The sequence below is a fragment of the Patescibacteria group bacterium genome, assembly GCA_004297215.1.
Taxonomy (GTDB): Bacteria; Patescibacteriota; Patescibacteriia; order UBA9934; family GWF2-40-263; genus 2-01-FULL-63-20.
In genome coordinates, this window is the sequence record SCUM01000002.1 from 1 (window position 1) to 57,544 (window position 57,544).

The 57,544-nt window shown below is 65.1% G+C and carries 48 protein-coding genes, 5 tRNA genes, 1 other RNA gene and 2 pseudogenes (1 of these 56 cut by a window edge); 16 read left to right on the forward strand and 40 right to left on the reverse strand.

Translation table 11 applies throughout. The features are described from left to right. Together EPO34_04155 and EPO34_04160 are read right to left on the reverse strand one after the other, a co-directional pair. Positions 1-770: hypothetical protein (locus EPO34_04155; GenBank protein ID TAK03235.1), on the reverse strand; the 770-nt coding region annotated here is incomplete at its 3' end. Positions 771-981: 211 nt separating this feature from the next. Beyond that, on the reverse strand, positions 982-1,248 hold the full coding sequence (locus tag EPO34_04160) for a hypothetical protein (GenBank protein ID TAK03236.1): 267 nt from the start codon (positions 1,246-1,248) through the stop codon (positions 982-984). A 112-nt stretch (positions 1,249-1,360) separates the two neighbouring features. On the opposite strand from EPO34_04160, the pseudogene EPO34_04165 reads away from it, so the two are divergent. Next, a pseudogene (locus tag EPO34_04165) lies at positions 1,361-1,456 on the forward strand (base plate wedge protein). A 576-nt stretch (positions 1,457-2,032) separates the two neighbouring features. Here EPO34_04165 and EPO34_04170 read toward each other — a convergent pair. The 8 genes from EPO34_04170 to smpB all read right to left on the reverse strand — a co-directional run bounded on the left by EPO34_04170 (position 2,033) and on the right by smpB (position 8,782). Next, a complete protein-coding gene (locus EPO34_04170) occupies positions 2,033-3,739 on the reverse strand; it encodes a hypothetical protein (GenBank protein TAK03237.1) in 1,707 nt (568 codons plus the stop codon). Between the two features lie 429 nt (positions 3,740-4,168). Continuing rightward, positions 4,169-4,810: a hypothetical protein gene (locus EPO34_04175; protein ID TAK03238.1), complete on the reverse strand. Its 642-nt coding sequence runs from the start codon at positions 4,808-4,810 to the stop codon at positions 4,169-4,171. Positions 4,811-4,826: 16 nt separating this feature from the next. Next, positions 4,827-5,591: a hypothetical protein gene (locus EPO34_04180; protein ID TAK03239.1), complete on the reverse strand. Its 765-nt coding sequence runs from the start codon at positions 5,589-5,591 to the stop codon at positions 4,827-4,829. After that, the gene (locus EPO34_04185) at positions 5,588-6,340 is read right to left on the reverse strand and encodes a hypothetical protein (protein TAK03240.1); all 753 of its coding nucleotides are present in this window, start codon (positions 6,338-6,340) and stop codon (positions 5,588-5,590) included. Before EPO34_04185 ends, EPO34_04180 begins: the two co-directional genes overlap by 4 nt. A 3-nt stretch (positions 6,341-6,343) precedes the next feature. Further along, complete coding sequence (locus EPO34_04190; protein TAK03241.1) at positions 6,344-6,745, reverse strand: hypothetical protein; 402 nt, start codon at positions 6,743-6,745, stop codon at positions 6,344-6,346. Positions 6,746-6,751: 6 nt separating this feature from the next. Continuing rightward, the gene (locus EPO34_04195) at positions 6,752-7,789 is read right to left on the reverse strand and encodes an AI-2E family transporter (GenBank protein ID TAK03242.1); all 1,038 of its coding nucleotides are present in this window, start codon (positions 7,787-7,789) and stop codon (positions 6,752-6,754) included. Positions 7,790-7,937: 148 nt separating this feature from the next. Next, positions 7,938-8,338, reverse strand: a transfer-messenger RNA (tmRNA) gene (gene ssrA, locus EPO34_04200). Further along, positions 8,339-8,782, reverse strand: a complete 444-nt coding sequence (smpB, locus tag EPO34_04205) for an SsrA-binding protein SmpB (protein ID TAK03243.1) — start codon at positions 8,780-8,782, stop codon at positions 8,339-8,341. It abuts the tmRNA gene before it with no gap. 64 nt (positions 8,783-8,846) lie between these two features. Between smpB and EPO34_04210 the strand changes: the two genes are divergently transcribed. From EPO34_04210 to EPO34_04235, 6 genes and pseudogenes are all read left to right on the forward strand, one after another. Continuing rightward, positions 8,847-9,398 (forward strand): translation initiation factor IF-3, encoded by a 552-nt coding sequence (locus EPO34_04210; protein TAK03244.1) that lies wholly within the window; start codon positions 8,847-8,849, stop codon positions 9,396-9,398. 81 nt (positions 9,399-9,479) lie between these two features. Further along, positions 9,480-9,677 (forward strand): 50S ribosomal protein L35, encoded by a 198-nt coding sequence (locus tag EPO34_04215; protein ID TAK03245.1) that lies wholly within the window; start codon positions 9,480-9,482, stop codon positions 9,675-9,677. Between the two features lie 3 nt (positions 9,678-9,680). Beyond that, positions 9,681-10,028, forward strand: coding sequence for a 50S ribosomal protein L20 (locus tag EPO34_04220; protein ID TAK03246.1), 348 nt, complete (start codon positions 9,681-9,683; stop codon positions 10,026-10,028). A gap of 2,286 nt (positions 10,029-12,314) precedes the next feature. After that, a pseudogene (locus tag EPO34_04225) lies at positions 12,315-12,404 on the forward strand (2-oxoglutarate dehydrogenase E2). Positions 12,405-12,917: 513 nt separating this feature from the next. Continuing rightward, on the forward strand, positions 12,918-13,649 hold the full coding sequence (locus tag EPO34_04230) for a hypothetical protein (GenBank protein ID TAK03247.1): 732 nt from the start codon (positions 12,918-12,920) through the stop codon (positions 13,647-13,649). Positions 13,650-13,774: 125 nt separating this feature from the next. After that, a tRNA-Asp gene (locus EPO34_04235) sits at positions 13,775-13,852 on the forward strand. 37 nt (positions 13,853-13,889) lie between these two features. On the opposite strand, the gene pyk is transcribed toward EPO34_04235, so the two are convergent. The 16 genes from pyk to lepB form a co-directional block, all read right to left on the reverse strand. Beyond that, positions 13,890-15,293, reverse strand: a complete 1,404-nt coding sequence (gene pyk / locus EPO34_04240) for a pyruvate kinase (GenBank protein ID TAK03248.1) — start codon at positions 15,291-15,293, stop codon at positions 13,890-13,892. Positions 15,294-15,453: 160 nt separating this feature from the next. Then, the gene (ftsZ, locus tag EPO34_04245) at positions 15,454-16,716 is read right to left on the reverse strand and encodes a cell division protein FtsZ (GenBank protein TAK03249.1); all 1,263 of its coding nucleotides are present in this window, start codon (positions 16,714-16,716) and stop codon (positions 15,454-15,456) included. 149 nt (positions 16,717-16,865) lie between these two features. After that, positions 16,866-18,128 (reverse strand): cell division protein FtsA, encoded by a 1,263-nt coding sequence (gene ftsA / locus EPO34_04250; protein TAK03250.1) that lies wholly within the window; start codon positions 18,126-18,128, stop codon positions 16,866-16,868. 32 nt (positions 18,129-18,160) lie between these two features. Next, on the reverse strand, positions 18,161-18,526 hold the full coding sequence (locus EPO34_04255; GenBank protein TAK03251.1) for a diacylglycerol kinase family protein: 366 nt from the start codon (positions 18,524-18,526) through the stop codon (positions 18,161-18,163). A gap of 47 nt (positions 18,527-18,573) precedes the next feature. Further along, the gene (gene ybeY / locus EPO34_04260; protein ID TAK03252.1) at positions 18,574-19,107 is read right to left on the reverse strand and encodes an rRNA maturation RNase YbeY; all 534 of its coding nucleotides are present in this window, start codon (positions 19,105-19,107) and stop codon (positions 18,574-18,576) included. A 16-nt stretch (positions 19,108-19,123) separates the two neighbouring features. Then, a complete protein-coding gene (locus tag EPO34_04265) occupies positions 19,124-20,065 on the reverse strand; it encodes a hypothetical protein (protein TAK03253.1) in 942 nt (313 codons plus the stop codon). Between the two features lie 12 nt (positions 20,066-20,077). Beyond that, entirely contained in the window at positions 20,078-20,680 is a 603-nt protein-coding gene (locus EPO34_04270; GenBank protein TAK03254.1) for a hypothetical protein, read from the reverse strand. An 89-nt stretch (positions 20,681-20,769) separates the two neighbouring features. Then, positions 20,770-21,606, reverse strand: coding sequence for a hypothetical protein (locus EPO34_04275; GenBank protein ID TAK03255.1), 837 nt, complete (start codon positions 21,604-21,606; stop codon positions 20,770-20,772). Between the two features lie 3 nt (positions 21,607-21,609). Next, a complete protein-coding gene (locus tag EPO34_04280; protein TAK03256.1) occupies positions 21,610-26,571 on the reverse strand; it encodes a VWA domain-containing protein in 4,962 nt (1,653 codons plus the stop codon). A 1-nt stretch (position 26,572) separates the two neighbouring features. Further along, positions 26,573-33,850: a DUF4215 domain-containing protein gene (locus EPO34_04285; GenBank protein ID TAK03257.1), complete on the reverse strand. Its 7,278-nt coding sequence runs from the start codon at positions 33,848-33,850 to the stop codon at positions 26,573-26,575. A gap of 1 nt (position 33,851) precedes the next feature. Then, on the reverse strand, positions 33,852-35,672 hold the full coding sequence (locus tag EPO34_04290; protein TAK03258.1) for a hypothetical protein: 1,821 nt from the start codon (positions 35,670-35,672) through the stop codon (positions 33,852-33,854). A 66-nt stretch (positions 35,673-35,738) separates the two neighbouring features. Continuing rightward, on the reverse strand, positions 35,739-35,966 hold the full coding sequence (locus EPO34_04295; protein ID TAK03259.1) for a hypothetical protein: 228 nt from the start codon (positions 35,964-35,966) through the stop codon (positions 35,739-35,741). Then, positions 35,963-36,406 carry a GatB/YqeY domain-containing protein gene (locus EPO34_04300; protein TAK03260.1) on the reverse strand — a complete coding sequence of 148 codons (444 nt, stop codon included), beginning with the start codon at positions 36,404-36,406 and terminating at the stop codon, positions 35,963-35,965. Before EPO34_04300 ends, EPO34_04295 begins: the two co-directional genes overlap by 4 nt. A gap of 27 nt (positions 36,407-36,433) precedes the next feature. Further along, complete coding sequence (locus tag EPO34_04305; GenBank protein ID TAK03261.1) at positions 36,434-36,679, reverse strand: 30S ribosomal protein S21; 246 nt, start codon at positions 36,677-36,679, stop codon at positions 36,434-36,436. Between the two features lie 18 nt (positions 36,680-36,697). Then, entirely contained in the window at positions 36,698-38,116 is a 1,419-nt protein-coding gene (locus EPO34_04310; protein TAK03262.1) for a histidine--tRNA ligase, read from the reverse strand. Positions 38,117-38,123: 7 nt separating this feature from the next. After that, the gene (gene lepB, locus EPO34_04315; GenBank protein ID TAK03263.1) at positions 38,124-38,738 is read right to left on the reverse strand and encodes a signal peptidase I; all 615 of its coding nucleotides are present in this window, start codon (positions 38,736-38,738) and stop codon (positions 38,124-38,126) included. A gap of 104 nt (positions 38,739-38,842) precedes the next feature. Between lepB and EPO34_04320 the strand changes: the two genes are divergently transcribed. From EPO34_04320 to dprA, 5 genes are all read left to right on the forward strand, one after another. After that, positions 38,843-38,919, forward strand: a tRNA-Val gene (locus EPO34_04320). An 86-nt stretch (positions 38,920-39,005) separates the two neighbouring features. Beyond that, positions 39,006-40,574 carry a LytR family transcriptional regulator gene (locus EPO34_04325; protein TAK03264.1) on the forward strand — a complete coding sequence of 523 codons (1,569 nt, stop codon included), beginning with the start codon at positions 39,006-39,008 and terminating at the stop codon, positions 40,572-40,574. A 69-nt stretch (positions 40,575-40,643) separates the two neighbouring features. After that, on the forward strand, positions 40,644-42,020 hold the full coding sequence (gene der / locus EPO34_04330; GenBank protein ID TAK03265.1) for a ribosome biogenesis GTPase Der: 1,377 nt from the start codon (positions 40,644-40,646) through the stop codon (positions 42,018-42,020). An 81-nt stretch (positions 42,021-42,101) separates the two neighbouring features. Continuing rightward, positions 42,102-42,629: an aminoacyl-tRNA hydrolase gene (locus EPO34_04335; protein TAK03266.1), complete on the forward strand. Its 528-nt coding sequence runs from the start codon at positions 42,102-42,104 to the stop codon at positions 42,627-42,629. Beyond that, complete coding sequence (dprA, locus tag EPO34_04340) at positions 42,508-43,494, forward strand: DNA-protecting protein DprA (protein TAK03267.1); 987 nt, start codon at positions 42,508-42,510, stop codon at positions 43,492-43,494. Before EPO34_04335 ends, dprA begins: the two co-directional genes overlap by 122 nt. 100 nt (positions 43,495-43,594) lie before the next feature. Here the strand turns inward: dprA and EPO34_04345 are convergent, their stop codons facing one another. Beyond that, positions 43,595-44,191, reverse strand: a complete 597-nt coding sequence (locus EPO34_04345; protein TAK03268.1) for a hypothetical protein — start codon at positions 44,189-44,191, stop codon at positions 43,595-43,597. A gap of 188 nt (positions 44,192-44,379) precedes the next feature. Further along, positions 44,380-44,886 (reverse strand): ORF6N domain-containing protein, encoded by a 507-nt coding sequence (locus tag EPO34_04350; protein ID TAK03269.1) that lies wholly within the window; start codon positions 44,884-44,886, stop codon positions 44,380-44,382. A gap of 137 nt (positions 44,887-45,023) precedes the next feature. Between EPO34_04350 and topA the strand changes: the two genes are divergently transcribed. Next, on the forward strand, positions 45,024-47,312 hold the full coding sequence (gene topA, locus EPO34_04355) for a type I DNA topoisomerase (GenBank protein TAK03270.1): 2,289 nt from the start codon (positions 45,024-45,026) through the stop codon (positions 47,310-47,312). Positions 47,313-47,435: 123 nt separating this feature from the next. Here the strand turns inward: topA and EPO34_04360 are convergent, their stop codons facing one another. After that, entirely contained in the window at positions 47,436-47,915 is a 480-nt protein-coding gene (locus EPO34_04360; protein ID TAK03271.1) for a hypothetical protein, read from the reverse strand. 89 nt (positions 47,916-48,004) lie between these two features. Here EPO34_04360 and EPO34_04365 point away from each other — a divergent pair, with 89 nt between their 5' ends. Beyond that, positions 48,005-49,510, forward strand: coding sequence for a bifunctional (p)ppGpp synthetase/guanosine-3',5'-bis(diphosphate) 3'-pyrophosphohydrolase (locus EPO34_04365; GenBank protein TAK03272.1), 1,506 nt, complete (start codon positions 48,005-48,007; stop codon positions 49,508-49,510). A gap of 27 nt (positions 49,511-49,537) precedes the next feature. On the opposite strand, the gene EPO34_04370 is transcribed toward EPO34_04365, so the two are convergent. Both EPO34_04370 and EPO34_04375 read right to left on the reverse strand, forming a co-directional pair. After that, positions 49,538-50,386 (reverse strand): ParB/RepB/Spo0J family partition protein, encoded by an 849-nt coding sequence (locus EPO34_04370; GenBank protein TAK03273.1) that lies wholly within the window; start codon positions 50,384-50,386, stop codon positions 49,538-49,540. A gap of 10 nt (positions 50,387-50,396) precedes the next feature. After that, positions 50,397-51,170, reverse strand: coding sequence for a ParA family protein (locus EPO34_04375; protein ID TAK03274.1), 774 nt, complete (start codon positions 51,168-51,170; stop codon positions 50,397-50,399). 275 nt (positions 51,171-51,445) lie between these two features. On the opposite strand from EPO34_04375, the gene EPO34_04380 reads away from it, so the two are divergent. Next, complete coding sequence (locus EPO34_04380) at positions 51,446-51,856, forward strand: hypothetical protein (GenBank protein TAK03275.1); 411 nt, start codon at positions 51,446-51,448, stop codon at positions 51,854-51,856. 106 nt (positions 51,857-51,962) lie between these two features. Here the strand turns inward: EPO34_04380 and EPO34_04385 are convergent. From EPO34_04385 to EPO34_04395, 3 genes are all read right to left on the reverse strand, one after another. Continuing rightward, positions 51,963-52,039, reverse strand: a tRNA-Met gene (locus EPO34_04385). Between the two features lie 21 nt (positions 52,040-52,060). Beyond that, a tRNA-Met gene (locus EPO34_04390) sits at positions 52,061-52,137 on the reverse strand. A 179-nt stretch (positions 52,138-52,316) separates the two neighbouring features. Next, a tRNA-Leu gene (locus EPO34_04395) sits at positions 52,317-52,402 on the reverse strand. Between the two features lie 85 nt (positions 52,403-52,487). Between EPO34_04395 and EPO34_04400 the strand changes: the two genes are divergently transcribed. Beyond that, the gene (locus tag EPO34_04400; GenBank protein TAK03276.1) at positions 52,488-52,952 is read left to right on the forward strand and encodes a hypothetical protein; all 465 of its coding nucleotides are present in this window, start codon (positions 52,488-52,490) and stop codon (positions 52,950-52,952) included. Positions 52,953-53,048: 96 nt separating this feature from the next. On the opposite strand, the gene EPO34_04405 is transcribed toward EPO34_04400, so the two are convergent. The 6 genes from EPO34_04405 to EPO34_04430 all read right to left on the reverse strand — a co-directional run. Then, positions 53,049-54,209 (reverse strand): glycosyltransferase family 1 protein, encoded by a 1,161-nt coding sequence (locus tag EPO34_04405; GenBank protein ID TAK03277.1) that lies wholly within the window; start codon positions 54,207-54,209, stop codon positions 53,049-53,051. Beyond that, positions 54,209-54,670, reverse strand: coding sequence for a ligand-binding protein SH3 (locus EPO34_04410; GenBank protein ID TAK03278.1), 462 nt, complete (start codon positions 54,668-54,670; stop codon positions 54,209-54,211). Before EPO34_04410 ends, EPO34_04405 begins: the two co-directional genes overlap by 1 nt. A 10-nt stretch (positions 54,671-54,680) precedes the next feature. Next, the gene (locus tag EPO34_04415; GenBank protein TAK03279.1) at positions 54,681-55,838 is read right to left on the reverse strand and encodes a D-alanyl-D-alanine carboxypeptidase; all 1,158 of its coding nucleotides are present in this window, start codon (positions 55,836-55,838) and stop codon (positions 54,681-54,683) included. Beyond that, positions 55,678-56,229, reverse strand: coding sequence for an SMC-Scp complex subunit ScpB (gene scpB, locus EPO34_04420; protein ID TAK03280.1), 552 nt, complete (start codon positions 56,227-56,229; stop codon positions 55,678-55,680). The genes EPO34_04415 and scpB overlap by 161 nt, the downstream gene beginning before the upstream one ends. A 75-nt stretch (positions 56,230-56,304) precedes the next feature. Then, positions 56,305-57,003: a hypothetical protein gene (locus EPO34_04425; protein TAK03281.1), complete on the reverse strand. Its 699-nt coding sequence runs from the start codon at positions 57,001-57,003 to the stop codon at positions 56,305-56,307. 68 nt (positions 57,004-57,071) lie between these two features. Beyond that, positions 57,072-57,544, reverse strand: partial view of an aspartate--tRNA ligase gene (locus EPO34_04430; protein TAK03282.1) — the final stretch only. 949 nt of this gene lie beyond the right edge of the window; 473 of the gene's 1,422 nt are visible here — the last part of the coding sequence; its start codon lies beyond the right edge, outside the window — the gene reads right to left on this strand; the stop codon is at positions 57,072-57,074.

The window sequence follows — 57,544 nt, forward strand, 5'->3', positions numbered from 1 at the left end:
GTCCCGTTCGCCGTGGAGTACCCGTCGTTGTCGGCATCGGCCGCTCCGCCCGATGGCGGATTGTTGGGAGCGCACGCGGCATCGCTGCCGCTGCAGTCCTGGTCGATGCCGTCGCCGCAGACCTCGATGCCGGCCTGGATGGCGCCGGCACCTGGATGAACGGTGGCATCCTCGTCATCGCAGTCGACGAGGTCGCTGAATCCGTCGTTGTCGTTATCGTGATGCACGACCGGCGGCTCGCCCTCGCCTTCCCCTTCGTCGCCGCCCGTTGCCGGATCGGCGACGCAGACGGCGTTGGTGACGTCGCAGGACGGCTTGGACGCGTCCGTGCAGTCGCGGTCGTCCAGGCACCTATCCGGCAACGGCTTGCAAAGGCGCTCGCCCGTGGCTTCCTGGTGGCAGAAGAGGAGGTCGTTGCCGCAGCTCACGCCCGGCCCGCACTCGTCCTCGCCTTCGCCCTCGCCCTCGGCAGGGACTTCGCCGGCGATGCACGCGCCGGTCGTCACATCGCACAGCGGCGCGACGTCGGTGGCGCAATCGTCGTCGGAGGCGCAAGGCGTAGGCACTTCGCCTTCGCCCTCACCCTCGCCTTCGGCGGGGATGTCGGTCTCGGCCACGGCGGCCGAGGGGGTGGTGGTGAGAGAGCAGGACGCGGCCATGGCCGCGACGAACAGGAACGAAACGGTTCGAAGCAACATGACAGACCTCGCCTCCCCGGGATAAATCGTGTTTGGCTTTTTTAAGGAGCCTTGCACGGGTCGGGGTCGCATCGCCGATGACTCGGTGATATGACCCTGATCCGTGCGGAATCCAGCACAGGCCGGACCGCTGAATATACACGAAAAATGGCATTCTGTCAATGGGAGGTAAGGCCCTCCTTCGCTAAAGCTTCGGTGGGCATTTCGCCGTCGGCGAAATGAAAAATGTCTCCATTCCTTCGCTATTGCTAGCAAAGAAATGGAGACACAGAAGCCGTCGGTCCTAGTCGGACCCTCCGGAACAGCCTGCTCCCGGGAAGTTGACCAGCCTGGTCTCACGCACCTCCCCGTCCACGACCAGTTCCGAGAATCCGATCTCGTTCATGGCCTGTGAGCTGGTGTTTCCGCCCTCGCAGTACCACGAGGACGTACCGTCCCCTTCGACCCCGTTGCTGTTTGGATCATAGGTGGCGTTGAACCTCGTCGCCGCGCCGCGCGGCATGAGAAAGTGCAACACGACCTCGTTTGTGTTGGTGGCCGTGACGTTCACGTCCCACCCGTCGTGGCTGCACGTCTCGGGAGTGCCCGTGCAGATATTGGCGTGACCGAAGATGGTCGCGACGTTCTGCGGAGCGACGATTGTGAGCGTGGCCGAGACGATGTCGTCCGGATCGCCCTCGCCTTCACCTTCACCTTCACCCTCGCCTTCGCCCTCACCCTCGCCTTCGCCCTCACCTTCGCCTTCGCCCTCACCTTCGGCGCCGATGCAGGTCAGGGTGGTGAGGTCGCAGGGACCGTCGGCGCCGCAATCGGCGTCGTCGTCGCAGCGGCCGGGGTCGAGCTCACACGTGTTGCCGGACCCGTGGTTGCGGCAGGTGTAGGCTTCGGGGCACGGGTCGTTGAACCCGCACTCCTCTCCCTCTCCCTCCCCTTCGCCCTCGCCTTCGCCTTCTCCCTCCCCTTCGGCACCGCAGACGCCGGTGGTCACGTTGCAGATGGGCGTGGGATCAGCGCAGTCGGCATCGGAGGCGCAGGGGCTCTCGCCTTCCCCTTCACCCTCGCCCTCGGCCGCGTTGGTCGGGGGCGCTTCGGTGTTGCAGCCGCCGGTGAGGACGGCCGCCGTGATCGCGATTGAGATGTACAGAACGTACGTGCAGCGCATGTCTCTCTCCTTGGTGCGCTTGTCCCTGTCTGTGGCTGCGATTGCAGCCACTCCGAGCAGGGGTCGCATGGCGACGATCGGTTCGTCGGCAGGCGACTCATGCCTGGAAAAGATGACGTCGAGGGCCAGCCAGGAAGATTCCTGACTGCCCTCGACTCGTATCACCCGTCAATCACTGCGGCGGCGGATGCACCACCTCCGGCACTGCCTTGGCCGCGCTTGACCCGGTCGGATGCACGACCTTGGGCCCGGCATTGCCCCACTCGATGCCCGCGGTGAGCATGAGCTGCGGTACCACGTACCCGCCGATGCCCCAGTAGTGGTAGACCTCTGCCTGCGTCTCCCACATGTACGGCACCTCGACGCCAGCCATCGCAGACCACACGAAGTTGATCTGTCCGATGTCGGTGCTGTCGCCGATCCTGTGCGTGCCGCTCATCCCGACCAGGCCTCCCGGACTCACGACCCACGACGTGATCGGATCCGCGAACGCGTCGAAGTGGGTGGCGTGGTACGTGGCCTGCAGCGTCGGGCCGATGGCGTTCCCGTCATCGATCCTCCACTGCCAGGTGAGGCCCGACCGTGCCATCAGGCTCAACGCGGGGTACGGATCGCCCGCATCGTCGTCGACCACGTCGAGCACGAGGTACGGAAACGCCACGGACGCCGTCCAGTCAAGGGACCACTCTTCGCCGACGTAGCCGAGCTTCAAGGTCGGCAGGTCGAGCGCCAGGTTCCCCCACTGCCTCACGACCCGCTGGTGCGGATCGCCCTCCGGACCGAAGTCGAGTATCGAGAGGGTGGTCTTGGCCATCCCCGCGAAGCCGATCGCCCGATGGAAGTTGTTCCCGGTGAAGGGCCACTTCCACGGCTCGCCCGGCGTCACCACCGGCGGCGCTTCCGCCACCTTGGGCTTCTCGTCGTCGCCCAGGGTGAAGGTCGTGGCCGGGATCCCCGCGTCGTAGCCGTCATTCGGCTCGATCGTGATGATGATCGTCTTGTCGCCTTCCAACTCGTTGTCGTCGTTGGGGACGATGTCGACGGTCACCTCCGTCTTGCCTGCGGGAATGGTGTACGACGGGAGCAGCCCCCGATAGTCGTCACCGCCCTTCGCGGACCCGTGGGTCGCGATCGGTACGGTCAACGGCGTGTCCACCGGCTTGTCCGCGCTGATCACCAGCTTCCCCTTGGTGCTCGGCTCGGCCGGTTCACCGCGGTTCAGCACGCTCACGCGGGGCTTCTCCGGCTTCGTCTTGTCGATGATCGTCGTCACCCCAGGGACGCCAGCGGGTCCGATCGGACCAACCCCTGGCGCATCAGGACAGCACTCGGACGGCGTGTCCTTGTACAATCCAGTGTCGCAAAGGACCTTCTTCTGTCCCGCCTTCGGATGCCGGAGTGTGCGGTAGTGCAGCGGCTCCTTCGAGTCGCCGTACGTGCACACGCCGTCGTGGTCGTCATACTCCGGCTCGGGAGGCGGAGGCGGGGGTCGGTCGGTGATGTCGTCCGTCGGCTCGGGCGGGCAACGCTGGTTTTTCCAGTACGTCTTTCCGTCCCAGCAGACCTTCTTGTTCTCTTTCGAGCACTCCTTCCACGCATCCGTGGTGTAAGTGCCGATGCCGCCGGGACACTTCTTCTCCTTGACGGCGACGGACGTCGTCGCCGTCGGTGCCGGAGCCTTGTCGCAGTCGATGCACTTCTCGGGCGTGACCAGCTTCTTGAGGGCGGCCGCGTCGAGGAGGACGCCGCTATTGGAGGTCGGACTGGCAGCAGGGACGGCGGGCGGGGTGGTGGCCCCGGCGTCGGCCTGCGCTTGCGCCGGCAGGGCCAGCGAGAACATCACGAAGCACGAAACGAGAGCGATGATGAGGTTCTTCACGTGACTCTTTCTCCCGGACGCATCCGGATTTGTGGTGATTGACGGATTGTAAAGGACTACAGCCCGTCGAGAGGCCCGCCCCTTCCGAACGCGCGTTCAGGAGGCGAGGGCCTCTCGCGGACTCGGGTGGTCCGACGACGCCCATCATGAGGAGGAGGCATGATGGACGTGCGCCGAACCGCCTGAATCCGTTGATTTCCAGGCGTTTTCGTTGGCATTTGTTCCTCCGAGGAACGGTGCAACGTATCACAAAGTGGCCAAAGTGTCAAGCCATTTGACAGCGTCTTCTCCCCTGCTAGGATGCGCCCATTCCACCCCTGCGGCCGGTTTGGCGCAGCGGCCACGATGACTCCTCCTTGTCGCGGTTTGCCAGGCCAAGCCGGCCAGAGCGGCGGAATAGAAAACAGGCCCGATCGGGCCTGTTTTTGGCTAAAATTCCTCGTGGACCAGCTGGTGGCGGCGCCGGATGCGGTCGGCCTGGGCAAGGGCGTATCCCACCCCGATGAGCCCGCCGAGCACGAGGCCCGAAATGCCGTTCGCGACAAGGTTGGGCTTGACCGGCCACTTGGAATTGAGCGGCGCGTCGATGATCTTTACCTCGATCTTTCCCCCGCTCGCGTATTCCCCGGCTTGCTCCGTGAGGACGAATGCCACGGCCCGGGCGATCTGCTCGGCCTGGTGCGGATCGGGGTGGTAGGCCGCCACGGTGAGCAGGCCGGACCCGCGCGCCACGGACGCCGACACGGTGCGCCCCCACTCCCGGCGCTTCTTCACGTCTGCCGTGGGGAAATATCCTTGGTTGATGGAGAACCCGGCCCCCATCACCTGCTCGAAAAAGGTGGTGGTGTACAAGACGTCGGTGAGGTTGTCGGCGATGCGCTCCTCGCTGCGGCTTGCCGTATACGCGTCGACCGCCGCGCCGGCGTCCTGGCGCACGAGCAGGCGCACCGTGGAGGAGTACTTGAGCGGCTGCACGAACGACGCGAGCAACGACACCACGAGCCCGAGCAGCGAGAACAGCGCGAGCGTGAACCACGCGCGGCGCAGGACGGTGGAGGAATTCGGGCGCATAACGATCTTCAGTATATCATGTCCACCTGGCCGTCCCCATGAGCAGCAGGAACAACCCGCTCCCCACCGCCGAGTACCGGCCGACCACCGTCTTGGTCATCTTATCGAGGAATCGGGCCCGCGTGAGGCCCAGGAACACGTAGAGGAACACGGAGATGAGCGCGGCATCGACGTAATACCCGGTGGGCAGGTACGAGATGACGGCGAACAGCTCGGTGGCGAGCGCCGTGCCGGCGAGCGCATAGGCGAGCGCGGGACGCACCGCCACCTTGCTCACCCACAGCGTGCCGAACATGATGAACGCCACGGACGAGGCGAAGGCCGCTGATGAAAGCCACAGCGGGAGTTGCAGGAGCATCCCCGTGCCGAACGCGAAGGAGGAGAGGAAGAAGGTGGTAAGCACGTTGAGGCCGAGAGAGAGATGCTCGATGGAATACGCCCGATACGTGGCGGGGACGTGGACGTAGGCGAACACCAGCTCCGCGAACAGGAACAGCAGCAGCGACGTGGCGGCCGCGAGCGCCCATCGCTCCAGAGGACGCTCGAGCAGCAGGAGGAACCCGAAACTCGATAAGAGGAAGGTGACCGGGGTGCCGGTGAGGTACCAGAACTGGAACGATCGGGGCGAAAGCCGGCACAGCCGCGCGAACAGGAATGCCACCATCGCCACGGTGAGGGCGAGCCCCGGCAAGACGGGAAGGGCCGAAACGACCACCGCCGCGAACCCGGAGGCGGCGGAGCACAGGATGAAAAACGGCGTGAAGCGGTGGATGAGGATCATTTGACGTCGATGATGGAAACGGACAGCTCGCCCGTGAAGCGGATCGCGCCGGCCTCGGAAGAAACCCCGGTGAGCGTGGCGTAACGGCCGAACGCCTCGGTGAACGGAAGCAGGCTCTGGCGCACGGCCGGGGCGAACGCCGCCTCCGTGACCGGGCCAGGCACCGCGAGCGAACCGACGCGTACCTCCCTCACGGCGGCGTCGAGCGACCCGTTCGCGGCCGAAAGGCGCAGCGTGAGGACGAGCGCGCTCCCCTGCCGATTGTCCTTGAGCGGCAGGAACAGTTCAAGCCCGTCCGGCGTGACGGCCGCCTGCGAGCGTCCGGCGTCCACGAGGTTCTGGTCCGTGCGGCCCAGGGCGTCCCGCAAGGAAGCAGTGAACGTCCCTTCCGGGATGACCAACGAGAAACGCCGGTCGGAAAGCGTCCCGTTCCCCTGCCGGAGCCGCGTCCCGAGCAGGTCGCTGAGCGCGCGGGAAACGTACGTCTCGATCGGTTCGGTCTCGATCACCGCATGCGCGGGCTGCGGGACGCGGTACGCGGCCCCGGTGAGCAGCGGAACCTGCGCGAGCCCGGTGGCCGCCACGACCCATCCGGCGGCGATGAGGGCGAGCAGGAGCGCGGCGAGCCCCGCGACCGCGCAGCCGATCGCCCGTCCGCGACCGCTGCGCCGCCGCACGGTCTGCATGATTTCCCCATGCATCTGCGACAGCTGCTCCTGCACGTCGCCGCCCTTCTCGATACGGGCCATATCCTATCGCAGCCAAGGAGCGCCCGCGCGCGCGGCCTCAAGCGCCTTCGTCCCGCGTTCGAGCGCGCCGGGGGCGCCGCGCAGCCCCTGTGCCATTTGGTTCAACGCCGTGGCGACGGCGAGATGGAGGCCGCGCTCCTCGCCCGGCACCGTGAGCGCGAGCAGCGAAGCAAGCGCCTGCTCCACGGCCGCGAGCTTGGCGAGATCGGAAGAGGAGGTCGCATACGCGCCGTCAAACCCGTCCAGGACGCCCTTCACGGAAGCGCGATAGGATTCGGACGAAACCGCGGCGGGAGCGGGGCTCGGAGGGGTCGGCCGCGGATACAACGAAAAGGAGACGGTCAATCCCAAGGCAAGGGTCAGGATGGCCACCACGGCGGGAAACCAGCTCCGATGGTGAAACATACTCGATCAGGCGCGTTGCGCGAACAGGTCCTCGAGCACCACGCTCGCCATGGTGGCCACGGGAATGGACAGGAGCGCGCCCACGAACCCGCCGAGCTTCATGCCGATGAGCAGCGCGACGATGCTGAACACCGGATTGAGCCCGGTAGCCTTCTGCATCACCTTGGGCACCAGGATGTTGTTTTCCACCTGCTGGACGACGAGGTAGAGCGCCACCACCATGAGGCCCTGCACGGGGTCATGCGCGAACCCGACGAGCGCCGCCGGCGCGAGCGAGAGTACGGGCCCCACATACGGCACCATCTCGAACAGGGCGGCGATCAGGCCGAGCAGGAGCGCGTTTTCCACGCCGATCACGGACAGGCCGATGAAGATGGCCGTCCCGACGATGAGGCCGAGCAGGAGCTGTCCGCGCAGCCATGAGCCGATGCGGTGCTGCATCTTGGTGAACAGCGCCGTAAGGTAGGGCTGGTATTCCACCGGGGCCAGGTCCTTGAAGTAGCGCTTGGCCACGTCCTCCTCGATGACCATGTAGGACGCGAGGACGAGCACGAGGAACAGCGCCGCGACCCCGCCGATCACCCCGCGCAAGGTGGAGAAGATCCCCGCCACGCTCCCGGCCACCGCCTGCTGCACCGATTCCAGGCCGGAGCGGAGGTTGTCGGTGAGACCGTAGTGGGTGGAAAGCGCCTTCAGCTCGGCAAACGAGGAGGTGAGGCCGGAAGAGGCCTCGGTGAGGTTGTTGATGAGGGTCGTCGACTGGGCGATGACCACGGGGATGAGCAGCACCGCGGCCATGGAAAGCACCCCGCCGAACACGAGGTAGATGGCGATCACGCCAAGGCCGCGCGGGACGTGATGCCTGGAGCACCAGTCCGCGAACGGCTCGATGAGGGCCGCGAGCAGGACGGCCACGCACAGGATCGCCAGCACGTCGCGGATGAACCAGATGAATCCGAGCGCGAGCACCACGAGCACGGCCTTGACGAACGTGGAGGTTGAAACGGTGATCTGGTGCGGAGCATCGCTCATGCGTGGAGGCATAGTGAAGGCAGTATATCAAAATTTCCCAGCCTATGCAGCTGAGGATCATTGGCACAGCCATGAGCGGTTGTCTATCACCTGACTCATGGCCCTTCAACAAGCTCAGGGCATTCGACTACCTCCATAGAGACAGATGGAGGTAGTCGAATGGTGGAGTCGGGGGGAATCGAACCCCCGTCTGGTAAGGCCTCCCGTCCCGGGGATCCAAGCTCAGTCCCGTTGGTTGCGCGACGACGGTGAAGACGGGACGAAACCCGTCATCGCGTGCCGCAGGCCAGTGTCGGATGGGAGACGGCGGCGCCCTCCCAAACCAAGCCCGAAGATATGACACCCGCAATGCCCCCTACGGGCGCAGAGGCGGCGGATGGGTCACGGCGTATTAGGCGGTGACCAAAGAAAGCGTCGGAACCGTGAACGCCGAAGCGATCAGGTTCTTGGCCTTCGAGAAGAGATTGGCGGTTGACTTCTCCGTGCCAGGGATTTACGAGGCCCGGCACCGCCTCGGCTTGCTCCGTGCGAAAGGATCTCCCATCGATACCGGTCGACCCCTCATTCCTTCATCCTCTCCCGCAGCTCGCGGTTCACCTCCCGCTTCTTGATCGCGTCGCGCTTCTCGAAACGCTTCTTGCCGCGTGCGAGGGCAAACCCGAGCTTGAGGAAGGACCCGCGAGTATAGAGCGAAATCGGCACCAACGTCAACCCGTCCGCATGCGTCTTTGCCGCGAGTCGTGCGAGCTCGCGTTTCTTGACCAGTACCTTGCGGTCGCGCCCGGGATCATGCGTCTCCTTGTCGGCGGCCGGCGCATAGGGAGAGATGAACAGGTTCTTGAGCCACAGCTCCCCACGGAACACGTGGAGGAAGGCCCCTTTGAACTGCACATGGCCCGCGCGCACCGACTTCACTTCGGCGCCCGTGAGCTTCAACCCGCCCTCCAAAGTCTCAAGGAGGTCGTAGTCGAATCCGGCCCGTTTGTTGAAGGCGAGCGTGGGCATGCGCCGGCAGCATACCGTTCCCCCTTGATATTTTCCATATCTAGGCTAAGATTCGGTTCAACCTATGCGCATCCACAGGCATCGCCAGCGAAAACCGAAGTTCGAGGTCCCGGTGTACCGGGCGAACGAAGCCATCCTGGCTCCGGAGGTTCGCGTGGTGGACGAGAACGACCGGCCCGTGGGCGTCCTCACCACCGCGGCGGCGATCGCGCTCGCCCGCTCGAAGGAGCTCGACCTCGTGGAGGTGTCCCCCAAGGCCGAGCCGCCGGTGTGCCGCATCCTGGATTACGGGCAATTCAAATACCAAAAGGAAAAAGAGGCTCGCAAGCAGAAGGCGCAGTCGAAGGAAGTGGAGGTGAAAGGCGTACGTCTCTCCCTGCGCATCGGCGAGCATGACCTCGAGACGCGCCATCAGCAGGCCAAGTCGTTCCTCGAGGACGGCGACAAGGTGAAGATCGAGATCATCCTGCGCGGGCGCGAAAAGGGCCACCAGGAGTTTGCCCGCGAGGTGGTGAAGAAGTTCATGGAAATCCTCAAGACCGACTTTCCCATCCGCGTGGAACAGGAGATCACCTACCTGCAAGGACGCCTCACGGCCATCGTGGGCCGCGTCTGACCGCTTGACGGATAGGGACCTTTTCCGTAGACTCCCCCCATTCGCCGTTTCGTAGCCATTCGTAGGTTCGTAACACATTTTATGAAGCTCAAGACCCACAAGTCCCTGTCCAAGCGCGTCTGGCGCACCAAGACCGGCAAGGTGATGAAGCGCTTTTGCGGCCAGGGCCATTTCAACAGCCGCGACACCGGCAAGATGACCCGCAAGAAGCGTCGCGACACGGAACTTTCCGGCGTCAACCACAAGGCGATCGACGCGCTGCTCCCGTACTCCAAGTAACCTATGCCTCGCGTCAAACGCGGAACGCACCACGTAAAGCGCCGCCGCAACATCCTCAAGAAGACCAAGGGGATGAAGTGGGGGCGCAAGAGCAAGCTCAAGCTGGCCATCACGGCCGAGCTTAAGGCCGGCAAGTACGCCTACCGCGACCGCCGCACCAAGAAGCGCGACTTCCGCCGCCTGTGGACCGTGCGCCTGAACGCGGCCCTTCGCCCGCACGGGGTTTCCTACAGCCGCTTCATCGACGATCTCAAGAAAGCCGACGTGGAGCTCGACCGCAAGGTGCTCTCGAGCCTCGCCAAGGACCATCCGGCCGTGTTCGAAGCGATCCTGAAGACCGTCCACGCCTAAGCGAACCATCCGAAAACGCCCTGAAACGGGCGTTTTCTTGTGGGTAACATAGCCCCCGACGCCCTCCGGGGTCGGGGCTCCGACCTCCGCCTTTTAGAGAACGTCGGTGGCGGAGCGTCGGAGTTGACAAACGGCCTTTTTTGTGCCAAGATTTGCCGTTCGCTGGGATTCTCCCTGCGATCGCCATTTCGTGAGGCGCGCAAGCGCCGCTTCACAATCCAAAAACCCATGATGACCGAAAGGAGGTCAGGATGAAGCCGAAGGAGATGAAGCCCGAGACGTCGTTTCTCATCAATCGTTCGGAACCCGGCCTCATGTTGGTCGTGGTCCACCCGAGGACCGAGACTCACGTCCTCATGAAGCTGATCGTTCATCCCGGGATGCCCCCGCTCACCATCAAGCTGAGCAAGGCCGAGCATGTGCGGGACCTGTTCAACAAGTCCTCATGGCCCGGACCGAACGTGGACTTCCGCGGTTCGCTCAGTCGGAACCTGGCCGTCGTCAAGGCGACCGCCTTGTACGAACCCACCCCGTGGGGAGACCGGGAAATCCAAGTGGCGGGATTCGTCGTCACGCATGCGTACGATCGCCCCTTCCCTCGCCCGGAGCTCGTGATGCTCAATTGCGTCATCGAGACGATCGAGAAGGAAGACGTGACGGGCGAAATCTCGATGGAAATCGACAAGAACACCCTCTGGCGGCAAAGTCCTCCATTGGGGGAACCGCTGTCGAATCGACGCGTCGCGGCCGTCTATAGCCTGTTGCTGGAAGATCCGGGAACGGCGTTCACGGAAGTGCCACCAAGCAAGCGGAAACCTGCCGTGACCACGACACAAGAAACGAACCCCCCTCCCGCTCAACCCCCAACCCCCAACCCCACACCCCCTGAAGGAGGTGAAGCCATGACGAAGAACGAAAGCCTGCTCATGCTGGAATTCGCCCTCACCGCTGAACGGTCCGAAAAGGACGGGATCCGATATCGGGGGGTGGAGTTCTATCTCGTCGCCATGGGAGGAGTAGTGCCCAAAGGGCTCAAGTACGTCCTCAAGCGGGATGAGAGGCCGCCGCTTGACCCGAAGCCGTTCGAAGATGAAGGCGACACGTCCGTCGGCAGGTGCTGGATTCCCGTCGCCGAGACGAAGCTCACGATCAGCTCGCCGGACGGGTCGTTCAAAGAGGAGTCGAAGACCTTCCCGGCCGAAAACCTGCAGGCCACCACCGACGTGAGCGCCGCTCCGGCGGAACTCGCGGAAATCACGGACCTCGAGGTCAACGACGACGCCGTGTTCGAAGAGATGTCCGCGGCGCAAGAGGGCATCGAGGCGATCGTCAACAGTATCAAGATCGAGCCCGAAGTGCTCGAACCCGAAACTCCCGTCGAACGAAAGGTGAGGGAGGAGACGGCCCGACTCAAGGCCCTGGGGGACTTGAGCTTGGACTCCCCGATGCCTCCACCGGCCGCGCCGGACAGCAGCCCGATCGCGGGACTGTTCGACGGCGTTTCTCCGATGGCCGATCCCCCGCACACGCCGGCGATGGGGGTAGAAGCCGTGGAATCCCTGCGGCGAGCCAGCACGGAAGGCGCTCCGACCAAGAAGCCGCGCACCTGGGCGACGAAGCCGCCTGAGGCCGGACTGCAACCAACCACTGCCTCCGTCTCGACGGCGGCCACGATGACGGAGGAAGAAATGGCAGCGATCGAAGAAGCGAAGAAGGCGGAAGAGGCGGCGAAGGCCGAGGCCCTGGCCAACCAGAAGAAGGCCGAGGCCCTGCAGGCCGAGCTCGTGGCAGCGAAGGCCGCGGCAGAGCAGGCGGCGAAGGAGAAGACCGACCTGGCGCAGGCGGCCGAAACGGCGCAGGCTCGCATCAAGGAGCTCGCCGATGCCGCCAACGCGCAAGAGCAGGCGCTCAAGGACCATCTCGAGGATGCCCGAAAGGCGGCGCGCGAAGCCGGCAAGCGGGCGGAGAAGGAGGCGCAGAGGGCGGACTTCGAGGAGAACCAGGCGCAGGCGGCCCGCAAGGCCCAGGTCGAAGCCGAAGCCGCTCGCCATGCGGCCGAGGAAGAGGCCCGCAAGGCGAAGGAGACGACCCAGGTCGTCGGCAGGCGGGACAAGGCCCCGGCTGAGGGCGACGGCGATCCGGCGGCGGCGAAGAACGGCAACGGCGGCCGGCGCTTGACGGACAACAGGCTGTGGGCCCTCGTCACGGCCAACGACCGCCTGAAGAACGCCGCGATCGCGCTGCTGGTGCTCGCGCTCGTCATCGGTCTCGGGTACAACTGGCGCTCGGCCAAGCAGGAGGCCGAGGTCGCGCAGCAGAAGGCGGAGCAGCAAAAGCTCGCCCTCGAGAAGGAGATGGAGGAGCGCGAGAAGGCGGCGGTTCCGGTGCTTGCGCCGGAATGCGAGCCGATGCTCAACGGAGACGGGACGGCCGCGATCGGCGTCGTCATGACGAAGCCGGACGGGACCGTGGTCGTCGTCGAGCCGGACCGGGCGGAACGCGACAAGGGGAAGGCCGACTTCAAGTTCGAGATGAGGCCGCTGGTCCTCATCCCCCTCGACCGCATGACCCACAGGGGCACCGATCATGTGGATGCGGATCGGATCAAGGTCACGCACCAGACGGGCGCCGGCACGTTCGTGGGCATGAACGGCACTTCGGCCGCGAAAGCGACCGTGGCCAACGTGTCCTGCGACAACAAAGTCAGGATCGACGGATAGCGCGATACGCGCGCTACCGACAGGTCGCCAGAGATCTCTCTGGCGACTTTTTTATTCCGCCAAGGCCCCGAGGCGCATCCTGGGTCAGGGTTGACGAAACCGCGTTTTCGTGCTACCTTATGCGGTCTTACGAGGAGAGAGAAACTCGTAAGCGCAAGGAGGTGGTTCGATGGATTCCGATCCTTCCCGTGTCCGCCAGGTAGACCTCGATGCGGCCGTCGAGGAGATGGGGCAAGCCGTCACCGGGTTGAGGCGCGACCTCAACGAGGTCCTGAAACGGCTCCAGCTCGCGTGTTACGACACCGATGACCGCACCAGGCACATGTGGCGGGACCTCACGGGGTTCGCCGCGTTCGTCGGGGAGATGGACGCGCGAAGGCGCGACGGCCACAGCGAGGTCCGCGACGCGATCGACCGGCGGCCGACGACGGAGGCGATGGAGGAGATGCTCCGCAACGAGCTGTTCGAGGTGCATCTGCGGTGCGACAAGCAGCAGCGCCAGCTCGAGACGCTGCAGACGATGCTTGCCGACGCCATCGCGCACGCCCAGGCGGTCCGCCCTGAGATCCCGGTCGATGACGACATCATCGTCGAGACCCTGACGGCGAAGCCGAAGGAGTCGCGGGAGGACGAGCCGATCCCGCTCCCCGGCCCGACCCGACGGATCATCATGGCGACCCCGAAGCCCGTGATTCCCGCCCATGTCCCGGCCCCCGCGGCGAAGGACGCAGGGTTCGACGACGCGCGCATCGGCAGGCGGCGCATCGGACGCGTGGCGAACGCGCCGATGTGGGCCGCGATGATGTGCATCCTGTGCGCGATGCTCGCGGCCGCGCCCGCAAGCGCCCCGCCGATCGAAGCGACCGCGCAGATGCAGGACGAGATGACGCTCCTGCCCTGAGAAGGCCCTTCATCACTGAGGCTCTTCAGATGACCTCGATGACGCGTCGAGGTCTTTTTTATCCGGAAATCCCCCCTTGCCCGTCCAGGCGACCCATGCTAAGCTCTCGGCACGAAATCCACCGAGGACCGGTGGTGTAGCCCGGTTAACACGTCTCCCTGTCACGGAGAAGATCGAGGGTTCGAATCCCTTCCGGTCCGCCAGAAAAAGGCCCAGCATGCTGGGCCTTTTTCTTTTGGTTCACGTCACCTTCACGAGGTCGTATCCCGCCCCGTGGACGCCGCCCGATACCAGGGCGACGCGATCCCCTTTCCTGATGCGCTTGGCCGCCTTCAGCGCCTTGAGCGCGCGCGCGGCGAAGGTCTTCCCCGAGCCCGCCTTCAGGACGAACGGGCGCACGCCCCACCGGAGATTCGCCTGCCTGGCGAGCGCGTCGCTGGGGACCGCCAGATGGAGCGGGACCTGCGCCCGCGCGCCCAAGAGCCGTTCGGCGTCCCGGAAGAGTTCCACGCTCGAAAGCACGGCGTCGATGCGACGGCCGACGGCGGCGTCGGCGAGCGCATGCGTGAGCGGGGGGTCGAAATCGGTGCCGGGCTGGTCCTCGTGGCGCACGTCGTCGAACCGCGAGGCTTCCGCCTCCGTGGCGATCGCCTGCATGGCCGCGACCGCCTCACGCGGATACTTGCCCGTGGCCGACTCGCCGGAAAGCATCACGGCATCGGCATGGTCGCATACGGCGTTCGCCACGTCGCTCGCCTCGGCGCGGGTGGGCCGCGGGTTGCGGATCATGCTGTCGAGCATCTGGGTGGCGACGATGACCGGCTTGCCTGCCGCGCGGCAGGCCTCGATGATCTCCTTTTGGCGGACCGGCACTTCGGCGGCGGGAATTTCCACCCCGAGGTCGCCGCGCGCCACCATCACCGCGTCCGTTTCCGCGAGGATCTCCGCGAATCGGCGCACGGCCTCGTGTTTTTCGATCTTCACCACGATGCGGGGGGGCGTTTTCCCTTTCGGGAGCGCTTTCGCGATAAGGGAACGCAGCGTCCGCACGTCCTTCGGGTCGGTGACGAACGAGAGGGCGACGAATTCCACGCCGGCCTTCACGGCGAAAGCGAGGTCTTCCTTGTCCTTGTCCGTGATTGGCGACACGCGCAGGGTGGAATCCGGGAAATTCATCCCCTTGTGCGAGGTGACCCTCCCGCCGTTCACCACGGAGGCGGTGAGGACGCGCCCGGAGACGCCCGTGACCTTCACCTCGATGAGCCCGTCGTCGATGAGCAGGCGCGCGCCGGCCTTCACGTCCTTATGCAACCCCTTGTACGTGACCGGGAGCGGGCCGCCGGCGCGGTACGCGTCGACGGCCGTGGAAAACCGGACGCGGCTCTTCGCCTTGAGCTCCACTCCGGCCTCGGGGAGCACGCCCAGGCGGATCTTGGGCCCTTGCAGGTCGGCAAGCGCCGCGACGGGCAGGCCGACCTCGCGCGCCGCTTCCCGGATCATCGCGAGATAGGCGCGATGGCTCGCGTGCGTGCCATGCGACAGGTTGAGGCGGGCCACGGCCATGCCGCCCTTCATCATGGAGCGGAGGATGGCGGGCTTGGCGCTCGAGGGCCCGATGGTGCAGACGATCTTGGTGCGGGACATGTGGGGATAGTGTAGAGGAAAAACTTGAAACGTGAAAACTTGAAGGGCCAAAGGAGACGTGAAAGGACGAAGGATGAAAGACGAAGTTTTAACCTTCGTCCTTCAGGGTTTCGAAACCCTTTGGTCCTTCAAGTTTTGGTTCTTCAAGTTTTCGTCCACCCTACATCATCTTCTTCCTGATGAACGCCGGGATCTCCATGTCGTCCTCTTCCGCCACGGGTTTGGGCATCTGGGGCGGCGGGGGGATGAAGGGCTTGGGGGCCGGCTTCGAGGGAGGCCGAGGCTCCGGGCGCGACTCTTCCGCGGGCGGCAGCGGGGCGGGCATGGCCGGCTTCGGAGGCGGGCTAAACGCGTTCACGCGGGGCTTGCCCGTAAGGCGGTCCTCCTCGCGCGGGCGCAGGAAGGTGCTGGGCGTCCAGGTGCCTTGAGAGGCGACCTCGACGGCGCCGGGCGCCGTGAGCCGGCGGTCGCGGCTGTCGAAGCCGGTGGCGACCACGGTGATGCGGATCTCCTCCTTGAGCCCGTCGTCGATGTTGGCGCCGAAGATGACCTTGGCGTCCTCGTCGGCCGCGCCGGTGATGATCTTCGCGGCCTCGGCCACCTCGTGCATGCCCAGGTCCTTGCCTCCGGTGATGGTGAACAGGATCCCCTTGGCCCCGTCGATGGACAGTTCCAAAAGCGGGCTCGCGATCGCCTGCTTGGCCGCTTCCGCGGCGCGGTTCTCGCCCGTGGAGCGCCCGATGCCCATGAGCGCCGAGCCGGAACGCTCCATGATGGCCTTCACGTCGGCGAAGTCCACGTTGATGAGGCCGGGAATGGTGATGAGCTCGGCGATCCCCTGCACGCCCTGGCGCAGCACGTCGTCGACCACGGCGAACGCCTCGATGAGCGAGGTCTTCTTGTCGATGATCTGGAGCACCCGGTCGTTGGGGATGGTGATGATGGCGTCCACGTGCTGGATGAGCCGGTCGAACCCCTCCTCGGCGATGCGTCGGCGCTGCGCCCCCTCGAAGGAGAACGGCTTGGTGACCACGGCCACGGTGAGCGCGCCGAGCTCCTTGCAGATCTTCGCGACCTCCGGGATGGCGCCCGTGCCGGTCCCGCCGCCCAGCCCGCAGGTGAGGAACACCATGTCGGCGCCCTCGATGGCCGCGCGGATCTCGGCCGCGTTCTCTTCGGCCGCGCGCATGCCGACCTCCGGGTTCATGCCGGCGCCCAGGCCGCGCGTGAGCGTCTTGCCGATCGCGATGCGGTTCGATGCCAGGTTCTGGTTGAGCGCCTGCACGTCGGTGTTGATCGCGATGAAATCCACCCCCTTGATCTTCTCGCTGATCATGCGCGTGACCGCGGCGCTTCCGCCCCCGCCGATGCCGGCCACCTTGATGCGGGCGAACGTCTCGATGTCGGGCTTCACCTCTGCCATACGGGTCATGTCATGGTGGTTCAGGTTGAACACGTTATGTGTTCAAAATCCGCTGTCTTAAGCGAAATCTGTGTAACTTTAGTGGCCAAGGAGTGGAGTGTCAAGAAAGAAAAAACCCCGCCTTTCTCGAAAGGCGGGGCCCTTTTCCGCTAAGGCTTCATCGAGCCGAACATTTTCTTGAAAATTGACCCCAGCTTATCCACACCGCGCATCTTCCCAAACAGTTTCCCGAGCCCGCTGCGCGCGTCTCCGGTCCCGCGGACGTGCTGTCCCCACAGTACGAGCCCGATGGCCGTGGAAAGCGCCGGATCGCCGGCGCGGTCGATGACCGAGGAAATCCCGATAGGGGTGCCGATCGCGGCAGGCAGGCGCAGCACGGCCTTGGCCGCGTCGAGGATCCCGGCAAGGCGCGCGCCGCCTCCGGTGAGCACCACGCCGGCCGGAAGCATCCCGCTGCGGTCCACCTTGGCGAGCTCGCGGTCCACCATCTCGAAGATCTCCTGCACGCGGGCCTCTGCAATCTCCGCCACGAACCGGCGGCTCACCATCTCGTCCTCGGCGGCTCCCACGTCGGCGAGATTCACCTCTTCTTTCTTGTGCACGTCCTCGGGCATGCAGGTGCCAAAGTGGAGCTTGACCTGCTCGGCGACCTCGATGGAGGTGCGCAGGCCGATGGCGATGTCCGACGTCACGTGGTCGCCGCCCAAGGGAAGCACGGCCGTGTGGCGCACGTCCCCTTCCTCATACAGGGCAAGGCTGGTGGTGCTTGCCCCGATGTTCACCACGCACACGCCAAGCTCGCGCTGCCGATCGGTGACGACCGCCTCGGAGGTGGCGAGGATGGAAAACACCAGGTCCTCGATGTCGAGCCCGGTGCGGTACACGCATTTGGTGAGGGTGCGGATCTGGCTCGACAGCCCTTCGATGATGAGGGCATCCACCTCGAGGCGGATGCCGTTCATGCCGACCGGATCCTTGATGCCGCGCTGACCGTCCACGATGAAGCTCTTGGGGATCACGTGGATGATCTCGTAATTGGTTGGGGTCGCCACGGTGCGGGCGGCCTCGATGGCGCGCTCCACGTCTTCATCCCTGATTTCCCCGTCGCTGCGCCCGACGCCCACCACCCCTCGGCTCTCCTGGGCGATGATGTGGCTCCCCGAAATGCCGACCCACGCGGAAGACACCGGCACGCCCGTGATGCGCTCGGCTTGCTCAAGCGCCTTGGAGACGCTCGAAACCGCGTCTTCGAGGTTGGTGACCGTCCCCTTGGCGATGCCAGAAGAAGGCACCTCCACGGCGCCGATCACGTGCATCTGTACCTTTCCGCCCGGGGCGGGCACCGGCTTCCCCACCGCCACGCGGATGCTTTGGGAGCCGATGTCCAATCCAGCGTAAATTTCATCCGCCATACGCGTGTCACCAGTATACCCGCGGGAAGGCCCTAGAACAAGGTCGAAAGCCTCGGGACGAAGATGACCAGGCCGACCACGGCCGCCACCAGGGACGCGATGAGCACCGTGGCGGCCATGATGTCCTTGATGTCCCCCACCACCGGGTGCAGGCGCGGCTTGAAGCCGTCCACGATGCGCTCGAACACGCTGTTCACCAGTTCCAAGGTGAGCACCGCGCCGATGAGCAGGACGAGGAGGATGAATTCCGTCGTACGCACGTGCAGGACGAGCGCCGAGGCGACGACCGCCAGGCCGGCGATCGCCTGCAGGCGAAAGCTTTGCTCGTCTCGAAACACCACGCGGATGCCGTGCAGCGCGTAGCGGAAACTCTTGAACAGGCGGCGGATCTCGATCATAGCGAGGAAGGCGATGAAGGCGATGAAGGCCTCAGGCGGACAAGGCCTCAGGCGGACAAGGCCTCAGGCGTAAGGCGAGGATTGATACCGAGCTTTGTGAGGATGCGCGCTTGGAGCGGGAACATCTTCTTCGCGTCCGAAGGGCGTTCGTGATCGTATCCAAACAGGTGGAGGACGCCATGCACGAGCAGGAACAGCACCTCGTCGCGCGCGGAATGCTTCATCTCCTTCGCCTGCCGAGCGGCCTGTTCGTAGCAAATAAGGACTTCCCCCGTTTCCGCCCTTTCCAGCCTTCCGAACGAAAGCACGTCCGTCACCTTGTCCGATCCGCGCCATTGCCTGTTGAGCGCGCGCATCTCCCGCTCGGACACGAACGCGATAGAAATCTCCGTATCTCTGCGAAGCCGCAACGCGGCGGACACCGCCTTGAGGGCCCGACCAACGTCCGCTTCTTTGACGCGCTGCCCCCCTTTCAGGCGCGACTGGTTCAGTTCGAAATTTATCATATCCTGTCTTTGCGAGGAGGTCCTCAGACCGACGAAGCAATCTCCCGGGAGGTTGCTTCGTCGCCTGGACGGCATGCTCCTCGCAAAGACGTTATTTTCCCATCACGCTATTGATCATCATCTCAAAGGTCTTCGCGTAATCGACCGTCCCCTTGATGCCGAGGTCGTAGGCGAAGACAAGCGTCGTTGTCGCGTCCAGATCGACGGATACCGTCCTCCCGTCACTCGAACGATGGGCCGTGAGTCCGTTCTTCGTGGTAAAGACGGTCGCGTCCGGAGGCATCTGCAGGACATCTGGTCCGGCGACGCTCACGCGCTCGCCGGTCATCGCGGAAAAATCCCCGATGAAACCCGAATCGGCCGTGTTCGCCCATCCTACCGGAAACAGGAACGAGTAGGTGCCGCCGTCATACGCCTTCACCACTCCCGCTTCGAACAGCGTCCTTGGCGCGACGGCGGCCGGGTTGTAGCGGTTCTCCACCTCCAGGCCGTCGACGTACCCGTCCGCGTCGGTGTCCGGCCTGTTCGGATCGGAGACGTAAATCAGGTTTTCCTCAAGGTCGCTCAATCCGTCCCCGTCCGTGTCGGCGCCCGGGACGGCGGTGGATGGCGTCGGCTCGGGAGCCGGTTCGGGTTCGGGGGGAGGTTCGGGCGCGGGTTGCGGGATCGGCTCCGGCGCGGGAACCGGACGTGGAGCGGGCTGTGTCGGTTCGGAGACTTGCGGTCGGGTGATGAAATAGGCACCGATCCCAAGGCCGAGGATGAGCAGGACGCCGGCGATGATGAGCGCCTTGTTGGGACCGGCCTTGCGCTTGGGGACAGGCTTGCCTGTGGGCGCAGGCGGCTTTGGAGGAGGGGGCGGGGCGATGACCTTCGTCGGCGGGGGCGGCGCCGGAGGCTTCGGCTGGGCCATCGGCTGGGCTCCGCCGCGGTACTTTTCCGGCATCACGAACATGGCCGGCATGGGACGTGCCGTGGCCGGAGTCGCTCCGGGAGGAGTCTGCAGCGGTTGCGGAGGCTGTGGCGCGGCCATGACGGAATTGATTTACGGAGCGGCGGGCGGGGCCGACAGGAGCTTGCCGGGACCGTTCGGGTTGTAGCCGTTCTTCACCTCGTCGCCATCCTTGAACGTGTCGCCGTCAGTGTCGGGATTGAGCGGATCGGTCTTGTACGCCTCCATCTCTTCCCGGTCGAACAGGCCGTCGGCGTCCGAATCGGCCTCCACCGGGCTCGTGCCAAGTTGCGCCTCTTGCGCGTCGGTAAGTCCGTCCTTGTCCTGATCCGGCTCCGGCGACGCGGGAGGGGTCACCGCGGGCGCGGTCGGCGGCGCCGTGACGGCGGCGGGAGCGGCCGGAGCGACGGGCGTGCCGGTATCCTCGGACACGGCGTTCGACACGTCCGGGACGCCTGGCGTGGCGGGCGTGCGGGCCGAAAGAAGGAGGAACGACAATCCGGCGGCAGCGGCGATGACGAGGATCACGGCCAGGATGACGAGCACGGCCTTCCAGGGAAAGCCTCCGCCGCCCGACGTCGGTTCGTAGGATGCGGGCGCGACGGGCGCTGCCGGAGTTGGCGCGGCTTGTCGGGAGACTGCTGCCGGAGTTGGCGCTCCCGTTTCCGCAAACATGTCTTCGGGTTCGTCGAACATAGGATGTCGAGGCATGAAGGCCTCAGGCGTGAAGGCGTGAAGGATTTTCCTGAAGCCTTGTCCGCCTCAGGCCTTATCGCCTAATGATATCACAATTTCCCCGGACCATTGGGGTCGTACCCCGCCGCGACTTCGTCGCCGTCGTCGAACCCGTCGCCGTCGGTGTCGGATTTGGTGGGCGACGTGCCGTAGTCGCGTTCGGAAAGGACCGTGAGACCGTCATGGTCGCCGTCGGTTTCGGCAACGATGTCGAGGCAACGGTCCATGTCGGGTCCGGCCTGTTCGCACAACGCCGGATCCCCGGCCGCGATGGCGGTTTCCGTCTGCTTCATCCCGTCGCAGGTTGCGGCATCCCCGCCGCGCGAGGCGCAATTGGCCGAAGTGGTGGGTTCGATCTGCTGCACGCAGGAGCTCCGATACCCTTCCCCCTTGATTGCCTCGCACCGGGCGACGTCGTGCGCGGCAACGGCCATGAGAAACGCCACGTTGTCGGCGCAGGTCCCGCGCAGTTCCGGATCTACCATCCCGTCACACAGGGCGGGATCCCCTTGCTCTTTGGCCACCGACCACAGGCAGCTGTCGCGCGCCTCCCCCGCGAGCGCATCGCACGGGTCCGACGAGGCGGCATTGGTCGCCAGCTCGGTGAGCTTCACTTTACGGCAACCGTCGGGATTCTTGGCCGCGTCGCACTCCGCGGAGGTCGCCTCGATCTGCGATGGCGACACGGGCGCGGACGTCGGCCCAGCGCCTCGACGCAATGCGACGAACGCCACGACGGCGATCGCAAGCACGACGGCGCCGACCGCGATGCCAATGACGATCGGACGGCGCGAAGGGGCCGGAGCCGGCGGCTCGACGTAGGATGTCGGGGCCGGAGCTGGCGCGTATGACGGCGCAGGTTGCGTTTGGTACGTGTCGCCATTCATACGCTACGGGGTAAGCGGGCAGTAGGTGATGGAGAAATCCTCCATCTTGAGGCTGTTGCCCTCGGAATCATACGTCACGGACAGCGGAATCACCTGCGTCTGGTCGGAGCAGCCGAATTCTTGCGGGAACGGGAGGAGGATGTTGCGCCCGTCCTGCACGCCGCCCGAGGACTCCACGGCGGTCCCGTCCGCGTTCACGGTGTAGGAGATGACGAACCCGAGGATGTTGGCGACGATCTGGGTGAACATGTCCGTAATCCCCTCCGCGGTGGTGGCTTCGTAGGAATAATCGATGCCGTCGCTCCCCAGGCCGCAGCCAGTCTCGTTGGAGTATGGTTTATTGGGGTCAAAGATGGAAGCCGTTTCATCATAATGCGATCCGGGACAGACGTCGTCAGACAGATGGCGCATAAAGCTGACGAGCGAATCCGTACTGCTGATGACCGCCGTATAGATGTCCACGTCCGGATATTTTTGTATCCCATTCGTGTTCTTTACGGTATCCATCGTGATCTTCATCGTCACGCCGTCTCCCAAAGGTTCACCATCGCTCAACAGGATGATGATCTTCTTGGATGCCGTCGAGGCATCCATGACCTCGAGTCCGGCGAGCAGACCTGCGTCGGTCGGCGTGCCCCCCGAGGCCGTGTAGGTGTCGATCTTTGCCTGGAGCGTGTTGACGTTCGTCGAGGCGGCGTTCGTGAGTAAGACGTCCTTGCAGGCCTTCCGGGCCGTGGAGGGAACGGTGAACACGGTCCCTGCCGGGGCCCCGGACGTGCATGTCCCGGGCGCTTTGAAACTCACCAACCCGATGCGGATCGTTTGACCGTGTTGCGTGGCCGTATCGAGGATGGTCTGGACCGCGGCCTTCTCCGCGTCCTTCACCGCTTCCATTCGTGTCTTTCCCCCACCAGATTGGGTGCCCATGCTTCCGGACACGTCGGTCACGAACACGATGTCCACGCTCTGCGGCACGATGTCGTCTGAATCCACGTTGGCCGTGAGGCCGACCATGACCTTGCACGCCGGCACGAACAGGTCGGCGCGACGCGGCTGTGCGTCGGGGCTCGGATCGGTCACGCTAAACAGCGTGACCTTATTGCCTGGCAGCGCCCCCTCGATCTCCGGCTTCACCTGCACGGAATCCGTGCGGTACGAGAACGGGCATGAGGCGCGGCAATCGAGGCCGCAGGTGGGCATGACGCATGCGCCCGGCGCGGCGCAGGCGTACCCCGTGATTGATGGGATCGCGCAGGTCTTCCCGTTCTCCGGCCCGCCGTTGCAGGTCCCGAGATTGAGACAGCTGTAAATCCCCGCACAACGGGCCGTCCCATCCGCCTGAAGGCCGCATCCTTGGCCGGACGACGTGTTCGGGCAATCGGCATAGGTGGCGCACGAACCGGCATGCGTGCCGGTCGCAAGCTCGATGCAGGTCTTGACCGGGAGGTTCACGTCGCAGAACTCCGGGCCGTTCTTGAGACTGTCGCCGCAGAATCCGCCGCTTCGCGTGCGGAACTGGCAGGCGGCGGTGCAGTAGTTGCACACCCCGCCGTAGGGCGCCGAACATTCGACATTGTTGTTCACTCCTTCATCGCACGATTCCGTGCCGCCGGCCGTTTGGAGGAACACCTTGCCGTCGCCGCAGACGTTCTTCTGGCAAACGTTCGTGCACGCGTCGGTGTCCACGCGGTTGCCGTCATCGCACGCTTCACCCACGTCGAGGCGCCCGTTGCCGCAGGCGGGGACGTTCACCGCGCTGCACGCCGTGAACGCGTTGAACGTGCACGCCGAGCCGCCCCACGTCTGGCACGTGCGGGTGCGCGTAAGCGGGACGGCGGCGGTGCTGCAATGGCCCGTGGCGCCCGGCGAACAGCGTTCCACGCGGTTCCCTTCCGTGTCGATCTCCTCATAGCAGCTTCCGAACAGGTCACAGTCATCGTCGGTCGAACAGGTCGCTCCGAGGTTCCCCTGGTCGCACACCCGGCCGCTCCCGCACGCATTGGTGGAGGACGTGCCGCCACACGCGCTTCCCGGACACTCGGCATCCGTTTCGCACGGCTGGCTCGCACGGTCGCCCGCGATGCACAACTTCCCCGCATACGCCTCGGCGCCGGCGCCGTCACACTGCTCCGGCCCGTTCACGACGGCGTCGCCGCACGAAGGTCCGGGCTTGCGGCAATCGAAGGTGCAGCTCACCGAGGTGCTCGGGTTATATTGGCCATTGAGCGAGGCACCGCGGTCGCACTGCTCCGGCCCTTCCAGCTTGGCGTTGCCGCAGAAGAAGGCGTTCGCCGAGCTGCACTCCGGGCCGCAGTGGCCGAAGGTGCCGTTGAGCGCCCCGTCGTCGCAGGTCTCGGTCCCTTCCCGCACCCCGTTGCCGCAGGTGGGCGGCACGCACCCGGCCACCACGTCGAACCGACAGGTGCCGGCGTCGTTCACGCAGGCGAAGTTCTGGAACCCGTCCTGGACGGGATCCGTCCAGGGAACCGGACAGGACTCCGCGCGTACTTCCCCTATTTCGCATTCCTCATCAAGCCCCTTCACGCCGTCCCCGCACACCTGCGACCCGGCGGCGATCGGGATCCCCACGCAGAACAGCGGCATCGCCGCAAACCCGCGCGCGAGCCCGCCGGGCGGAGCCGAAGACGGGGCGGTCCGCTGTAAGTTGATGGCGTCGTCCACGGTGCCGGACAGATTCCCCGCCATGTCGAAGAACCGCACGGAAACGGTCTTGGAGCCGTTCGCGCCGGCAAGCGTGGCCGTGGCCGTGGCGCTGAATGCCACGGAGGGTTCGTTATCAAAATTCCCGTCGGTGGAAATCTGCATCGAGACGCACGCGTTCGCATCCGTGCAGACGAGCGCGAGGTTCACCACCGCGCTCGTGGTCTGCGCCGCGCCGCCGTTCACCGTCACCGGCCCCGCCTGCGGGTCAACGGTGTCGATGACCACCACCTGCGTATCCGGCGTCTGATCCACGTTCCCTGCCGCGTCCTTCGCACGCACCCGGAACGTGACCGTGCCGTCCTGCAATGGAGAGAACGCATGCGAACCGAACGCCGTGCACGCGCCGAACGTCGTCCCGCTCGCGTTTGAACACTCGAAACTCGACACGCCCACGTCGTCCGTGCCCGTGAACTGGAACCCGACTCCGGTCGTCCCGATGAACATGGTGGTCGCCGGCTGGATGGTCTGGCCGCTGCCGTCGGTGACGACCGTGATGCTGGTATCCGGAGGGGTCGAGTCGGGCGGGGCCTGGGGTGGCGGAGGCGTGAACGTGACCGTCGGCGTCTGCGTGAGCGTGACACTGTCGGTGGCGTCCCGTGCGGCATACGTGACGGATTGCGCGGTGGCGTTCCTCACCGTGAACGCGGCGACGCCGCTCGCGTTCGTCGTGCTCGAGGCCGGGATGATCGTGGACGAACCGCCGCCTTGCGAGAGGGTGATCGTCTTGCCGGACACCGGCGCGCCTGCCGTGTTCTTGAGCGTCACCGTGATCGTGGACGACGCCACGCCGTCCGCGGGGACGTCCATGGGGCTTGCGGTCACGGTAGAGAGCGAGGAACTGACGGGCGGCGGTTGAACGGCCGCCGTCGTAAAGGCGAAGTCGCTGGAGGTTGCCAGATTTGTTGCGGCATCCCTGCTCTTGACCCGGTAATGATAGGTCGTGGACGGATTCAGGCCTGCCAAGGATCGGCTGTGGCTCGTGACCAGGTTCGTGTCGAGCGCGGAAGAGGAGCCATAGGTGTTCGTGAGACCGAATTCGACCTGCGAGTCGGAGGATTCGTTCGTGCTCCAAGTGATGACGGCTCCGGAACTCGTGATGGAACCGGCTGTCACCCCGGAGATCGTCGGTGGGGTGGCGTCGATGGCGGCCGTCGTGAAAGTCGAATTGAAATCGCTCGCGAGTGGGTTGCCAGCAAGATCCTTGGCCCCGGAGCTGCCGCCTATGACCTTGACCGTAAAGGCCGTGCCCGCAGCGAGGACGCTCGAGGGCGTGAACGTGGCGGTCGTGGGCGTCTTGGCCAGGGTGCCGGCAACACTCGATCCGCCCTGTACCAGATAGACGGTCGCATTCGTAAGCGTCGCCGGGTTCATTGCCTCGCTGAAGGTGACGGTGAACGAGGCGTTCGTCGCGACCCCCGCGGCATTGTTTGCCGGAACGACGGAAGTGACGGTGGGGGCAGCGGTGTCGATGACGATACTCTTGTTCGCGCTCAATGAATTTAGCCCTTGAGGGCTTGGGAGGGTGAGCGTGGCATTATTGCCAACCTCGTCCTTTATCGTGCCGCCATTCAAGGTGAGGGACGAGACCGAGAAATATTCAAGGTCTAAAGAGTTGTTTCCGTTGCTCACGGTATAGTTGAAGGTGAGGGTGGGAGATCCCGTGCCAGAGACGTACGATGCCAATCCAGAAGTTCCGGTATTCAGCGAGAGTGTAGGGATGCCCGTCACGGATACGTTTTCGGAAAAAATGATTTGGATAGGGATGATCTCGCCAAGAACATAGGAACGGTCTGGCGCGGAGGAAGTGACGCTGGTGACGGTCGGCCCCGTCCGATCGACCCGCCACGAGAACGTCGTGGCCGGACCCACGTTGCTCGCGTCTAGCCTGACGCGGACATCGAACCGGTGCAGCTGCTCGGCGAGCGAGGTGTAAGACTGGTTCCCGCTTACCAAGAGCGTCCCGTTCCCTTGGCACGGAATGAAGATCCCCGACCCTTCCGCGGCACACTCGAACGTACCGAATATGGAGTCCTTTGTGAACCTGAACGCAATGCTCGTCTGAGTGGTTGATTTGCCATTCTCGAGGACGACGCTAGGCGAGGTCATCGGGACGCTGGCCGTGACGGCCGTTATTCTAGGGACAAGTATCGCGTGCGCGGCCCGGACGCCCACGAACAGGCCGCCCACGAGCAGGCAGGAGGCGATAAACGGCTTCCCGAAGTTGTGGGTCAGTCGAGGCATATCAGGGTGCTGGGGGATATTCGACGCGGATGAACGCGTTGTCGTTGGGATCCTTGTCGATGTCGAACGCCCAGGGCGCCTCGGCGTGTTCGAGAAGGGCGGTGAAGGTGTAGGTCTCCCCGGCTGAGGACTGGAAGCCGTACACGTGGCTCCCTTCCTTGCACAGGAACTCTCCGGACGAGGCGTTGAAGCAGGTGGCCGGATCGGCCCCTTCCTCGCACTCAAAGAACTCGTTGAGCGGATCCACCGGGAGCGCGCCGCCCAGCTCGTTGCCGAGCACCGCGGTCCACGACGGCCAGGCCGAGGTGGTGAGGGTGCGGATGAAGCTCCCTTGCGAGAGGGTCGGCACGCCCGCGAGGCACAGCTCGCCGCTCGGGCACGACGGGAAGCGCGTGTCGCATCCTTGCGCGCGGGTGGCCGAACAGTGCGCGTGGGTCGCGCCGTAGCGGTCGAGGGACGCCTTCACGCGCACGAGGTCGGTGAGGCGCCTCGTGTCGCGGCGCAGCTTCGCCTTTTCCGCGTCGCAGAATTGCGCGTCAGCGGCGGCCGTGTCGCAATCCCCGTCCCACTCGCAGGACACGAACGAGCCCTCCTTCACCACGTAGTTGCCCGAGGCCGCGCGGCAGAGGTTCACGTCGCTCACGGCCGCGTCGTTGGCGTTAAACGCCCAGTGCTTGGCCACCTGGTCGAGCACCTGCGCGGCTTCGCTCGGCGCGCCCTGGCTTACCGAGAAGATGTAGACGTTGGGGAAGATGTCGCCCACCTGGTTCGCGGCCGTCGCGTAGATGGTGTTGCCGTCGCGCACGGCCTCGTAGCCGTCGAGCGTGACGGGGACCGCCTTGCCTCCGGGGACCAGCCCCTGGAAGAACAGGTCGGCCGGCAGGTACCCGGGGTTCGCGACCACGCGCACGCCCACGCCGGCCGCGGCGCCCGAGAGCGGGTACAGGATCTCCTTGATCACCCCGGCGATGGGCGACCGGGCGATCGGCTTCACCTCGAGTTCCGCCAGGTCGTCGGCGGCCCCGGCGCGTCCGGCGTCGCGGCAGTAATAGAAGGAGTAGTTGGTGGAAGTGTCGATCTGCGGGTCCGGATTCGTGTCCTCGTCCTCCACGTAGGGGAACCCGTCCGTAAGCGACGGCCAGGGGTTCTCGCACACGAGCACGGTGAGCTCCACGAAGCCGGTCTGTGCACGCGCCGGACGGCCGTCGGTGCCGTCGGTGGGGGGATCGAGGAGCTTGTCGACGGTGATGGTGGCGGTCATGGCGGCGGACTCCACGCCGTCGATGCCGACCGCCTTTGCGTCCGTGTTGACTTCGCCCTGGGTGGGCGCCGGCGTCGGGGCCGGGGTCACCGTGATCACGTTGCCCTCCTCGGCATCGGGCTTGTTGGAGCCAAACGACCAGCTCCAGGCATAGGATCCCGGGATCGGCTGGATCGGCTGGGACGCTCCGCCGCGGTTGGACACGGCCACCGCGTTCAAGCGGTGCGTCTCATCCTTCTTGGTAAACAGGTTGCGGCTCGGGGGGACCACCGAATTTGCCGCGAGCGAGTCCACCTGACCGAGGTCAGCCGCCAGCACTTCGTCGAGCGCGCAGATGTCGAAACCCGTGGTGAACGTCACGGAGGTCCCGGCGGCCATGCCGACGCCGTCCGCGCTCAGCACGCCCGCGCTCGTCGCGTCCGCAAGACCGGCGTCCCCCGCGGCCACGAGGCGATAGGTCCCCCGTTCCTTGAGCGCCTCCTGGATCGCGAGCGACACGCGGCTGGCGCCGAGCGCCCCGTCCGTGACGTCGTACTTGATCGGGACGAGACAGCGCGTCCCGGCCGCCTGCGCGGAGACGGAACGGCCGAAGAACGCCTGTAACCCGCCCCAGAAGCGACCGAAGAATCCATGGCCCGCGCTCGCGAGCGACCCGTGCGGGCAGGTGGCGGCGGTCACCGGGGTGCCGTCAAGCGAGACCAGTTCGAGATAGAGCTGGGGGTCCTTCGCCGCGTCGGTGGAACGATCGAAGCTCTTGGGGTCCATCTTCTGGCTGAACTCGACCTGGACCAGGGTGTTGCGGCATACGTCCGGCGCGCCGGACGCGGGGATGGTCGATGTCACCCTCGGCCGCTCAAAGCAGCAGGAGCCCGCGCCGCAGCCGTTGGCGTTCACGTCGCCGCACGCGGCGTCGTTCTCACAGGCGCACTGCACCGCGAAATCGCCCTCGCCGGACTTCGCCGGATTGCCGCCGGTCGCGCGCAGGCGCGATACGGCCTCGTGCGCCTCGGGCGCATCGATCTCGCGCGGCGCCGTGTTCGCGGCGACGGCCACGGCGTACGGCCCCACGCGGGTGGCGAGGCCCGCTTCGCACTCGCTCACCTCGCCCGCGCCCACCGTGCCGTCCGCGCAGAAGGACGGGGTCGCGTAACCGACGGAAGACCCTTCAAACAGGCATTCCGAAGAGCAACCGTCGCCATCCGTCACGTTCCCATCGTCACAATCCTCGCCCGCGTCGGACGCTCCCGCGCGTTCCACGAGGGCGTTGCCGCACGCGCCTGCCCCGGGACGCCGGCCTTCGCGCACGCAGCGGCCGGAGCAGCCGTCGCCGGGCACGGCGTTGCCGTCGTCGCATGTCTCCGTAGGCCGTTCGATGAGGCCGTTGCCGCATACGGCCACGGCGGCGCGGGGGGTCGAACCCTCATTGAGGCAATTCGACGAGCATCCGTCGCCGCCCACGCGGTTGCCGTCCTCGCACTCTTCCCCGCCGCGGCTTGAAGCGTAATCCACCGTGCCGCCGACCTCGCCGCAGTTGGTCTGCACCGCGGCGGCGCCTTCGTTCAAGCAACGGCTCGAGCAGCCGTCGCCAGAGGCGACATTGCCGTCGTCGCAGTCTTCCCCGACGTCCATCTGGCCGTTGCCGCACAACCCGGCCGGGGTCGCAGGCGTCAGGGGGTCAGTGCCCGCGTGCAGGCAGGAAGCGCTGCACCCGGAGCCGCCGTCGCAATCCTCGCCCGCGCCGACGCGCCCGTCGCCGCACACGGCGGAAGCGGTGGTGAACGGCGTGCCGGCGGAAAGGCAGGAGCTGGTGCATCCCTTCGGCGGACCGGCAGCGAGCGAAATGGCCCCGTTCGCGACCAGGCTCGCGGCCACCACCGTGGCCGGAGCCTGCACCGTGTCCTCCACGTCGCGCGAAGTCCAATTGAGCCAATCGTAATCGGCCGGGTCGAGGAGCTGGCCGTTCTTCGAGCAGGCGTCGGGCGCGCCGAAGGGCTTGGCGCGGAACTCGCGCCGCTCCCCGATGACCTGTGCCGTCGCGCGCTTGGGCGACACTTCCACGCGGTCGATCGAGCAAGTGACGGCCGAATCCTTGGTCTTGAACGTCCACGAGAAGGTCTTCCCGCGGTTGGTGCCGGACGGGTGCAGCGGCACGCCGCTCGCGGACCTCATCCCGGTGATCGAGTCGCCGTCGAACGAGACGCGATAGTTCTGGTTCTGCTTGAACGGGATGGGTTTCCCCTGCGCGTCCAAGCTGTGGAACAACGTGACGGTGGGCGGCACCGAACCGTCGGCGCTGTCGACGTACTCTACGGAGAACGCGGTGAACGGCACCGGGTTCGCGTCCTCGCACAGTTCGTTCGCGCACTCCACGACCTTCACGGCTCCGGGAGCTTCGACGGATGCCTTGTCCATGCGCGTGTTGAACGTGGCGGTGATGGCCGCGTTCACGCAGGCGAGATCGCAGTCGGGCGCGAAATCCACCACCTTCGGATCGGTGAAGTTGATGGTGAGGTCGCCGCTCCCCGTGGGCGTACCTGGCGCGCGCAGGGCGGCCGAGACGACGACGGGTTCGCCGGCGTTCGTTTCCACCTTGGCCGTGACCGTATTGAGGCAGGAATTCGTGACCGTGGCCTGACCCTTGGGGGCGACCAGCACGGCACGCGACGAGCTCAAGCTCCAGTCGAACACGCGCGGGGCGCCGGCGCCGCCGTCGCAGGAAAGGATGATGCATCGGTCCGTCTGCGAAAGCGGGAGCGACTGGTACGCCACTTCCTGATCCTGCGCCGTGGCCGTGAACGAGGGCGGCGCCACGCTGATGTCCCCGATCGTGCAGACGGTGCCCGCGGGCGCGGTGCGGAAACGCCACGTCTCGTTCGTGGCGAGCGGCACGTTCGCCGGTGCCGCCGAGGTGATCACGCCGGCGCCGACCCCGCCGCGCAAGGTGACGCGGTAGAAGGTGTCGGCCTCAAACGGCGCCGGATGGCTCCACAGGAAGGTGCGCGGACCGGGCGGGAGCACGGTTCCGGCCATCGGCGTGCCCTCCACGCTCCCGCACGGGTCGCCCGCGGGCCCGGTACACTTCTCAACGACCACGTTGCCGGCGTTCTGCAGGCTCGCGGCATTCATGTCCATGTCGAACGTGCCGGACACCATGGCATCCAGGCATACGTTCGCCGGCAGGTTGCGGCCGGCCCACGGGCTGGGCGACGGCGGCATCTTCAAGGGGTCGTCGGGGTTGCATTGGAACACGAGGTGCGGCGCCTTCGGGATGGGGCCCGTGGAGAACCGATAGCCGTAGAAGGCGTTTTGGATGGCAGGCGCGCACTGCGCGCGGCACGCGCCATCGGCGCAGCACTGATTCCCTTCCTTGCACACGGCCGCGTCGTCGCGACAATCCGCCACTTGAAACGGGACGGCGTTCGAGCGGAATCCTGCGGCGCTCCGCACGAGCGAGGGGCCGGTCTTTCCCGCCGCGGGAACCGCGGCGGAAACGAGTCCGTCGGCCCACGAAGCGGGGTTGGTGGCGGCGGACGGGGATTGGGTGAAGAACACGTTCCCAGGCAAGGCGGCGTCGCCGAAATTCTCCCCGATGAACGACACGAGGGTGGTGGGCGGGCCGGACTCCGGATCCAAGGCGCACAGGCTCGGCCCTGGCGGGTTGCTTGCCGGATCGAGAAGGTTGAAATCCACGGCCTCCGAAACCACGCCGTCTTCCGCGCGGCGCACGGACACCTTGTACGCGCCGAATTGCGCGTCCGTCCCGACCTTCACGGCTTGCGGCACCTTCACGGTGACCGATCCGTCGTGCCAGAACTGGTCGCCGCAGGCGGCCGGAAAGGTGATGTCGGCGTCCGCGGACGTGCCGGAGGCGACGCTTTGGAACGTCACCGTGCCCGTGCTGGTGCCCAAGCGCGAACCGAACAGGGTGACGTACTGCCCGGGCGGACCGAAATTGGAGGCCGAGGCGCAGCTGCCGGCTGCGCCGCCGCAATCCGCGTCGGTGGCGCATCGCTTGTCATCGGCCGTGCACGCGGTCCATCCCGTGTCGATGAGCGTGATGACGGGCGGTGCCCCGGCGGTGCCGGAGGTGGCCGCGAAATTCACCGGGTTGCTCCCCTGCCTACGAATGGTGCAGGTGCTACTCGCGCAATCCGCGTCCACGCGGCACAGCTTCCCGGCGTCGTTCGCACAGACGTTGTCGCCCACGAACGCCTGTACCCCGTAGGTACGCGCGTCAAGCGCCGGGGAATCGATGCGGACCGAGGTGTCCGCCCAGGAGCGGTAGCGCGAGGCCTCCGTATTGCCGAAGAACACCGAATTCGTCTGGTCCGGGTTGGTGCCGAGATTGATGCCGGAGAGCGTCACCTGCGTGCCGCGCGCTCCGCTTTCGGGCGTAAGCGAGCACAGCCCGGGGCGCACGACGTCGTTTACCTCGAAATCCGCGATGAACGGCCCGAACGCGTCGTCCGTGCGGTCGGAAAGCTGATCGGCGGTGCGGATGAGGATCGGACCCGTTCCGGCGCCGTCGGGCACCCGCACCACGATCTGGCGGTCGGACCATCCCGACGCCCCGGCGCAGGCGAAATCCGTCACGAGGCGCTGGTCGCTTCCCGTCTCGCCGGCCAGGAACTCCACGGTGCCGGGCGTCGCGCCAAACCCGGCGCCGGTGATGGTGATGAGGTTCCCGACCGCGCCGTCGCCCGGGCTCACGCGGTCGATGCGCGCCACGCTCACGCAGGCGCCGGACGTGCACATCCCGCTCGCGCACTCGGCCCCGGACGCGCATGACGCGCCAAGGCAGGCGCCGCAGAAATTCGCGGAAGACGAGTCTCCCCCGCAATCGACGGCCGTCTCGCCGAACCCGGCATCCGTGACCCCGTTCTGGCAGTTGGCCGCGCGCAGCATCACGCCCACCCCGGGGGTCTGCACCGTGTGTCCCGCGCAATCGGACGCTTCCGCGGATACCGTATGCATCTTGTTCGTGGCGGAGCCGGACGTGGCCCATTCCGTATCGTCGGTGTTGAACGCGTTGTCGGCATTCCCGCCCACCAAGGCCTGCGCGACGCTTTGCGGGATCCCGGCGATGAACACGGGACGCTGGTCCACGGAAAACTCCACGGAAGACACGCCGGTGTCATCCCTGGTGAGCGCCTGGAGCAGTTCGATCTGCGGGACGAAGAACGGCGTTCCGGAGACGCCCGGGCGCTGGATGATGGCGGTCGGTCCCCGCGTGTCCACGCCGGTGCCGGTGCGCATCACCGGGATCGTGCACGGGAAATTCGGCTCGTCGCAGGAAAGCGCGCGGCCAGCGGCGCTCTTCAGCACCGCCTGGCTCAAGACGATCTCGATGTCCACGTCGCCCGGGAAACAGCGCTCCTGCGGCGCCGCGTCGCACGCCGCGTCGGGGATGAACGTGACCTTCTTCCCGGAGACGGCAAGGCTCCCGTCCACCGGGGAGCCGCCCACGACCCGGACGATGATGCCGGCTTGTGCCGTGGCGGCGTCGACGGCCTGCGAGAACACCAGCTGCGGGCGGAAATTCCGAAGCGCCTCGGCGCACTCGACGTTCGCCGAGGAAAGGACGAATTTCCCCTGGGCCCCGCCGTCCCCGAAGAACCCGCCCGGCGACCCGCCTCCTCCCGGTCCGAACCCGGCGGTGGTCCCCGTGGCGGAAGAAAGGCTTCCCACCACGAACTGCGCGATGGCGAAGGACGACAGGACGATGACCAGCCCGATGACCGCGTTCGTAAGCACCTTCTTCGCCTTGTCCACGCGTGCCTGTTCCCCGGCCGCGGTCATGTACAGGAACCCGCCGTACAGGACGAGGACGACCACGATGACGCCGAGGAAACCGAGCACGGTGCGGATGAGCCGGGCGATGATGAGCACCAGGTCGCCCTCCGTGCTGAACCCGGCCCGCTCCGCGAACGAGGCGTCCACGCCCTGCGCGAACGCAACGTGCGCGCCCATGAGCGCGGCGGCGGCGAGGATCCCGATGACGGCCGGTTTCAATCGCATATCACGGCGCAGGCGGCAACGTCCTCCCCGGCGACGGAAGGGTGGTGCAGGCGGTGGATGACGGGCGGCCGTGGCAGCAGAACGGTTCGGTTTGGGTGACGGCGCAGCGGCCGGCGGGGTCCGCGTTGTCCGGCCCGAACGACGGGTACAGGCAGAACTGGTTCCCCCCTTTCACCCCTTTGGTGACGAGCGGGTAGTAGTTGCACGCCTGGATTCCGGCGGTATCCTCGTCGCAATCCACGTCGGGCGGCAGGAAGGTGGGGTGCGAGATGGACACGCGCGTGGCCTCGACTTCGTCGTCCCCGATCGCCGGGATCCCGCCCGCGCCCAGGTTCTCGCTGCGCGGCACGAACGACATGGGATAGGAGGGATCCGGGAACAGCTGGACGTTGCTCCCGTTGAGGGTCGTGACGAGCATGCCCATGGTGAACGTGATCGTGACCGGTCGGTCCACCTCGACGTCCCCTTCTTCCACGTTCGGGGAGATGGTGCCGATCTCGGGCGTGCGCGCGTCGATGGCAGAACCCGTGTGGAACGGGTCGGACGCGAAATCGTCCGCTCCCTTCCCCTGCGCGATGTCGTCGTCATTGCCGTCCAGGCTGTTCCCCGAAGCGTCGGTGAGGCCGTCGAACGACGCGCCGAACAGCCGCGCCTGGGGCGGCTCGGTGGAAAGCGTGGCGGCGTGCGCGAGCAGGTGCAGGTCCTCGTTGAACGGCAGGCAGAAGACGGTGTCGCCGCATTGGTCGCGCGCGCAGGCGACGTCGGGGACGAACTCCACGGTGCGGTAGCCGTTGCCGATGCGGTAATCGCCGTTCACGGGCGTCGCGTCCCCCTTCAACACCTCGAGATGGCCGAAGCTCCCTCCCGCGCCGAGCGTTCCCGTGCTCGATACCGGGTCCATCGGCTCATTGAAGGTGATCTGCACCGCCGTGTTCGGCGAGCGCGTGCCGCCCACGGGGCTTACGGAAACGACCTTTGGCGGGGTGAGGTCAACCTCGGTAGACACCTCGAACGTCCACGCGTATCCCTGGTTGTTGGTCCCCGTGAACGCGTCGCGGCCGTTCGCGAGCTTGATCGTAGGCTGCAGCATCACGGTATAGTTGGTGTCTTCCGTGGGGCTGCCGAGCAGCGGGACCGGGTCGAATACGAACGTGCGAGCCTCCGCATCGAAGGTGATGGCCAGCTGATCCTGGGGCAGGATGTCGGCGCACGAGGTGAGCGGACGGGCCGAAGCGCAGGCGGCCGTGGGGTAGATGAGGACGCGGCCCGGGACGGAATCCGCGGCGATCGGTTCCTTGAACGTCACGAACACGCGCACGTTGCGCGGGATGTCGAGCGCGTTGCGCGGCGGATAATGGTCCTGCACGATGCCTGCGCCAAGCGATCCGGAGAGCGGCTCGATGAACGCGCTCGCGTCGCGCGCCACGATGCCGCCCGCCCCGAGGGCGCGGGCGAGCATGTTGATGACGAAGGAGGCGATGGCGTAGGAGAGGAGGATGATGGCGAGCCCGACCACCGCCTGGATGATCGTCGACTTCGCCGCCTCCACCTTCTTGGGGTCGCCCGCCGCGGTCATGTACCGGAATCCGGCGTAGATGAGCAGCACGACGAGCACGATGCCCGTGACCCCGATCACTCCGCGGATGATGCGCGCGACGATGAGCGAAAGCGGCTGCGTGGACAGCCCCGACGCCTGGGCGAACGCGAGGTTCGCTTCCTGCGCCTGCGCCTGCCCCGCCGTGAGGCCCGCGCACAGCAACACGGCCGCAAGCACGCCAAGCGCTGCGCGCGAACGCTTCATTGTCCATGGCGTGACAAGCATGGGGACGGGTTTGGATGCCATTCTACACCCAAAACGAAAAAAGACCCCTGTGGAAAGGTCTTTCTTTCACCGGCTCCCGAGCGCGGCCGTGAACGCCGCGAATGCGCCGGCCACGGCGAGCGTCCCGAGCGTCCCTTTGACGATGCCGTGCAGGGCGTGGTGCTCGTCGTCGTCGCGCCCGCTGCAGATCATCATCTGGAAGGCGCCCACGAGGATCATGTTCACGCACACGATGCCGAGCATGGGGAGAAACCCGCGCCCCACCTGCAGGGCCTCCGTGACGAACGGGCTCATGCGAGCGCCGATTCCACGGCCTTCTTCACGCGCGCGCCGTCGGCGAGCCCCGCGACCGCCTTCATCGCGACCCCCATCGCACGCCCCGTGTCCGCCTTCGACGTGAGGCCCGCCCCGGAAAGCGCCTCGCGCACCTTGGCGTCGAGCGCGGCGTCGGAGAGCTGGGAGGGCAGGTACGCCTCGAGCGTGGCGATCTCCCCCGCGACCGGATCGGCCAGGTCGGTGCGCCCGGCGGCCGTGAACGACTCCGCAGAATCCCTGAGCTGCTTGATCTGCGTTCGGATCACGGCAAGCGCCTCATCGTCGGTGAGCGCGCGCATGAGGTCGATCTCCTTGTTCTTAAGCGCCGTCTTGAGCATCCGGATGGTGGAAAGCTTCGCTGCCTCCTGCGCCTTCATGGCCGCCTTCATGTCGTCGTTCACTTGGGTGATGATGGGCATAACGGGATATCAAGGAAAAGCCGGCGTTTAGCGCCGGCGGGGTCCCTTCCGTTCCTCTTCGATCAGCTTGCCGGTCTTCACGAGGTACTCGCGGGCCTCGCGCTTGTCCTTGCGGCGCAAGGCGCTGCGGTGAAGCGAGTTCTTGCTCTGCTCCGGCTCGTGGAACCGGTGCTTGCGGGCCTCAAGCAGGCGGCCGCTCTGCTGCACCCGGCGGGTGAAGCGGCGGAACAGCCCTTCGAAGCTCTCTCCCTTGCGGCGTTTCACGTCGACCATAATGGGCTCGAGTGTGCCTTAGGCCTCCGGCGATGTCAAGGGCTCCGCGGGCGGGACCGGCGGCGGCGCGGGGACGATCGGCATATCCGGAGCCGTCGCGAGCTTCTTCTTCACGAGCGCGACCACCTTGTTGACGTCCACGATCTCCTGGGCGCCGCTCTCCATGTCGCGGATGATGATGGTGCCGTCGAGCACCTCCTTCTGCCCCAAGATGAGGGTGTAGGCGGAACCGAGCTTGTTCGCCGCCTCGAGCTGCGCCTTGAGCGCGTTCTTGCCGAACGCCTCGGCTACCTGGATCTCCGCCTTGCGGAACTCCTCGAACACCTTGAGGCCCACGCGCCTCGCGGCGTCGCCCAGCTGGGCGAAGAATACCTTCGCGCGCGGCCGCAGTTCCGGGTTGATCCCCTTCTCCCCCATCGCCTTCACGATGCGTTCGATGCCGACCCCGAACCCGCAGGCCGGCGTGGGACGTCCGCCCAGGACGTCCATGAGCCCGTCGTACCGGCCGCCGCCTCCAAGGGCGTTTTGCGCGCGCTCCCCCGCGTCGCCCGCGAGCCAGATCTCGAACACGGTGTGCGTGTAATAGTCGAACCCGCGCACGAGGTGCGGATTGAGCTGGTAGGGCACCTGCATCTCATCCAGGAACTCGAGCACTTTCATGAAATGGTTCTTGGAATCCTCGTCGAGCCAGTCCACGACCTGCGGGGCGCCGGGGAGCAGTTCCAGGAGCGCCGGATCCTTGCTGTCGAGCAGGCGCAGCGGGTTCTTCTGCAGGCGCTTCTTGTCGTCCTCCGAAAGCTTCGAGCGATGGGGGCGGAAATAGCTCGTGAGCTCCGTGAGGTAGCTCGCGCGGGATTCGGGCGTGCCGATGGAGTTGATCTGCACGGTGATCTCGAGCCCGAGGTCCTTGAACATCTGCGAGGCGATGATGATGAGTTGCGCGTCGATGATCGCCTCGTTCACCCCGAGCACCTCGAACCCGATGCTGTGGAATTGGCGGTACCGGCCGGCCTGGGGCCGGTCGTGGCGGAACATCGGCCCGTCGTACCACAGCTTCACCGGCTGCGGCAGGTTGAGCATGCCGTGGTTGATGTAGGCGCGGCACACGGAGGCGGTGGCCTCCGGGCGCAGGCTCACGGAGTCGCCGGACGGGTCCTCGAAGGTGTACATCTCCTTCTCCACCACGTCCGTGCTCTTGCCGAGCGGGCGCAGGAACACCTCGGTCCGCTCGAGCACAGGAAGGTCGATGCGATCGAAGCTGTAGGCGTCGGCCATGGCGCGGGCCGCGTCGCGCACGGCCTGGAAGCGGCCTTGCTCCTCCGGCAGGATGTCGCGGAAGCCGCGCAACAGCTCGGGCGGCGCTTTCTGCTTCTTGCCCGGAATGGGGAGGGCGGCGCCGGTTTCCGGGAGCGGGGCGGGTTTCTTTCTCGGGATCATACGGTTCCTAAAAGTTATACGCGGGCGCCGGGAAGGCGCCGGCGCGGGAGAGCGGCAATCCGCGCACCCACACCCTGCCGACGATGTTCTCCCGCGCGACCGGGCCGAACGTGCGGGAATCGAGGCTTTCGTCGCGATTGTCCCCCATCACGAAATACTCGCCGGGCCCGAGCGTCTTCTTGAGCTTGCCGTTGGTGACCGTGTCCACCAGGTACGGCTCGTCGACCTCCTTCCCGTTGGGATAGGCGTCGTTGAACACCGTCACCGCGTTATCGGCCACTTCCACCGTCTCCCCCGGCAAGGCGATCACGCGCTTGATGAAGAACTGGCTGGGATCCTTCGGATAGCGGAACACCACGATCTCGCCGCGCTCCGGCTCCCGCACGCGATACGACAGCTCGTCGATGATCAGGTACTCGTGATCGTAGAAATTTGGCTCCATCGAGGCCCCCTTCACGTAAAACGGCTGGATGAGGAAATACCGGATGGGAATGATGATGGCGGCCGAGATGATGACGATCTGCACCACCTCGATGAGGAACACGGCGATCGCGCCCACGGCCGGCCCGAACCTGCGGTGCCAGAAGGTGTCCATCGGGGTGTGGTGGCGGTGTTCGAGCATGCAGAAACGATTTCCTTCGAGGATATCACGGATTCCGCCCCGGTTCAAGGGTCTTGCCTGAACAGCCGTCGGATGCTACGATCTGCCCGGTTCCTCGACCTTCAGGACGTTTAGCTCAGCTGGTTAGAGCGCACCGTTCACATCGGTGAGGTCGCTGGTTCGATCCCAGCAACGTCCACCAAAATCCACCCGGCGACGGGTGGATTTTGTTTCGCGGAAGGATGGTTGAAATGCCCGAGGGTTTGTCGTATCATCCACCGCAACGCTATGGACAAGCCGAAGGTCGATTTCCTCCGCGAGAAGTACCAACTCGACGCTTCGCCCCGGAAGCCGATTCTTTTTTTCGGCCGCCTGCTCGCCCTGTTCCTCGCCGCGGGTTCCGTCGCGCTCGCCGCGCTGTCGTTCAACGTGGATTGGAGCGGTGAGAGCGGCGGCTCGTTCCCGAGCTTCAACCTGTTCTCCACCCTTCGCCACCTCGTCTCCTCGGAGGACCGGGAGCTGCGGGGCGAGAAGGACGACCGGGTGAATTTCCTGCTCCTGGGCGTGGGCGGCGCCGGGCATGAGGGGCCGCAGCTCTCCGACACGATCCTGTTCGCGAGCCTCAAGCCGTCCACCGAGCAGGTCGGGCTGCTCTCCATCCCGCGCGACATGACCGTGCCGATCCCGGGGTACGGCTGGCGCAAGGTGAACAATGCCAACGCCTTCGGCGAGAACGCGGAGCCCGGTTCGGGCCCGGCGCTCGCCGGAGAGGTGATCGGCGACGTGCTCGACCAGACGGTCCACTATTACGTGCGCGTCGACTTTGACGGGTTCGCGCAGGTCGTCGACGAACTGGGAGGGCTCGACGTGTTCGTGGACCGCGCGTTCACCGACGAGCAGTATCCGATCCTCGGCAAGGAAGAGGCCGAATGCGGAAGTAAGGCGGACAAGGCCGCAGGCGATAAGGCCTCGGCGGCTGAAGCCTTCATGCCTGAAGCCTTCACGCCTCCCCCTGACTACTCCTGCCGATTCGAACTCCTGTCGTTCAAGCAGGGATGGACGCACATGGACGGCGCCACGGCGCTCATGTTCGTGCGCTCGCGCCATGGGAACAACGGCGAGGCGTCCGATTTCGCGCGTTCGCGCCGGCAGCAGAAGCTCCTGCTCGCCATGCGCGAGAAGCTCGTTTCCACCGAAACGCTGCTGAACCCCGGGCGCATCGCCAGGATCCTGGACGCGGTGCGCGAGAACGTCGCCACCAACCTCCAGCTGTGGGAGATCATCCGCCTTGCCGGCCTCATGAAGGACCTCGATCCGGCCAAGGTGGCGAGCCGCGTGCTGGACGCCAGCCCGGAGTCGCCGCTGTACGCCACGAGCCTCAACGGCGCCTACGTGCTGCTCCCGAAAAACGACGACTGGCGCCCGATCGAAGCGATGGCCGCGGACATCTTCAACGCGGCGTCAGCCGCGCTCGCCGCCACCCCGCCGAAACCGAAGATGGTCAACATCGAGGTGCAAAACGGCACCACGGTGAACGGCCTGGGCTTCCGCACCTCCCAGCTGCTCGAGAAACAAGGGTTCACGGTGTCCAAGGTGGGCAATGCCAAGGACCGCGCCTACGAGCACACGGTCGTGTACGACCTCACCGACGGCAAGGCCCCCGACGACCTCAAGGCGCTGCGCACGTTCCTCGAGGCGGAAGTCACCCGCACGAGCGGCGGCTGGGTGAGGCCGGGCGACGTGTTGCCGCGAGAGCTCTCCGTGACTCCCGAAGACCCTTCTGCCCTCGCCACGGACTCGACCGTTGACTTTTTGGTCATCTTGGGGCAAAATTCCGCTGACTTAGCGAGGAATTAATGGCGAGAAGACCTCAGGCGGACAAGGCCTCAGGGTCCTCATGCCTTCACGCCTGCGGCCTTACCGCCTATGTCTCCCTCCCCCATCCCCTCCATTGCCCTCATCGGCCGCACCAACGTCGGGAAATCGACGCTGTTCAACCGTCTCACGGAAACCCACAAGGCGATCGTGAGCGACGTGGCCGGCACCACCCGCGACCGCATCGAGGGTGATTGCCTTTGGCGCGGGAAGGTCGTGAAGGTGGTGGACACGGGCGGGCTCGACGTGGAGCGCACGAGCTCGATCGAGGACGACGTGGTGAAGCAGGCGAACTTGGCCATGAAGCGCGCCGACGTGATCCTGTTCGTGATGGACCAGAAGGTGGGCCCGCTCCCGCAGGACCGCAAACTTGCCGCGGAGCTCGCCCGCTCAGGACGACGCGTGATCGCCGTCGCCAACAAGACCGAAGGGGCCGCGGCCAACGCGGACGTCGCCACGTCGCCGGAATGGCGCCTCGGCGCGCTCCCGCCCGCCCTCGCGGTGTCGGCCATCAAGGGGACGGGGCTCGGCGACCTGCTCGACGAGGTCTATGCGCTCCTCAAGAAGGACGGCCGCGAGCCCGCGGAGATCTCCCAGGTGAAACCCGTGCGCGTGGCGGTCATCGGCCAGCCTAACGTGGGCAAGTCCTCCATCCTGAACGCCATCCTGGGCGAGGAACGGTTCATCGTCTCCCCCATCGCGCACACCACCCGCGACCCCAATGACGTGCAGGTGGAAGTGGGCGACCGCACCTACGTGCTCGTGGATACGGCCGGCATCCGCAAGATGCACAAGGTGCGCGAGAAGGGCGGCCTCGAGCGCGCGAGCGTGGAACGGGCGCGCAAGCTCCTTGAGCGCACTGACACGGTGCTGTTCGTGCTGGACGCGAGCCAGGGGCTGGCCTCGCAGGAGCGCACGCTCGCCGGGATGCTCGCGGAGGCGAACGTGGGCGTGATCGTGGTCGTGAACAAGTGGGACCTCGTGCCCGACAAGACGCCGGGCACCGCGGCGGAATACGAACGGATGGTTCGTCGGGAGCTCCCGTTCATCTCCTGGGCGCCCATCGTGTTCGTGTCCGCGATCACGAACAAGCGCATAAACGAGCTGTTTGATATCATCGACCAGGTGGAGACCAGCCGGCACATGGTCGTCACCGAGGAAGAGCTCGACGCCTTCCTGCGCGAGACCACCAAGCGCCATCTTCCCTCCCGCGGCAAAGGCCCGTCGCACCCCAAGGTGCTCGGCCTCGTGCAGACCGGTATCGCGCCGCCCACCTTCCACCTCACCGTGAAGGCGAAGCAGACCGACGTGCTGCACCCAAGCTACCTGCGGTATCTTGAGAACCGCCTCCGCGAACATTTCGGCTACAAAGGGAGCCCGATCGAGATCCGCATCAAGGTGGCGACGGCGGTGTCACTGAGAAAATAGGCAGGAAGGCCTCAGGCGACAAGGCCTCAGGGAAAACACCTTCATGCCTTCACGCCTGAGGCCTTACCGCCTCTCACCACTATGAAACTCATCGTCGGCCTCGGGAACCCTGGCAACGAATACGCGAAGACGCGGCACAATGCTGGTTTTCTCGTCCTTGACGAACTCGCAAACAGGTTGGCCGTCTCGTTTTCAGGAAAAATAGCGCTGAAAGGCGAAGTCGGGGAAGCGCCGAACGAGAAGCTCGTCCTTCTGAAACCTTCCACCTTCATGAACCTTTCCGGCGAAGCGGTGAAGGCGGCCGCGGCGAAGTATCGGATTGCGCCGAAGGACATCCTCATCGTGCTCGATGACGCGGATATCGCGTTTTCGGAACTCCGTCTGCGCGAAAGCGGTTCGGCCGCCGGACACAACGGGATGAAATCCATCCTTGAGCAATTCCCCGCTGACACGTCCGTCGCCAGACTGAAAGTTGGCATCGGACGCGATGAGTCCGGCCACATGCCGCTCGACGAATGGGTGCTCGCGAAATGGACAAAAGAAGAGGCAGCTGCGCTGCCCAATCTCGTCTCGAAGGCTGCGGATAAGGCGCAAGAGTGGTATGGATGACATCCGCGGGCTCACGCTCGCGGATTTCGAATATCCGCCGCGGCTCAAGCAGATCCACGACCCGCCCGAACCGCTGTTCGTGCGCGGGAATCTGCCCGACCCGACGCGGCCGCATCTGGCCGTGGTGGGCACGCGCACGCCCACGCGTTACGGGCATGAGGCCGTGGAGCGCCTCGTCGAGCCGCTCGCGCGCGCCGGAGTGGTCATCGTGAGCGGCCTCGCGTTCGGGATCGACGGCCTCGCGCACCGCTCTGCGCTCGATGCGGGAGGGACGACGCTCGCTGTGCTCGGGTCCACGCTCACCGATACGAAGATCTATCCTGCCACCAACCGGCCGCTCGCGGCCGAGATCATCGCGCGCGGCGGGGCGCTGATGTCCGAAATGAACGATGCATCGCCCATAGGCGCATTCAATTTCCCGCGCCGTAACCGCATCATCGCCGGGCTGTGCCAGGCCGTTCTCATCGTGGAAGCCGCCAAGAAATCCGGCTCCCTCATCACCGCGCGCTGCGCCCTCGACGAAGGCCGCGACGTGATGGCCGTCCCCGGCCCCATCACCTCGGAGCTCTCGGAAGGGCCGAATCGCTTGTTGAAATCCGGCGCGATCGCGGTGATGTCCGCCGAAGACGTGCTCGAGGCGCTGCAGCTTTCCATCCCCACCGCCAAACCCCAGCTCTCGCTCTTCATCGCCGAATCTCCCGAAGAAGACGCGCTCATGAAGGCGCTCGCCGACGCCACGCTGCACATGGACGAACTCGTCCGCGCCACCGGTCTCCCGGCCGCATTGGTTGGCGGCACGCTCACGCTGCTTGAGATGAAGAACGTGGTGAAAAACGCGGGCGGGAGGTATTGGGCACGAGTCTAAAGGAAAGAGCCTCGCATAAGTGCGAGGCTCCGTCGTACGCAAGGACAAAGGGCAAAGGTTCATAGGACTAGGACGCCCTAAGTGCCTAAACCCCAAGTTCTCAACTTGCGAGGATCGCGGACGGGCTCTCGACACCGAAGGCGCTGCCGAGGTAGTAGTGGTTCCAGAGCCACTGCCTGCCGAGCCAGTACAGGTACCGGACGAACAGGCGGCCGCCGGAGCCGCGATAGATGGTTCCCCAGAAGAGAATGTGATGGGTGTTGCCGTTCTCATCCTGCTTCCAGGAAGCGGGGATCAGGTTGGTGTTGTCGAGCAGGTGGTCGAGAACGTTGGCGTTCAAGACCGGCTTGCCCTTGAGCTTCGTGCGAAGCTCGTTGCCGACGATGCCCTTCTTCTCCTTCTGCGCCTCGTCGAGGTACAACGCGATCTTCGACGGGTCAAAGTCGAGCTGGCCACCCTTCACGTGCTCCACGACCTTCCAGCCGTCGAGGCACGTGGGCGACGCATCGCAGTCGATGAGCGAGCGCAGGCCTTTGGGGACGGCGTCGAAGTTGCCCTCGACAATCTGCTGCAGCGCGTCCATCACCGCCTGCGGATCGAGCGGGCTGCCGTCCGCCACGCAGAGCTGGCGCTTGATGTCGCTCATGCGACGGTCGATCGTTCTGTACTGGTCGCCGGAGACAGGAAATCCCGCCATGACAACCTCCTATAAACCACTCCGGTTTGTTCCTTAACATGCAACCGCATGTTTTGGAACTCACCTATGTCGAGAGTGGCATCCTGGGGCCGAACTTCAGCCTCAAGATGCCACTTTCAACACCACTTTCCATAGAATGAACGAGGTCGAAATGTACCGCAAAAATGACTTTCTGTCAATCGTCAAGCCTAACCCTTGAACCCGATCTCCGGTTTCGGCTCATCGTCCGTAGCAAGCAGGCGACGGATCGCATCGAACACGACGCGGAATTGCTCGTCGTAGTGCTTCTCGAGCGCTTCCAGCTTGAGGCGGAGAGACTGGTTGTCGGCGACCATTTCGCGGAGTTTCGTGAAGGTGCGGATGATCTGGATGTTGACGGCGATGGCTTGCTTGCTCTTCAGGACGCTGGAGAGCATGGCGACTCCTTGCTCGGTGAACACGTAAGGCGGCCGGCGCAGACCCATCCTCGCGAAATTGGAGGTCACAAATTGTGACCTCCAATTCTCCATTTCCTGAACGGTCATTTCAAACATGAAATCGGCAGGAAAACGTTCGATATTCCTGTTCACTGACTGCTTCAGGGTCTTTGTGACCACCCCATAAAGAATGGCGAGGTCATAATCCAACATCACCTTTTTCCCTCTCATCAGATAAATCTTATTCTCGATTCGTTCCGCGGGAATGACATCAGGCATACAGAAAATAAAACGACCCCCCAACACGGAGGGTCGTATGAATTGTTAAAGTCATTCCATCAGAAAAAGACGTTTTCGTCAATGGTTTTCCTGTGGATGAATTGACGATTCCCCATTTTCGGGGCACTATCGGCCCTATGCCTAAGACACTCGTCATCGTGGAGTCGCCCACCAAGGCGAAGACGATCTCCAAATTCCTGGGGAAGGACTACAAGGTCCTGTCTTCTTTCGGCCATGTGCGCGACCTGCCGGCCTCCAAGACCGGCGTGGACGTGAAGCATGGGTTCAAACCCACCTACGAGGTGCCGGAGCGCGCCGAAAAGCACGTCGCGGCATTGAAGGCCGCGGCCAAGGACGCGGACGAGGTGATGCTCGCGACCGACGAAGACCGCGAAGGAGAGGCCATCGCCTGGCACATCGCGGAGATCCTGAAGCTCGACGAGGCGAAGGCGAAGCGCATCACCTTCCACGAGATCACCAAGCACGCCATCGAGGCGGCGCTCTCGCATCCGCGCACGCTGCACATGGACATGGTGCACGCCCAGCAGATGCGTCGCATCCTCGACCGGCTCGTGGGCTACGAGCTCTCGCCTCTCCTCTGGAAGAAGGTGCGCCGCGGGCTCTCCGCCGGGCGCGTGCAATCCGTCGCCGTCCGATTGGTCGTCGAGCGCGAACGCGAGCGCGACGCGTTCAAGGTGGACGAGTTCTGGACGATCGACGCGTCGTTCGAAAAAGGCGGCGTGGCGTTCGACGGGAAGCTGTCGACGATCGACGGGAAGAAGCTGGACAAGCTCGACGTGAAGACGGGTGCCGACGCGGCGAACATCGTCGACGGCCTCAAAGGCGCGTCGTACGCCGTCACTGCCGTCGAACAGAAGCGCATCACGAAGGCCCCCCCGATCCCCTTCACCACTTCCTCCCTTCAGATCGAGGCCAACGGCAAGCTTGGCATGAGCGCCAAGCAGACCATGACGCTCGCGCAAAAGCTGTACGAGACGGGGCGCATCACCTACATGCGAACGGACTCGACGAACCTCGCGGAAAAATTCCTCGGCGAGACGCAGACCTATCTCAAGGGCGCTTTTGGCGAGAAGTACGCGACCGGCGCGCGCACCTATAAGACCGACAAGAAGGGGGCGCAGGAGGCGCACGAGGCGATCCGCCCCACCGACCCGTCGGTGACGCCCGATTCGATCAAAGGCGACCTGGACTCGGGCGAGTTCCGGCTCTACGACCTCATTTGGCGCCGCACGCTCGCCACCCAGATGCCCAACGCCGAGCTCGAGCGCACGGGCGTGGACATCGCCGCCGCGCGCTACGGCTTCCGCACCAACGGCAACTCCGTGCGCTTCGACGGGTACATGAAGGTGTACCGCTCCGCGCAGGAGAAGGTGCTGCCTGCGCTTGCGAAGGGCGATGCGGTCACCGCCACGGCCATCGTGCCCACGCAACATTTCACCGAGCCGCCGGCTCGCTATTCCGACGCTACCCTTGTGAAGGTGATGGAAGAGCACGGCATCGGCCGCCCTTCCACCTATGCTCCGACCATCTCCACCATCGAGGCCCGCGAATACGTGGAACGCGATGACAACAAGAAATTGAAACCGACCGAAGTGGCCGGCATCGTCACCGACCTGCTTAAGGAGCATTTTCCCGACATCGTGGACTATGCCTTCACGGCCAAGATGGAGAAGACCCTCGACGACGTGGCCGAAGGAACCGAGAAGTGGGCGCCGGCCCTCAAGGAATTCTACGAGCCGTTCCATGAGCGCATCACCGAGAAGACCGGCAGCCTCAAGCGCGAGGAGGTGCTCAAGGAACGCTCCCTCGGGATCGATCCCGCAAGCGGCCTCGAGGTGTTCGTGAAGAGCGGCAGGTTCGGCGCGTTCGTGCAGCTTGGAGAATGGAAGGAGGAGGACCGCAAGGCGAAGGTGAACAAGCCTCGTAGCGGCTCCCTGCCCCGCGACGTGAACATGGACACGGTGACCCTCGAGACGGCGCTCAAGGTGCTCGAACTCCCGCGCGAGGTCGGGTCCATGGATGACGGGATGGCAATCGAGGCCAACGTCGGCCGGTTCGGCCCGTACCTCAAGTTCGGCAAGGCGTACGTGAGCCTCCCGCCCGCCTTCGACCCGCGCACCGTGTCGCTTACGGACGCCAAGCGCATCATCGCCGAAGGGGTCGAGCGCAAGCGCAAGATGATGGAGCCGCTTGCCACCCTGGGCGAGGATCCCGAAACGAAGGGGACGATCCAGGTGAAGGACGGGCGCTACGGCCCCTACGTCACGGACGGCAAGACGAACGCCACCGTCAAGAAAGGAACCGACCCGAAGACGGTCACGCTCGAAGAAGCGATCGCCCTGCTCGCGAAGAAACGCGCGGCTCCCAAACGGACATGGAGCAGGAAGACAAAACTTGAAACATGAAAACTTGAAATCTTGAAAGGACACGTGAAAAGAAGAAAGGCGAAACATTTTAAAACGTTTCGCCTTTTGTTTCGTCCTTTCACGTGTTCATTGGTACTTCAAGTTTTCATATTTCAAGTTTTTCTAATGATGTCCTCCGCCTCCTTTCTTTCCATGGTCGCCTGTCTTGGCGTGGCCATGGTCCTCTTTCTTCTCATGCCCGGTTCCTCCGTCCCCGATCAGGCCGATCTTTTCCGCGCCCCACAAGAGGAAGCCGCCGATGAACGGCACTTCGCCGATCGCCTTCATGTGCTTCTCGCCCCACTTCTCAAGCGAGTGAAGCGACTTGTCGAGGCCGCCCATCCCCTTTTCGACGGCCCCGAGCGCGGCGACCGGGGTCGCGTAGAAGGCGTCCGCCGCCTTTTTTTCGACGGACTCCGCAAGACGGTACGCCTTGTCTTCGGCGCCCATGATCAATGAAGGCTTCTTGTCTTCTTCGTAGTCCTTAAGAGCCTCTCGGATGTTCTTCGCGTGTGCCGCCGCGTCGAGAGAGGGCGCCGGGGCGTCGCGCCGCCTATCAGGCGCGTCGCGCAGGTCTGGCCTTGGTGCCGAATCGATGGACATAGGGGTGTGGATATGTTTGCCTCATGATAGCACGGCTTTACAGACCATTCGCGCGGGCATACCGTATCTCATGCACGCCCTGAACGCCTATGCCGGAAATCGTGCATACCTTCGAGGAATTGGCCGCCTTGGTCAGGCGAACGTACCGCGCGCCGGATTTGGATTTGCTGCGCCGCGCGTATGAGCTGGCGGCGGAGGCGCACAAGGGGGAGAAACGCGAGACCGGGCATCCGTTCATCACGCATCCGCTCGCGGTCGCCTACAAGCTGGTGGAAATGGGGATGCACGTGAACGTGGTCACGGCCGGGCTCCTCCACGACGTCATCGAGGACACCGGGATCGAGCTCGACGAGGTGCGCGAGAAGTTCGGGCCCGACGTGGCCGCGCTGGTGGACAGCGTCACCAAGCTGAAGAAGATCAAGTACCAAGGGGTGGAGCGCTACGTGGAGAACATGCGCAAGATGTTCCTCGCCATGGCCTCCGACGTGCGCGTGGTGTTCATCAAGTTCGCCGACCGCCTCCACAACCTGCAGACGCTCTACGCGCAGCCCGAGCATAAGCAGCTGCGCACCTCGCGCGAGGTGATGGACATCTACGCCCCCATCGCGGGACGCCTGGGCATGGGCGAGATGAAAGGCGACCTGGAGGACCTCGCCTTCGCCTACCTCCAGCCCAAGGACTACGAGCGCGTGCGCCGTATCATGGAGACCCGCGTCCGCGAGAAGGGCGCCTACGTGGACCGCATGATCGCGCGCACCCATGCGGTGCTTGCGGGAGCCGGGCTTTCCGAGGCGCAGGTGCACGGGCGCGTGAAGCGCATCTATTCCCTATTCCGCAAGCTCACCAAGTACGGCAACGACCTGTCCAAGGTGTACGACGTGATCGCGGTGCGCATCATGGTGGGAGACGTGGAGAAATGCTACGCGGCGCTGGGCGTACTGCACCAGGCCTGGAAGCCGCTCCCCGGCCGCGTGAAGGATTACATCGCCCAGCCCAAGCCCAACAACTACCAGTCGCTGCACACCACCGTGTTCGGCGACGAAGGCGAGATCGTGGAGTTCCAGATCCGCACCCAAGAGATGCATGAGATGGCCGAGTTCGGCATCGCGGCGCACTGGCGGTACAAGGAGGCCGGCATGCGCCCCACGGAGAACCTGCGCTGGATGGAAGAGCTCGCGGCCATCCAAAAGGAGATCGCCGGCAAGGAAGGGTTCCTGGAGCGCCTCGAGGCGATGAAGATCGACGTGTTCAAGGACCGCATCTTCGTGTTCACTCCCAAGGGGGACGTGATCGACCTGCCCGACGGCGCCACGGCCGTGGATTTCGCCTTCGCCATCCACAGCGAGATCGGGAACAAGATGACGAGCGTGAAGGTGAACGAGCGCCTCGCGAACCTGGATACGGTCCTGTACTCCGGAGACATCATCGAGGTGGTGACCGACCGCAACCGCAAGGGCCCGAATCCGGACTGGCTGAAATACGCCAAGACCCGCCACGCGCGCGAGAAGATCAAGGACGCCACCAAGCACAACGTGAAAGGCTGGCTCGCGGGCATGCTCCACGGTCGCGAGAAGAAAGGTGAAGAGGCACGATGACAAAAACGGGCCGTCGGCCCGTTTTTCCTATTCCGACAGCTTGTCCAAGAGGTCGATCAACTCCTCTTTCGAATAGAACTCGATCGTGATCTTCCCCTTTCCTCCCTTTTCCTGGATGGAGACTTTCGTCCCGAGAATCTCCCGCAGGCGCTTCTCGTGCGCGGCGATGTTCGGGTCTTTCTTCCCGGCGCTCGACGGCCTCTTTCCCGCGCTCGCGTGGCTCACGCGCGCTTCGGCCTCGCGCACCGAGACGCCGCCTGAGAGCATCGCCTGGTACAAGGCGCGGCGCTTGGCCTCGTCCGGCTCGGCAAGGAGCGTGCGCGCATGGCTCTTGGAGAGCCTCCCGCCGCGGATGGCGATGAGCATCTCCTCGGGAAGGTCGAGCAGGCGCAGGACGTTCGCCACCGCGCTGCGGCTCTTGCCCACGCGCTTGGCCGTGTCTTCCTGGGTAAAATTGAACTCCTCGATGAGCGCCTTGTACGCAAGCGCCTCCTCGACGGCGTTCAGGTCCGCGCGCTGCACGTTCTCGATGAGCGCCCATTCGAGCTTCTGCTGCTCGGTGGCGTCGCGCACGATGGCCGGCACCGTGCCCAGCCCGGCCGCCATGCTCGCGCGCAGGCGCCGCTCGCCGGCCACGAGCTCGTACCCGCCCTGCACGCGCGTGACGATCACCGGCTGGAGCACCCCGTGCTCCTTGATGGACGCGACGAGGTCCGCGAGCTCCTCCGGCGCGAAATGCGCGCGCGGCTGGCGCGGGTTTGGGCGGACCTGGGCGACCGGGATCTCCGTCACCTCGCGGCGCGCCGAAGGGATCACCTGTTCGGTGATCGTCTGCTTTCCGGGAATAAGCGAACCCAACCCCCTTCCGAGCGCCATAGTCGATCCATTATATCACCCCTTCCTCTCTCATGATGAATTCCCTCGCGAGACGCTCATACGCCTTGGCCGCCTTGGAACCCGGATCGTACTGCTGGATGGTCTTCCCGAAGCTCGGCGCCTCCGCGAGCCTCACGCTCCTCGGGATGACGGATCGGAAGATCTTGTTCGGAAAATAGCGGTAGAGCTCCTCGAGCACCTCCTTGGACAGCCGCGTGCGCGAGTCGTACATGGTGATCACCGCGCCCATCACGTCAAGCTCCGGCTTCACGTTCTCCTTGATGAGGTTGATGGTGTTGAGGAGCTGTCCTACCCCTTCGAGCGCGAAGTATTCCGCCTGCACCGGGATGAGCACCGAATCGGCGGCCACGAACCCGTTGAGCGTGATGATGCCGAGGCTCGGCGGCAGGTCGATGATGACGTAGTCGTAGTCGTTCTTCACTTCAAGCAGCGCCTTGCGCAAGAAATGCTCGCGGTCGGCCACCGTGACGAGCTCCACGGCCGCCCCGGCGAGCGCCTGGGTGGCAGGAAGCACCTTGAGCCCCTCGTGCGTGGTCGGCAGCACGGCGTTGCGGGCCGGCACGGCGCCCACGAGCGCCTCGTACACGCCGTGAGGAATCGTCCGGTGATCGATACCGAGCCCCGAGGAGGCGTTCGCTTGCGGGTCGAGGTCCACGAGCAGCACGAACTTGCCGGCGTCGGCAAGGTACGCCGCCAGGTTCACGGACGTGGTGGTCTTCCCCACCCCGCCCTTCTGGTTCGCGATCGCCACGACATGCCCCATATCGCGGGTAGTATAGAGGAGGGGGGAGGAAAGCGGAAGGGTGAAAAATGGCGGGTTGACACCCGATTCTCGCTGCCCTAAGGTCTTCCGGTCAGCCATCAAGGTCATGGACCGAGAAAAGGACACGTTTCAATACCAGGCAATGCCCCTGCGGTTGTCCACCGCCCGGAAGAGAGACGTGAAACCTGGCTGTACGCTTAAAGAGGAGGAAGGCTGCGATCCGAGGATGCTGCAGATCCGAGGATTGGGCGGGATCCGCCGTAGGGGCTCTTTTCATGGGAGGGAACATGGCTCGGATCCGTCATCGCAAACGGATCGGCCTGAACCCTGATCCGGACTACGAACTCGTACTCGAAGAGTATCGGACGCGCGTGCGTGCGACCGTGTCATTCGAGGCCGTGCTGAAGCGCCTCGGCTATACCTTCCGGAAGACCGCGCACGGGAACCTGGTTCGATGCTGCCTCTTCCACGCAGAGAAGAGCCCGTCGCTCCGGTTCGTGACGCGCGCCGGATTCTTCTACTGCCACGGCTGCAAGGCGGCCGGCGACGCGGTCGAGTTGGTCCGCAGACGGCTCGGTTCGCACGGCGCGTTCAAATTCTTCCGTCGCCACTTCGGCATCGAACCGCCGAACAACCGGAAGTTCTATCTCGACCGGCTGAAAGCGCGCGGCGTATGGCTTCCTTGATCCGACGGTCTGACCGTCGGATTTTTTATAACAAAAACACCCGTCCGGAGAGCGGGGTCCTTCGACAAGCTCAGGACAAAAAATCCTCTCCGAAGAGAGGATTTTTTGGTTGCGGGGGCGGGATTTGAACCCGCGACCTCCAGGTTATGAGCCTGGCGAGCTGCCTGGCTGCTCTACCCCGCGATCATTCTGCGTTGAGAATCCTGGTAGCTGGGGCCGGGATCGAACCGGCGACCTCAGGCTTATGAGTCCCGCGCTCTAACCAACTGAGCTACCCAGCCATAACCTCGTAACCAAGTCCGACGCGCTGATGCGGTCGGACCCCCGACCCCCCAGAATCCCTTTGGGCGTCGGGGCTGAGCTACCCAGCCATCATGGCTCGGAAAGGATAGTCGATTGCCACATCTTTGGCAAGTCTCGCTGGCACCGCCAGCCGAAGCTCCTCTCAAGGAGCGAAGGCTGGTGCTGGAGGAGGGAGTCGAACCCTCATGCCCTTGCGGACAGCGGATTTTGAGTCCGCCGCGTATACCATTCCGCCACTCCAGCGCGGGGCGAATGTAACACGTTTTTCTCTCATCGTCCATCCCTTCCCATGCCCGGGGATTCGTGGTACCTTAGCCCCGTTCAAGCTATGACCCTCACCACCCACGCCACCCTGGGCGCCGTCATCGGAGGCGCCACCGGGAACCCCGCCCTCGCCTTCGTCGGCGGGTTCGTGTCGCACCTGCTCATCGACATGATCCCCCACGGCGACACCGGCATCAGCGACAACTTCCGCGTGCACAAGACCAGGCAGAATCGCGCGGTCGCCTACGTGACAGTGGACGCGATCGTGGCCATCCTGTTCGTGCTCGTGATTGCCAACACGCGTGACATCGACCACACGCGCACGTTCACCTGGGGGATCATCGGCGGCGTGCTGCCGGACCTGCTCGTGGGCGTCTATGAGATTACCAAGACTCCGTTCTTGAAGTGGTTCAACGTGGTGCACTTCTTCTTCCACGACTTCTTCGTGAAACGCCGCGGCGACGTCCCGCTGTACTACGCCCTCCTCGCCCAGGTGGTGCTCATCGCGTATTTGCAGACGAAGTTGTGAAGGTGGTAAAGGTTTGAAGGGTTGTAAGGGTTTGAAGAGTGATGGACAGCCGGTCATATGCCGGCTGTTTTTCGATTCCAACACTCTTACAACCTTTCAAACCCTTACAACCTCTTCTAGAACTTTCAACGTCTCCCTCGCCGCCCGTTCCCACGTGAACGCGGCAGCTCTTCGTTTTCCCTCTTCGACCAGCTCTTTCGTCCCGTCAGGCAAGAGCAGGCACTGGGCGAGCGCGAGCGACATCGCTTCCGCGTCGTCGGGAGCCACCAGGATGCCGGCATCGCCCACCACTTCCGGGAGCGCCCCGCCGGTGCTCGCGATCACCGGCACCCCGGCGGCCATGGCCTCGAGCGCGGGGAGCCCGAACCCTTCGTGCCAGGACGGGATGAGCAGTGCTCCGGCGCGCGCGAGCAGGCTCCACTTCTCCTGCTCCGTGACGGCGCCGAGCACGCGAACCAGGCCGTCCGGCGCATGCGCGCGCCACGCCTCGTTCACCGCGTCCGCGGCCGCGAGCGTATCCTCCGCTTTCCAGCCGATCGCTCCGGCGATCACGTAGCGCGATCCGGCGGCGCGGTCCGGACAGCGGCGAAGGTACGCGTCGAACGCGCGGATCGCGGTCGCGTAGTTCTTGCGCGGCTCCACCGTGCCGATGGAGAGCACCAGGTCGTCGGGCTGCGACGCGCGCGCGAAGGCGTCCGGAAGCGATACGCCCTCATGGATGACGACGGTCTTCCCCGACGATTCGGGGAACCGCGCCGCAAGCGAGGCCCGTGTCGCCCGGGAAACCGCGATGACGGCCGCGGCCCGGCGCACGCTGCGCGGGAAGATGAGTCGACGCGACCAGTTATCCCGGTCGCCCTCCGGAAACCAGTCGGGATGGTCGTACACGGACAGGTCGTGGACCGTGACGACCGACGGCCCGCGCCAGCCCAGCGGCGCTTCCCCGCTCGGACAAAACAGCAGGTCCGGCCGTTCCATCATGAGCCGGATCGGCGTGACGAGATGCCTCCCGACAAACGGCAGTCTCCTCCTCCCCATCCTCACGACCCTGAGGCCTGTGGCCTTGTCCGCCTGAGGCCTCACCGCCTTCAACTCCTCCTCCTCCCGTCGCGAAAACGCCGCCGGGACGGCGACGACGAGCGGATGCGAGGTAAGCGCGCAGAGCGCTCGGACGATCGACCAGGTGTAATGGCCGATCCCGGCGCCGCGGCTGCCGTCTAAGGCGCAAATGTCCCTAGCGTCGATGGCGATGGTCATCAGAAGAGGGCGATACCGCCGGTGGTGACGGCGAGGATCGCGAGGGCGGACACGAGCACGCCCAGGGCGATCGCCGGGAACGCCACTGCGAACGGGATCCCGAACAGCACCGAGAGGAGGGTCGCAGTCCACATGCCGGTGCCGGGGAACGGCGCGACGACGAACACGAAGATCGCCACGGCGCTCGCCGTCTCGAAGGACTTCCGATGTTTTTCCTTCACCGCATGGAAATACGTCTGCATGAACGCATGGAACCGCGGACTCACGCGCTCGAGGGACCGCAACGCGATCGGAAGCGTGAGGTAGATGAACGGCACGGGGACCAGGTTGCCGATCACGGATGCCGCGAACGCCACGAACGTGGGGAGCTTGTACGCGAGGATTCCCAATGGCAACGCGCCGCGCGTCTCGATGACGGGCAGCATGGCAATACACATCACTTGGATCCAGGCGGGGATCATGGGAGGCAGGTCATGACTTCTGTTCGTCAGGCCATTTGTACACCTTAAAGGCCCACGCGGCGAGCGCTTTCGCGTCCTGGAACCGGCCGTCCTTGCTGTCGGAGCCGAGCACGACCACGATGACCTCGTGGCCGCCCCCTTCGGAGACGATGGAGCCGAAACAGTATCCGGCCTCCGGCAGGAATCCGGTCTTCCCGCCCACGATGCGGTAGGGCGGCCTGTTCATGAAGGTGCCCAGCAGGTCGTTCGTGCTCTCCACGCGGTAGGTGCGTCCCGACGCGCCGCGGATGTCCACGGCGGAGAGCTCGGTGGCCGCGCGGATCTCCTCCACCTGCATGGTGCGGTCGATCATGCGCACGAGGTCCGGGGCGATGGACCGGTTGTCGGAGGAAAGCCCGGTCTCGTCCACGAACGTGGTCTTGCGCATCCCCATCTCGGCGGCCGTCTCGTTCATGCGGGCCACGAAATCCCCGCCCGGGAGGCCGGAGAGGCGGACGAGCGCGGCGGTAGCCGTGTTGTCCGACCCCACCAAGCTCGCGCGAAGGAGGTCGCGAACCGTCACTTGGTCGCCGCCCGAGAGGTGCTGCACGCCTCCCGCGCGGACGTCGGAGGACTGGATCTCCGCCGGGGCGGACAGGTCAGGCCGACCTTCCAGGAACACGTACGCGGTCATGAGCTTGGTGATGGATCCGATGGAACGCGGCTCCTCGGCATTCTTCTCGAACAGCACCTCGCCGGTCGCGCGGTCCACCACCATGGCGCTCACGGCCGTGGTCACCACCCCGAGGCTCTCCGCCTCCACTTTCACAGGCTTGCGGTCGCCCGCCTCCGGAAGGATCGGCCGGGCCATGAGGGAGAGCGCGTCGCGGACCCCGGCGCCCTCGCGCGGGGCGGACACGGGGAGCGTGGCCGCGCGTTCAACAACCCCCGCGTCGATCGGGAACATCTGGAACAGCGTCGTGGCAAGGATGAGTTGGGCGGCGAGCCGGATGATCATGGGGTCAAGGCTATTCGGCCGGCATGGCGTTGAGCTCCTCGAGCATCTTGCCGATGCGCTCGTTGCCGTGGAGGTCGCCGTATTGCGGCAACTCCGACGCGGCGTGCACGCCGAGGTGGCGGAGGAACTTGAGCGAGACGGTGTACACGGGCTGGAGGCGCGCAACGTCATCGGCCTCCTCGATGAGTCCGCGCAAGGCAAGGTTGCGCAGGATGAGGGAGCAGTTGATCCCGCGGATCTGCTCGATCTCGGGCTTGGTGATCGGCCCGCGGTACGCGATGATCGTGAGGGTCTCCAGGCTCGGGCGCGTCAATTCCCCGCTCGCCTCCTGCTTGAGCATCGCCGCGAGCGCCTCGGCGCATGAGGGGTTGGTGGCGAACTGCACGGCGCCGTCAGCTTCCACCAGGTGAATGCCGCTCGTTTCCGCGTTGAAACGCGCCTTCACGTCGTCGAGCGCCTCGCGCAGCACCTCGTCGGACACGCCAAGCGCCTTCTTGAGCGTCGTGACGGTGAGGGGCTTCGCCGAGGCGAAGAGGATGGCTTCGAGGGTCGTGGTGATCATAGGAGGAGGCGTGAAGGCTGTAGGCGTGAAGGCATCAGGGGATTCCTGGGGCCTTGTCGCCTGAGGCCTTCCGGTCTAATCAGCTCTCGCGATCGTGATGTCCGCGAAAGAATCGCTCTGGGCCACGCGCACCACGCGCTGCTTCACGAGCTCGAGCAGCGCGAGGAAGCTCACCACCACGTCCACCTTGCTCGCGGCGCCGGCGGACACCTCGCGGAACGTAAGCCGCGCGCGTTCGAGGATGGCGCGGTGGATGTCGCGGATGCGCTCTTGGACGGACACGACGCGTTCCATGGCCGTCTGGCGCAAGGCAAAGAACGGCTCGAGGCGCTTGAGCATGACGTGGAAGGCGTCGGCGAGCGTCTGGGGGGAAATCCCTTCCGGCGGCGAGAACGAGGCGACGGCGACGGCCTTGGCACGCTCGCGCGCGAACATGTTCGCCGGGGCGTTCCACAGCGCCTCGATCCCCTTGCTCGCGTCCGCGAACTCCTTGTACATCTTGAGCTGCAGCGCGAGCGCATTGCCGTCCACTTCTTCCTCCACCGCGAGCTGCGGCAGGATCGCCTTGCTCTTGAGGAGCAGCAGCTTGGTGGCGACCATCAGGAAATCGGCGAGCTCCTCGGCCGGCACGTCGGTCGCGTTCACGTAACGCAAATAGTCGTCCGCCACCTTCGCGAGCGACACCTCGGTGATGGGCAATTCCTCCCGCTCGATGATCTCAAGCAGGAGCTGGAGCGGCCCGGAAAATTTCTCAAGGGAGACGGCGAAAGGCATGAGGGCGTGAAGGCGATAAGGCCTCAGGGATTATACCAGTTTTCCTGCGGCCTTCCTGCCTGAGGCCTTCACGCCTTCCGAATATGCACCTCCCGCAGCGCCTTCTCGGGCATGTCGCTCGGCGCTCCCATCATCGGATCCCGGGCGTCGCCGGTCTTCGGGAAGGCGATGACCTCGCGAATGTTGGGCTCATTGCACAGGAGGGCGATCAGGCGGTCGAGGCCCAGCGCGATGCCGCCGTGCGGAGGCGCGCCGAAGGGGAACGCCTCGAGCATGTGCCCGAACTGCGCCTTGATGTCATCGAGCGCGAACCCCATGATCTCGAACACGCGCTGCAGCGCCTCCGGCTCGTGGTTCCTTATGCTCCCGCCCCCGATCTCAAACCCGTTGAGCACGACGTCATACTGGCTGGTGAGGATGCTGCCGATGTCCTTCTTCCCCATGAGCGCCTCGCGGTGCTCCGGCACGGCGCGCGAGAACGGGTTGTGCGTGAACGTCCATCCCTGTCCTGAGCCTGTCGAAGGGCCGCCATCCTCCGTCT

Bases quoted from the DNA above. Each gene is read 5' to 3' on its own strand.
- EPO34_04175 (TAK03238.1), bottom strand. From the start codon at position 4,810: ATGCGCCCGAATTCCTCCACCGTCCTGCGCCGCGCGTGGTTCACGCTC.
- EPO34_04180 (TAK03239.1), bottom strand. From the start codon at position 5,591: ATGATCCTCATCCACCGCTTCACGCCGTTTTTCATCCTGTGCTCCGCC.
- EPO34_04185 (TAK03240.1), bottom strand. From the start codon at position 6,340: ATGGCCCGTATCGAGAAGGGCGGCGACGTGCAGGAGCAGCTGTCGCAG.
- EPO34_04190 (TAK03241.1), bottom strand. From the start codon at position 6,745: ATGTTTCACCATCGGAGCTGGTTTCCCGCCGTGGTGGCCATCCTGACC.
- EPO34_04195 (TAK03242.1), bottom strand. From the start codon at position 7,789: ATGCCTCCACGCATGAGCGATGCTCCGCACCAGATCACCGTTTCAACC.
- smpB (TAK03243.1), bottom strand. From the start codon at position 8,782: ATGCCCACGCTCGCCTTCAACAAACGGGCCGGATTCGACTACGACCTC.
- EPO34_04210 (TAK03244.1), top strand. From the start codon at position 8,847: ATGCGCATCCACAGGCATCGCCAGCGAAAACCGAAGTTCGAGGTCCCG.
- EPO34_04215 (TAK03245.1), top strand. From the start codon at position 9,480: ATGAAGCTCAAGACCCACAAGTCCCTGTCCAAGCGCGTCTGGCGCACC.
- EPO34_04220 (TAK03246.1), top strand. From the start codon at position 9,681: ATGCCTCGCGTCAAACGCGGAACGCACCACGTAAAGCGCCGCCGCAAC.
- EPO34_04230 (TAK03247.1), top strand. From the start codon at position 12,918: ATGGATTCCGATCCTTCCCGTGTCCGCCAGGTAGACCTCGATGCGGCC.
- pyk (TAK03248.1), bottom strand. From the start codon at position 15,293: ATGTCCCGCACCAAGATCGTCTGCACCATCGGGCCCTCGAGCGCCAAG.
- ftsZ (TAK03249.1), bottom strand. From the start codon at position 16,716: ATGGCAGAGGTGAAGCCCGACATCGAGACGTTCGCCCGCATCAAGGTG.
- ftsA (TAK03250.1), bottom strand. From the start codon at position 18,128: ATGGCGGATGAAATTTACGCTGGATTGGACATCGGCTCCCAAAGCATC.
- EPO34_04255 (TAK03251.1), bottom strand. From the start codon at position 18,526: ATGATCGAGATCCGCCGCCTGTTCAAGAGTTTCCGCTACGCGCTGCAC.
- ybeY (TAK03252.1), bottom strand. From the start codon at position 19,107: ATGCCGTCCAGGCGACGAAGCAACCTCCCGGGAGATTGCTTCGTCGGT.
- EPO34_04265 (TAK03253.1), bottom strand. From the start codon at position 20,065: ATGGCCGCGCCACAGCCTCCGCAACCGCTGCAGACTCCTCCCGGAGCG.
- EPO34_04270 (TAK03254.1), bottom strand. From the start codon at position 20,680: ATGTTCGACGAACCCGAAGACATGTTTGCGGAAACGGGAGCGCCAACT.
- EPO34_04275 (TAK03255.1), bottom strand. From the start codon at position 21,606: ATGAATGGCGACACGTACCAAACGCAACCTGCGCCGTCATACGCGCCA.
- EPO34_04280 (TAK03256.1), bottom strand. From the start codon at position 26,571: ATGCCTCGACTGACCCACAACTTCGGGAAGCCGTTTATCGCCTCCTGC.
- EPO34_04285 (TAK03257.1), bottom strand. From the start codon at position 33,850: ATGCGATTGAAACCGGCCGTCATCGGGATCCTCGCCGCCGCCGCGCTC.
- EPO34_04290 (TAK03258.1), bottom strand. From the start codon at position 35,672: ATGCTTGTCACGCCATGGACAATGAAGCGTTCGCGCGCAGCGCTTGGC.
- EPO34_04295 (TAK03259.1), bottom strand. From the start codon at position 35,966: ATGAGCCCGTTCGTCACGGAGGCCCTGCAGGTGGGGCGCGGGTTTCTC.
- EPO34_04300 (TAK03260.1), bottom strand. From the start codon at position 36,406: ATGCCCATCATCACCCAAGTGAACGACGACATGAAGGCGGCCATGAAG.
- EPO34_04305 (TAK03261.1), bottom strand. From the start codon at position 36,679: ATGGTCGACGTGAAACGCCGCAAGGGAGAGAGCTTCGAAGGGCTGTTC.
- EPO34_04310 (TAK03262.1), bottom strand. From the start codon at position 38,116: ATGATCCCGAGAAAGAAACCCGCCCCGCTCCCGGAAACCGGCGCCGCC.
- lepB (TAK03263.1), bottom strand. From the start codon at position 38,738: ATGCTCGAACACCGCCACCACACCCCGATGGACACCTTCTGGCACCGC.
- EPO34_04325 (TAK03264.1), top strand. From the start codon at position 39,006: ATGGACAAGCCGAAGGTCGATTTCCTCCGCGAGAAGTACCAACTCGAC.
- der (TAK03265.1), top strand. From the start codon at position 40,644: ATGTCTCCCTCCCCCATCCCCTCCATTGCCCTCATCGGCCGCACCAAC.
- EPO34_04335 (TAK03266.1), top strand. From the start codon at position 42,102: ATGAAACTCATCGTCGGCCTCGGGAACCCTGGCAACGAATACGCGAAG.
- dprA (TAK03267.1), top strand. From the start codon at position 42,508: ATGAGTCCGGCCACATGCCGCTCGACGAATGGGTGCTCGCGAAATGGA.
- EPO34_04345 (TAK03268.1), bottom strand. From the start codon at position 44,191: ATGGCGGGATTTCCTGTCTCCGGCGACCAGTACAGAACGATCGACCGT.
- EPO34_04350 (TAK03269.1), bottom strand. From the start codon at position 44,886: ATGCCTGATGTCATTCCCGCGGAACGAATCGAGAATAAGATTTATCTG.
- topA (TAK03270.1), top strand. From the start codon at position 45,024: ATGCCTAAGACACTCGTCATCGTGGAGTCGCCCACCAAGGCGAAGACG.
- EPO34_04360 (TAK03271.1), bottom strand. From the start codon at position 47,915: ATGTCCATCGATTCGGCACCAAGGCCAGACCTGCGCGACGCGCCTGAT.
- EPO34_04365 (TAK03272.1), top strand. From the start codon at position 48,005: ATGCCGGAAATCGTGCATACCTTCGAGGAATTGGCCGCCTTGGTCAGG.
- EPO34_04370 (TAK03273.1), bottom strand. From the start codon at position 50,386: ATGGCGCTCGGAAGGGGGTTGGGTTCGCTTATTCCCGGAAAGCAGACG.
- EPO34_04375 (TAK03274.1), bottom strand. From the start codon at position 51,170: ATGGGGCATGTCGTGGCGATCGCGAACCAGAAGGGCGGGGTGGGGAAG.
- EPO34_04380 (TAK03275.1), top strand. From the start codon at position 51,446: ATGGGAGGGAACATGGCTCGGATCCGTCATCGCAAACGGATCGGCCTG.
- EPO34_04400 (TAK03276.1), top strand. From the start codon at position 52,488: ATGACCCTCACCACCCACGCCACCCTGGGCGCCGTCATCGGAGGCGCC.
- EPO34_04405 (TAK03277.1), bottom strand. From the start codon at position 54,209: ATGACCATCGCCATCGACGCTAGGGACATTTGCGCCTTAGACGGCAGC.
- EPO34_04410 (TAK03278.1), bottom strand. From the start codon at position 54,670: ATGATCCCCGCCTGGATCCAAGTGATGTGTATTGCCATGCTGCCCGTC.
- EPO34_04415 (TAK03279.1), bottom strand. From the start codon at position 55,838: ATGACGTTGCGCGCCTCCAGCCCGTGTACACCGTCTCGCTCAAGTTCC.
- scpB (TAK03280.1), bottom strand. From the start codon at position 56,229: ATGATCACCACGACCCTCGAAGCCATCCTCTTCGCCTCGGCGAAGCCC.
- EPO34_04425 (TAK03281.1), bottom strand. From the start codon at position 57,003: ATGCCTTTCGCCGTCTCCCTTGAGAAATTTTCCGGGCCGCTCCAGCTC.